General features: G+C 57.9%; 40 protein-coding genes and 1 pseudogene. 11 read left to right on the top strand and 30 right to left on the bottom strand.

The window, feature by feature from the left end; genetic code table 11:
- Positions 1–92: 92 nt before the first annotated feature.
- The 5 genes from GVL50_RS21925 to GVL50_RS21945 all read right to left on the bottom strand — a co-directional run bounded on the left by GVL50_RS21925 (position 93) and on the right by GVL50_RS21945 (position 4770).
- A complete protein-coding gene (locus GVL50_RS21925) occupies positions 93–629 on the bottom strand; it encodes a C40 family peptidase (protein WP_053118536.1) in 537 nt (178 codons plus the stop codon).
- Between the two features lie 222 nt (positions 630–851).
- Positions 852–1469 carry a C40 family peptidase gene (locus GVL50_RS21930; RefSeq protein WP_053118534.1) on the bottom strand — a complete coding sequence of 206 codons (618 nt, stop codon included), beginning with the start codon at positions 1467–1469 and terminating at the stop codon, positions 852–854.
- 226 nt (positions 1470–1695) lie between these two features.
- Entirely contained in the window at positions 1696–2400 is a 705-nt protein-coding gene (hda, locus tag GVL50_RS21935; protein ID WP_034156234.1) for a DnaA regulatory inactivator Hda, read from the bottom strand.
- A 206-nt stretch (positions 2401–2606) separates the two neighbouring features.
- On the bottom strand, positions 2607–3680 hold the full coding sequence (locus GVL50_RS21940) for an AI-2E family transporter (protein ID WP_053118532.1): 1074 nt from the start codon (positions 3678–3680) through the stop codon (positions 2607–2609).
- A gap of 31 nt (positions 3681–3711) precedes the next feature.
- Positions 3712–4770, bottom strand: a complete 1059-nt coding sequence (locus GVL50_RS21945) for a DUF2066 domain-containing protein (RefSeq protein WP_159815053.1) — start codon at positions 4768–4770, stop codon at positions 3712–3714.
- 374 nt (positions 4771–5144) lie between these two features.
- Here GVL50_RS21945 and purM point away from each other — a divergent pair, with 374 nt between their 5' ends.
- From purM to GVL50_RS21960, 3 genes are read left to right on the top strand one after another with little or no spacing between them, the layout of a single operon-like run.
- On the top strand, positions 5145–6203 hold the full coding sequence (gene purM / locus GVL50_RS21950) for a phosphoribosylformylglycinamidine cyclo-ligase (protein ID WP_159815054.1): 1059 nt from the start codon (positions 5145–5147) through the stop codon (positions 6201–6203).
- Positions 6203–6853: a phosphoribosylglycinamide formyltransferase gene (purN, locus tag GVL50_RS21955; protein ID WP_159815055.1), complete on the top strand. Its 651-nt coding sequence runs from the start codon at positions 6203–6205 to the stop codon at positions 6851–6853. The genes purM and purN overlap by 1 nt, the downstream gene beginning before the upstream one ends.
- A gap of 8 nt (positions 6854–6861) precedes the next feature.
- The gene (locus tag GVL50_RS21960; protein ID WP_053118524.1) at positions 6862–7575 is read left to right on the top strand and encodes a DUF3108 domain-containing protein; all 714 of its coding nucleotides are present in this window, start codon (positions 6862–6864) and stop codon (positions 7573–7575) included.
- A 167-nt stretch (positions 7576–7742) separates the two neighbouring features.
- On the opposite strand, the gene GVL50_RS21965 is transcribed toward GVL50_RS21960, so the two are convergent.
- Both GVL50_RS21965 and GVL50_RS21970 read right to left on the bottom strand, forming a co-directional pair.
- Entirely contained in the window at positions 7743–9368 is a 1626-nt protein-coding gene (locus tag GVL50_RS21965) for a methyl-accepting chemotaxis protein (protein ID WP_159815056.1), read from the bottom strand.
- Positions 9369–9506: 138 nt separating this feature from the next.
- Positions 9507–10529 carry an amidohydrolase family protein gene (locus GVL50_RS21970; protein ID WP_159815057.1) on the bottom strand — a complete coding sequence of 341 codons (1023 nt, stop codon included), beginning with the start codon at positions 10527–10529 and terminating at the stop codon, positions 9507–9509.
- Positions 10530–10682: 153 nt separating this feature from the next.
- Between GVL50_RS21970 and GVL50_RS21975 the strand changes: the two genes are divergently transcribed.
- The gene (locus GVL50_RS21975) at positions 10683–11099 is read left to right on the top strand and encodes an OsmC family protein (RefSeq protein WP_159815058.1); all 417 of its coding nucleotides are present in this window, start codon (positions 10683–10685) and stop codon (positions 11097–11099) included.
- Between the two features lie 61 nt (positions 11100–11160).
- On the top strand, positions 11161–12027 hold the full coding sequence (locus tag GVL50_RS21980; RefSeq protein WP_159815059.1) for a pirin family protein: 867 nt from the start codon (positions 11161–11163) through the stop codon (positions 12025–12027).
- 195 nt (positions 12028–12222) lie between these two features.
- On the opposite strand, the gene GVL50_RS21985 is transcribed toward GVL50_RS21980, so the two are convergent.
- From GVL50_RS21985 to GVL50_RS22000, 4 genes are all read right to left on the bottom strand, one after another.
- Positions 12223–12951 (bottom strand): dienelactone hydrolase family protein, encoded by a 729-nt coding sequence (locus GVL50_RS21985; RefSeq protein WP_159815060.1) that lies wholly within the window; start codon positions 12949–12951, stop codon positions 12223–12225.
- 68 nt (positions 12952–13019) lie between these two features.
- Positions 13020–14924: a molecular chaperone HtpG gene (gene htpG, locus GVL50_RS21990; protein ID WP_053118568.1), complete on the bottom strand. Its 1905-nt coding sequence runs from the start codon at positions 14922–14924 to the stop codon at positions 13020–13022.
- Between the two features lie 82 nt (positions 14925–15006).
- Positions 15007–15459 (bottom strand): PaaI family thioesterase, encoded by a 453-nt coding sequence (locus GVL50_RS21995; protein WP_053118509.1) that lies wholly within the window; start codon positions 15457–15459, stop codon positions 15007–15009.
- On the bottom strand, positions 15456–15932 hold the full coding sequence (locus GVL50_RS22000) for a PaaI family thioesterase (RefSeq protein ID WP_053118507.1): 477 nt from the start codon (positions 15930–15932) through the stop codon (positions 15456–15458). Before GVL50_RS22000 ends, GVL50_RS21995 begins: the two co-directional genes overlap by 4 nt.
- A 158-nt stretch (positions 15933–16090) precedes the next feature.
- On the opposite strand from GVL50_RS22000, the gene GVL50_RS22005 reads away from it, so the two are divergent.
- A complete protein-coding gene (locus tag GVL50_RS22005; protein WP_053118505.1) occupies positions 16091–16327 on the top strand; it encodes a hypothetical protein in 237 nt (78 codons plus the stop codon).
- A 76-nt stretch (positions 16328–16403) separates the two neighbouring features.
- On the opposite strand, the gene GVL50_RS22010 is transcribed toward GVL50_RS22005, so the two are convergent.
- The 12 genes from GVL50_RS22010 to sdhC form a co-directional block, all read right to left on the bottom strand.
- Positions 16404–16805 (bottom strand): MAPEG family protein, encoded by a 402-nt coding sequence (locus tag GVL50_RS22010; RefSeq protein ID WP_159815061.1) that lies wholly within the window; start codon positions 16803–16805, stop codon positions 16404–16406.
- Positions 16805–17542, bottom strand: a complete 738-nt coding sequence (locus GVL50_RS22015; protein WP_159815062.1) for a DUF599 domain-containing protein — start codon at positions 17540–17542, stop codon at positions 16805–16807. The genes GVL50_RS22010 and GVL50_RS22015 overlap by 1 nt, the downstream gene beginning before the upstream one ends.
- Positions 17543–17795: 253 nt before the next feature.
- Positions 17796–19109 (bottom strand): branched-chain amino acid transport system II carrier protein, encoded by a 1314-nt coding sequence (brnQ, locus tag GVL50_RS22020; RefSeq protein ID WP_159815063.1) that lies wholly within the window; start codon positions 19107–19109, stop codon positions 17796–17798.
- Positions 19110–19560: 451 nt separating this feature from the next.
- Positions 19561–20442, bottom strand: coding sequence for a succinate--CoA ligase subunit alpha (sucD, locus tag GVL50_RS22025; RefSeq protein ID WP_008082972.1), 882 nt, complete (start codon positions 20440–20442; stop codon positions 19561–19563).
- Entirely contained in the window at positions 20442–21608 is a 1167-nt protein-coding gene (gene sucC / locus GVL50_RS22030) for an ADP-forming succinate--CoA ligase subunit beta (RefSeq protein ID WP_007919879.1), read from the bottom strand. The genes sucD and sucC overlap by 1 nt, the downstream gene beginning before the upstream one ends.
- A 199-nt stretch (positions 21609–21807) precedes the next feature.
- Positions 21808–23244 carry a dihydrolipoyl dehydrogenase gene (gene lpdA, locus GVL50_RS22035; RefSeq protein WP_053118492.1) on the bottom strand — a complete coding sequence of 479 codons (1437 nt, stop codon included), beginning with the start codon at positions 23242–23244 and terminating at the stop codon, positions 21808–21810.
- Between the two features lie 97 nt (positions 23245–23341).
- Positions 23342–24565, bottom strand: coding sequence for a 2-oxoglutarate dehydrogenase complex dihydrolipoyllysine-residue succinyltransferase (odhB, locus tag GVL50_RS22040; RefSeq protein WP_064117361.1), 1224 nt, complete (start codon positions 24563–24565; stop codon positions 23342–23344).
- A 42-nt stretch (positions 24566–24607) separates the two neighbouring features.
- Positions 24608–27439, bottom strand: a complete 2832-nt coding sequence (locus tag GVL50_RS22045; protein ID WP_053118487.1) for a 2-oxoglutarate dehydrogenase E1 component — start codon at positions 27437–27439, stop codon at positions 24608–24610.
- A gap of 251 nt (positions 27440–27690) precedes the next feature.
- Positions 27691–28395, bottom strand: coding sequence for a succinate dehydrogenase iron-sulfur subunit (locus tag GVL50_RS22050; RefSeq protein WP_053118486.1), 705 nt, complete (start codon positions 28393–28395; stop codon positions 27691–27693).
- 11 nt (positions 28396–28406) lie between these two features.
- Complete coding sequence (gene sdhA, locus GVL50_RS22055) at positions 28407–30179, bottom strand: succinate dehydrogenase flavoprotein subunit (protein WP_008077944.1); 1773 nt, start codon at positions 30177–30179, stop codon at positions 28407–28409.
- A gap of 3 nt (positions 30180–30182) precedes the next feature.
- Positions 30183–30551, bottom strand: coding sequence for a succinate dehydrogenase, hydrophobic membrane anchor protein (gene sdhD, locus GVL50_RS22060; protein WP_003222999.1), 369 nt, complete (start codon positions 30549–30551; stop codon positions 30183–30185).
- Positions 30545–30919 carry a succinate dehydrogenase, cytochrome b556 subunit gene (gene sdhC / locus GVL50_RS22065; RefSeq protein ID WP_016773673.1) on the bottom strand — a complete coding sequence of 125 codons (375 nt, stop codon included), beginning with the start codon at positions 30917–30919 and terminating at the stop codon, positions 30545–30547. Before sdhC ends, sdhD begins: the two co-directional genes overlap by 7 nt.
- A 363-nt stretch (positions 30920–31282) precedes the next feature.
- Here sdhC and gltA point away from each other — a divergent pair, with 363 nt between their 5' ends.
- Positions 31283–32572, top strand: a complete 1290-nt coding sequence (gltA, locus tag GVL50_RS22070) for a citrate synthase (RefSeq protein ID WP_007919904.1) — start codon at positions 31283–31285, stop codon at positions 32570–32572.
- A gap of 1046 nt (positions 32573–33618) precedes the next feature.
- Here the strand turns inward: gltA and GVL50_RS22075 are convergent.
- The 3 genes from GVL50_RS22075 to GVL50_RS22085 form a co-directional block, all read right to left on the bottom strand.
- Complete coding sequence (locus GVL50_RS22075; RefSeq protein ID WP_053118483.1) at positions 33619–35277, bottom strand: cation acetate symporter; 1659 nt, start codon at positions 35275–35277, stop codon at positions 33619–33621.
- The gene (locus tag GVL50_RS22080) at positions 35274–35585 is read right to left on the bottom strand and encodes a DUF485 domain-containing protein (protein ID WP_016987516.1); all 312 of its coding nucleotides are present in this window, start codon (positions 35583–35585) and stop codon (positions 35274–35276) included. The genes GVL50_RS22075 and GVL50_RS22080 overlap by 4 nt, the downstream gene beginning before the upstream one ends.
- Positions 35586–35826: 241 nt before the next feature.
- Positions 35827–36678, bottom strand: a complete 852-nt coding sequence (locus GVL50_RS22085) for a glycine betaine ABC transporter substrate-binding protein (protein ID WP_053118481.1) — start codon at positions 36676–36678, stop codon at positions 35827–35829.
- Positions 36679–36964: 286 nt separating this feature from the next.
- On the opposite strand from GVL50_RS22085, the gene GVL50_RS22090 reads away from it, so the two are divergent.
- Entirely contained in the window at positions 36965–38560 is a 1596-nt protein-coding gene (locus tag GVL50_RS22090; protein WP_159815064.1) for a beta (1-6) glucans synthase, read from the top strand.
- 82 nt (positions 38561–38642) lie between these two features.
- On the opposite strand, the gene GVL50_RS22095 is transcribed toward GVL50_RS22090, so the two are convergent.
- Positions 38643–38999, bottom strand: coding sequence for a hypothetical protein (locus tag GVL50_RS22095; protein ID WP_159815065.1), 357 nt, complete (start codon positions 38997–38999; stop codon positions 38643–38645).
- Between the two features lie 224 nt (positions 39000–39223).
- Here GVL50_RS22095 and GVL50_RS22100 point away from each other — a divergent pair, with 224 nt between their 5' ends.
- Both GVL50_RS22100 and GVL50_RS22105 read left to right on the top strand, forming a co-directional pair.
- The gene (locus tag GVL50_RS22100; protein ID WP_053118475.1) at positions 39224–40522 is read left to right on the top strand and encodes a serine/threonine protein kinase; all 1299 of its coding nucleotides are present in this window, start codon (positions 39224–39226) and stop codon (positions 40520–40522) included.
- On the top strand, positions 40515–41303 hold the full coding sequence (locus tag GVL50_RS22105) for a VacJ family lipoprotein (RefSeq protein WP_053118473.1): 789 nt from the start codon (positions 40515–40517) through the stop codon (positions 41301–41303). Before GVL50_RS22100 ends, GVL50_RS22105 begins: the two co-directional genes overlap by 8 nt.
- Positions 41304–41439: 136 nt before the next feature.
- Here the strand turns inward: GVL50_RS22105 and GVL50_RS22110 are convergent, their stop codons facing one another.
- Positions 41440–42354 carry a DUF808 domain-containing protein gene (locus GVL50_RS22110; protein ID WP_159815066.1) on the bottom strand — a complete coding sequence of 305 codons (915 nt, stop codon included), beginning with the start codon at positions 42352–42354 and terminating at the stop codon, positions 41440–41442.
- Between the two features lie 135 nt (positions 42355–42489).
- Between GVL50_RS22110 and GVL50_RS22115 the strand changes: the two genes are divergently transcribed.
- A complete protein-coding gene (locus GVL50_RS22115) occupies positions 42490–43098 on the top strand; it encodes a TetR/AcrR family transcriptional regulator (protein WP_053118469.1) in 609 nt (202 codons plus the stop codon).
- Between the two features lie 246 nt (positions 43099–43344).
- Here GVL50_RS22115 and GVL50_RS22120 read toward each other — a convergent pair whose 3' ends face one another.
- Positions 43345–43803 (bottom strand): transposase, encoded by a 459-nt coding sequence (locus GVL50_RS22120; RefSeq protein ID WP_159815067.1) that lies wholly within the window; start codon positions 43801–43803, stop codon positions 43345–43347.
- A 196-nt stretch (positions 43804–43999) separates the two neighbouring features.
- Positions 44000–44117, bottom strand: a pseudogene (locus GVL50_RS29135) (IS110 family transposase); the annotation flags it as partial.

A 44117-nucleotide genomic window follows, 5' to 3' on the forward strand; every position in this document is an offset into this window, starting at 1 on the left:
CGCGAAAGCGGTGTATCAGTCAATGATGATTTGAATGACACACCGCCTTCGCGAGCAAGCCCGCTCCCACATTGGGTTTTGTGTTGGCCTTATTATGGGTTACGCGCCAGATGCTCCGGCTGCAACACACGCTTCGCACTCAGATAAGCCTTCTGCCAATACGCCTTCGACAGGCTGTCCAGCTTCACCGTCCCACCCGTGGCCGGCGCATGCACGAAGCGTCCTTCGCCAACGTAAATCCCCGCATGACTAACCTGCGAACCACCATTGGTGGCGAAGAAGATCAGGTCGCCGGTCTGCAAGCCTTCCTTACCGACATTCGGTGCCTGCATCACGATCAGGTCGCGCGTGGTGCGTGGCAGGTTGATACCCGCCGCATCGCGATAAACAAAACCAATCAGGCCACTGCAATCAAATCCCGAATCCGGCGTATTGCCGCCCCAGCGATACGGCGTGCCGACCAGGCCGAGCGCGCGGAACAGCACGTCTTCAGCAGCAGGCGAAAAAGATTCTGAGGGGGCGAACACGATCGGGGCGCGAACCACCGGCGCAGGCGGCGGTGTGCGACTGGCGCAAGCGCTGAGCAGCGCTGCGAAGGCGATCAAAACGAGGCGGGCCGACGTGGTCATAAGCAGAACATCCTGATCTGGCTGCGGCTAATTCTGCCGAATGGGCAGAAAACAAAACCGCCTGCGTACGCACGCAGGCGGTTTGCCATCAATATAGATTCAGGATTCTAGCGGCTACGCGGCAAACTTCAAGTAAGACTTTAACTTCACCTTGTAAAGTATAGGTCTACTCCCTTGCCGGGAACCGTTTTGTCGCCGCGAACGCGGCGACAACGGGGGGAATTACTTGCGAGCGGTGACCACGGTCGGGGCCATGGCGAGTGCACGCTTGGCTTCGATGAAGGTCTTGCTCCAGTAGCTGTCACCGAGGTTGTCGATGCGAACACCGCCGCTACGACGACTGCTGGAGTGAATGAACTGGTTGTCGCCCAGGTAGATCCCGGCGTGACTGACACGACCGCGACGACCATTGGTGGCGAAGAACAGCAGATCGCCCGGCTCCAGATCGCTACGCGAGACCAGTGGTGCGTCTACGTTGATCATTTCGCGGGTGGAGCGCGGCAGGTTCATGCCAGCTTCTTCGCGGAACAGGTAACCGATGAAACCGCTGCAGTCGAAACCGGCTTCAGAGGTACCGCCGAAACGGTAACGGGTACCGATCAGGGACATGCCGCGCTCGAGAATGCTGTCGGCCAGAACCGGCAATTCATACGGCTTGCTGCCGCTGAAGTCTGCGAGTTCTTTTTCGGTAGCCAGCTCTTCCTGATAAATAACGGAAGACTGAGCAGTGGAAGAATTTTTAACCTGTTGAGGCTGCTCTTGAACTGGAGAATGAGCAGCGCAACCGTACAACAGGGTGACGAGTGCGAGAGGCACGAGGGGTGCGAAGCGCTTTAGCATGGGCACGACCGTGGCTGATAGTTGTAAAGAAGCCGAGACTATGCCCGCTATCAACCTCATTTGCAAATTCAATCGATCTTTTTGTGACTTCTCGGTTTCTCGTTTACATCTAAGCGCTTAAGCCCATTTCACTCGTTACGCGGCCTGCACCCGGTGCAGGAAAGCGCTTTTTCTGACGCCTGAAATATGCCGAAAAGTGCTCAAAGCCGCAGAGACAAAGGGCTGGCTACCAACCGAGAGTTTCTTTAAGGAAGGGAATTGTCAGCTTGCGCTGAGCTTGCAGCGAGGCCTGATCGAGCTGTTCAAGCAGGTCAAACAACGCGCTCATGCTGCGGGTACCGCGAGTCAAAATGAAATGCCCGACTTCATCGGTCAGGTGCAGACCGCGACGCGATGCGCGCAATTGCAGGGCACGTAATTTGTCTTCATCGGAGAGAGGACGCATCTGGAAAATCAGCGCCAGGGTCAGGCGCGATTTGAGGTCTGCCAGTTTGACCGGCAATTCACGTGGCGAGGTTGCCGCCGCAATCAACAACCGTCGACCGCTGTCACGCAAGCGGTTGAACAGGTGAAACATCGCCTCTTCCCAGTCAGCCTTGCCGGCAATCACCTGCAAATCATCCAGGCAAACCAGTTCGTACTGTTCAAGGTTGTCGAGGATTTCCACACCGCGATCCATCAACTCGGCCAACGGCAGGTACACCGCCGGTTCGCCCATCTGTTCGAAGCGCAGACACGCAGCCTGCAACAGATGCGTACGCCCTACCCCGTGCTTGCCCCAAAGATAAATCAGGCTTTCGGTCCAGCCGGCGTCGGCTTCGCATAGGCGCTCGACATAGCCGAGTGCAGCGGCATTGGCGCCTGGGTAGTAGTTGATAAAGGTGGCGTCGTCACGCAGACGCACACCTAGGGGCAGCTGAATCGGTTTCATGCTGACTGAACAGTTCTCAAGGAACCGTTAGTGGCCTCTGTGTAAAGTTTGCGAAGTTTATACCCGTGAGGCGGAGCGCACAATGCGGCAGACCCCAAGCAAAATCAAAGGTTTGCGTTAACACCCTGGTTTTATGACAGTTTCTCTGACGCGACCACCTGCATGACACGGGCCAACCCGGCGCACCGCCGGGCTGTCCGTCGTGATTACAACTCCGGCTCATCCACTCCGCTGTACATATCAGAGTCTTTATACAAATCGTGCATATGGCGCACCAAGACCATGATCACCGCTGCCACCGGCAGCGCCAGCAGCACACCGGTAAAACCAAACAGCTCGCCACCGGCCAGAATCGCGAAGATCACCGCCACCGGGTGCAGGCCGATGCGGTCGCCGACCAGCAATGGCGTCAGCACCATACCTTCCAGTGCCTGACCGACCATGAACACTGCGACGATGCCGACCATCGGGTACAGATCGCCACCGAACTGGAACAACCCGGCAATCAGCGCCGCACCGATACCAATCACGAAGCCCATATAAGGCACGATCGCCGCCAGACCCGCGATCAGGCCGATCAACAGCCCCAGCTCCAGACCGACGATCATCAGGCCCGCCGCATAAATCACGCCCAGCGCCAGCATCACCAGCAACTGGCCACGCACAAACGCGCCCAGCACCTCATGACATTCGCCAGCCAACGCTACCACGCGCTCTTCACGATCACGCGGCAGCAGGCTGCGGATCTTGGCCATCATCACGTCCCAGTCGCGCAGCAAGTAGAAACTCACCACCGGGATCAGCACCAGATTCGCCAACAGACCGATCAACGCCAGACTCGACGCCGTGGCCTGACTCAGCACCACACTGACGATGTCGGTGGTCTGGCCCATGTGTTCGCTGATGGCCGCTTTGACCTTGTCGAACTTCCAGAAGCCGTCCGACAGCCCAAGCTTCGCCTGCGCCCACGGCAGCGCCGTGTGTTGCAGCCAGTCGAGCATTTGCGGCGCCAGTTCGTACAAACGCAGCAACTGCTTGGCGAGCATCGGTACCAGCACCAGCAACAGCGTGGTGACGATCAGGGTGAATAAAGCAAACACCGCGATCACGCCCCACGTACGCGACAGCCCGAGCTTCTCCAGGCGATCCACCAGCGGATCGAACAGATACGCGAGCAGCAGCGCCACCAGAAACGGCGTGAGGATCGGGTGCAGCAACCATACAAACGCGCAAAGCAGGACAACCCCACCGAGCCAGAACCAACGCCGCGTATCGGCCATGAACCACTCCTGCTTCTATATAAGGAAAGACTTACCAGCGAAACCGTAACGACGGTGCTGCCGGTGTCGGGGCCGGAGCCGCGACCGGTGCTGCACCTGCCACCGCAGGCTGCGGCGGCGCGACCGGTGCAGGCGCCTCGGCCGGCAATTCCTGCAACTTCGCCAGCGACAACTGCGCGCGCATCTGGTCGGCACTGCCATTGACCCGATAGACGATGCGATCGCCATCGACACTCTGCAGACGCACGCCGAACGGTTCGAGTAACCGCAACAGCGCCGCATAATGCTCAAGATTCATGCCCTGCACTTCCAGAGTCTGCTGCCCCGACGCACCAGGCTTGGCAACAAAACGTGGCGCCAGACGCTCAGCCACCGCCAGCATCACCGCATCGGCGACGGCAGCCTGATCGGCGCCCTGCACCGTGCCGGCCTCTTTCTGCTCACCCAGCCACAAATGCCATTTCGCCTGCCACTGCCCGCCTTCTTCGCGCGCATGCACGGCCAGCAAGGCATCGGCGTTGTAGCGTTCGGAAACCCCGCGCAACGGCCCCGGATCCGTACCCTCCAGCGCCGGCGCAGTCGCGACCAGTTGTTCACTCAGATCCGCCAACGGCAAACGCAGCGGCAAACCACGATGCTGAGCCGCCACACGCAATGGCCCGGCAGTCGATTGACCATCACCCACCAGATACGTGCCGTCCGCTGATTCGTTCAGCCACCAGCTCAGGATCGACGGCCGACTGGCGCCCCACATCGACAGCCCGGCGCGGCGTAAAGCCTGCTCGGTAGCGTTCGGATCGAAGTTGACCTTGAGCACCTCCGGCGGCCCGGCGTCAAAGCCGAACTGAGTGATGATCTGCTGCGGATTCTTGCGAATATCCGCCAGTCCGGGATTTTGCGCAGCTTTCGGGTCACCGGTCAGGCGCAACACCAACGTGTCCAGCGCTGCCTGAGCGGCGCGATCACGCTCCTCCGGCGCCTGGCTGGTGACCGGCTGACTGACTTGATAGAGACCTTTGAGGTTTTCGGCATGACTCGCCAGGCTGACCACAGACAAACAACCCACAACCAACAATTTACGAAAAAGCATGGAAAATTCCCGTCGACAGGAGCGGCTGGAACAGGCCGCGTGAACCGGTTAAGCAAGGCTGTGACCCTTGACCCTCGCAAAACATTCACACGGCGGCGGTAAGTTTTTACGTAGTGATAACGATAGACGGTTAATTGCCACACCTTATACAGGCAGTGATACGCCTTAATTGCAAAAAATTTCCCGAGATAATGGCCCTGCCCGTCGGTGCGAGGATGGCCGCTGCCCCTCAAGCCTGATAAAATCGCGCGCCTTCGCAGACCGGCAACAGCCGGGCCCCTCGAAACTCGCGTGAGGCACTCGCCCCCTCGATTTCGATGTTCCCGCTGAACTCGGTCGTTACCCCTGAATCCCCTCCCCTAAAGGCCTGGATCATGAGCAAGCAACCCTCCCTGAGCTACAAGGACGCCGGTGTAGACATCGACGCCGGTGAAGCATTGGTCGAACGCATCAAGAGCGTCGCCAAGCGCACTGCGCGCCCGGAAGTCATGGGCGGCCTGGGCGGTTTCGGCGCCCTCTGCGAAATCCCGGCCGGCTACAAGCAGCCAGTGCTGGTTTCCGGCACCGACGGCGTCGGCACCAAGCTGCGTCTGGCGCTGAACCTGAACAAGCACGACAGCATCGGCATCGACCTGGTCGCCATGTGCGTCAACGACCTGGTGGTGTGCGGCGCTGAGCCACTGTTCTTCCTCGACTACTACGCCACCGGCAAACTCAATGTCGAGACCGCGACTCAAGTGGTTACCGGCATCGGCGCTGGCTGCGAACTGTCGGGTTGCTCGCTGGTTGGCGGCGAAACCGCTGAAATGCCAGGCATGTACGAAGGCGAAGACTACGACCTGGCCGGCTTCTGCGTCGGCGTTGTGGAAAAAGCTGAAATCATCGACGGTTCGAAAGTCGCCACCGGTGACGCACTGATCGCGCTGCCATCGTCCGGCCCGCACTCGAACGGCTACTCGCTGATCCGCAAGATCATCGAAGTCTCCGGTGCCGACATCGAAAACATCCAGCTCGACGGCAAACCGCTGACCGACCTGCTGATGGCCCCGACCCGCATCTACGTGAAGCCGCTGCTCAAGCTGATCAAAGACACCGGCGCCGTCAAAGCCATGGCCCACATCACCGGTGGCGGCCTGCTCGACAACATCCCGCGCGTTCTGCCAAAAGGCGCTCAGGCTGTTGTTGACGTCGCCAGCTGGACTCGCCCGGCCGTGTTCGACTGGCTGCAAGCGCAAGGCAACGTTGACGAAACCGAGATGCACCGCGTACTGAACTGCGGCGTTGGCATGGTCATCTGTGTGGCTCAGGAGCACGTTGAAGTCGCCCTGAACACCCTGCGTGACGCTGGCGAGCAGCCTTGGGTGATCGGTCAGATCGCTGCTGCTGCCGAAGGCGCAGCTCAGGTTGATCTGCAGAACCTTAAGGCTCATTAATGTCCGCACCCTGTGATGTCGTGGTGCTGTTGTCCGGCACCGGCAGTAACTTGCAGGCTTTGATCGACAGCACGCGAGCCGGCGACAGCCCGGTTCGCATCGCTGCGGTGATTTCCAACCGCGCCGACGCGTACGGCCTGCAACGCGCCAGTGACGCGGGTATCGCTACCCGCTCGCTGGATCACAAGGCATTCGAAGGTCGCGAGGCCTTCGATGCTGCACTGATCAAACTGATCGACGAATTCCAACCTAAACTCGTGGTACTGGCCGGTTTCATGCGCATTCTCAGCGCTGATTTCGTTCGCCATTACCAAGGGCGCCTGCTCAACATCCATCCGTCGCTGCTACCCAAATACAAAGGGTTACACACTCATCAGCGCGCGCTGGAAGCCGGCGACACGGAGCACGGCTGCTCCGTGCACTTCGTCACCGAGGAACTCGATGGCGGACCACTGGTCGTACAGGCATTAATACCGGTAGAGTTGCACGATTCGCCGCAGAGTCTGGCGCAGCGGGTACACGTTCAGGAACACCTGATCTACCCGATGGCCATACGCTGGTTTGCTGAAGGCCGGCTGGCCCTCGGTACGGACGGTGCTTTACTGGATGGCCAGTTACTCGCGGCCAGCGGCCACTTGATTCGACACTAGGAGATTTTATGCGTCGCGCCCTGCTTCTCGCTTGCGCCTTGTTTGCCCTGCCCTTCGCACAGGCAGCAGACCTTCAACCGTTCTCCGCCAGCTACACCGCCGACTGGAAACAGCTGCCGATGAGCGGCACCGCCTCGCGCAGCCTGACCAAGGAAGCCAACGGCGTCTGGAAACTCAGCTTCAAGGCATCGATGATGATCGCCAGCCTGAGCGAAGAAAGCACCCTGACCCTGGACAAGGACACCTTGCTGCCACAGTCCTACCACTTCGAACGTGGCGGTCTGGGCAAAGCGAAAAAGGCTGACCTGGACTTCGACTGGGCCAACAAACTGGTGACCGGCACTGATCGCGGCGACGCCGTGAAGATTCCGCTGAACCGTGGCATGGTCGACAAATCCACCTACCAACTGGCGCTGCAGCACGACGTGGCTGCCGGCAAGAAAAGCATGAGCTATCAGGTGGTTGATGATGGCGAGGTCGATACCTACGACTTCCGCGTGCTGGGTTCGGAGAAAGTCGAAACCAAGGCTGGCCAGATCGATGCGATCAAGGTCGAGCGCGTTCGCGATCCGACACAAAGCAAGCGCATCACCGTCCTGTGGTTCGCCAAGGATTGGGATTACCTGCTGGTTCGCCTGCAACAGGTTGAAACCGACGGCAAGGAGTACAACATCATGCTCCTCGACGGCACGGTCAACGGCAAAGCCGTTAAAGGCAGCTGATTCGACGCACGATGAAAGAGCCCCGCGAGATGCGGGGCTTTTTTTTGCTGGCAACTTGCGCCTCTGTAGGAGCTGCGGCACGCTGCGATCTTTTGATCCTGATCTTAAAAAATCAACATCAAAAGATCGCAGCCTCGTTTCACTCGACAACTCCTACAGGGGTAATTTCAGACAGAAAACTTCGCCACCATGCTGTTCAAATCCACTGCCAACCGCGACAACTCCTGACTCGCCGCGCTTGTCTGATTCGCCCCTGCCGACGTCTGCATCGCCAGATCACGAATGTTCATCAGATTACGATCCACCTCCCGCGCCACCGCCGCCTGCTCCTCCGACGCACTGGCGATGACCAAATTGCGTTCATTGATCAGCGTAAACGCCGAGGCAATCTCCTCCAGCGCCACTCCGGCAGCTTTCGCCAGCTCCAGTGTCGAACGCGCCCGGACATTACTCTGCTGCATCGAATTAACCGCCGAATCGGTGCCCTGCTGAATCCCGCCGATCATCTGCTCGATCTCGTGCGTCGATTGCTGCGTGCGATGCGCCAGTGCGCGCACTTCATCCGCCACTACCGCAAACCCTCGCCCGGCATCACCGGCCCGCGCTGCTTCAATCGCCGCGTTCAGCGCGAGCAAATTGGTCTGCTCGGCAATCGAGCGAATCACGTCCAGCACCTTGCTGATGCCATGCACCTTGTCCGCCAGATTCTCGACCTGCGTGGCATTGTTGGTCACGTCTTCAGCGAGAAACTCAATCGACGACACGGTCTGCTGCACCTGTTCACGCCCATGCTGAGCAATGCGATCCGATTCACGCGAAGCTTCGGACGTCGCCACCGCATTGCTGGCAACCTCCTCAACCGCTGCCGTCATCTGATTCACCGCCGTCGCCGCCTGTTCGATTTCCAGACTCTGCTGATGCAACCCGCGCGTAGCGTCTTCCGTGACGCAGCTCAGCTCTTCCGAGGCCGAGGCGAGTTGGCTGGAGGATTCGGAAATTCGCCGGATCGTGTCGCGCAAGTTGTGCTGCATGCTTTGCAACGCTTGCAGCAGCCGCGCCGGTTCATCCTTGCCGCTGATAGTGATGTCGCCGGTCAGGTCGCCAGCAGCGACCACTTCCGCCACTCCAAGCGATTGCGCCAGCGGCAGCACGATGCTGCGCGTCAGCATCACCGCGAGACCGATGGTGATCAGCGCGGTAATGCCGATCATCACCCCGACCCACACCCGCGAATTGGTGAACACCAGCCGAGCGGCCTCGGTGGCGAGATTGGCGTTGTGCTTATTCAGCTCGACCAGCTCACGCAGAATGACTGCGATTTTATCGGCCAATGGACTCATCTGGCCGTTGAGAATGCTCGCCGCCTCTTCCACGCGGTTCTGCGCGGACAGCTGCATGACTTGCGCCTGATATTCCAGGTATTTGTGTTCGGCGACCTTGAAGCGGTCAAACAACGAGCGCTCCTCCGGCAGAACAATCAGCACGTCATAAGTTTGCTGGGCTTCGCTGAGCACGTCGCGCAGCTCATTGAGCTTGGCGACGTTCTGCTCAAGCGCCTGCGGATCGCGATTGAGCAGCAGGCGCATGGTCAGTGCACGCAGGCGCAGCATGTCCTGACTCATTTCGCCGACCGCCATCACACTGGGCAGCCAGTTGTTATCGACCTCGTCGGATTGCGCACGCATGTTCGCCATTTGCAGCAGGGCGAACGCCCCAAGGGCAAACACCATCAGCGCCAACAGGCCAAAACCCAGACCGGCGCGCGGGGCAATATTGAGACTACGGATACTCATTGCTCTGGTTCCTTCCAAAAGCGCTGCATCAACCCTGCAGCTGGTTGCTTTAGAAGGTATCGGCCCTTTGCGAATTTGCGTAAGACGAAATGGTGATATCAAAACGCCTTAATACTTCGAACGCTTGGCAATAACGTTTCAGCGATCAATACCTGACTTGGGCGAAGTTTTCGGCAGGATCGCGAGGAAGTTATCCCGCGCGACTTTATGCGCGACCTCTGTAGGCAATGCGTCGAGGAACGGATTGAAGCTGTGCATTTCCTTGCCCAGCTTGTTGAAACGCCCTACGACGTCCGAGCCCAGCATGAAGCGCTCAGGGTAGCGCTCGACCAGCGCCAGCCACTCTTTGCGCGGCGTGCCCTGTTCATCCAGCAGATACGGGGTGAGCATGCTCCACGAAAGGTCGATATACAGATTCGGATAGGCCTCCAGCATGCGCGTCAGCGTTGGCAGCAAGAAATCCATCTGTGTCTGATGCCGATGAATCTCGGCGCTGGTGCCGGCGTGCGCCCAGATAAACCGGGTGTGCGGGTGGTTGCGCAGCGGTTCTTCGACTTCCGACAGATAAAGCGGATTTTTCTCACGCTTGGAGGTGATGTTCGAGTGCAACATTACCGGCAAATCGTTCTCGGCGGCCAGGTGATAGATCTTGGTCATCGCCTCATTGTTGGCGCGCGGGGTGTCGCCGGAGGTCAGCGCCGTCAGGTCATCATGACGGGTAAACACTTCGCCAATGCCCTGCCACAGCCCCGGGTACAGATCGAGCATGCGCTGAATGTGCGCGGCGGAGTTCTTGTCGTTCGGATTGAAGCCGGAGAGGAATGGATGAAAGTACGGCCGCAGCTCAGCAGGCAGTTTTTGCACGGCATCGGCGACGATCACATCAGTGGCGCTGTACCAATAGGCATCGGCGTCATCACCGGCGTAATAGCGTGGACGTTTCGGTTCATCTTCGTGCCATTTCTTCGCCACCGGAATGCCGGAAATCATCACGTGCTCGACGGAATTTTCTTTCATCGCTGTCAGCAATTTCGGCATGCCAGCGGTTTCCTGGAAAAAATCCACGTAATGCAGGTGCGCATCGCTGTAGGTGTAATCCCGCGCATGGGCGGCACCGGCAATCAGCAACAGGCTGGCAAGACTCAAACGAAACAAGGACACAAGTAATCTCCGGCAGGTAGGCACAGACTAGACCCCAGCGCAGCCACCGGGGTTCAGCCAGCCGGAAAGTGAAACGTTCAGCGGCGACAATGCTCTATAACTGCAAGATCCTTTTTGATCGAAGTACTATTTCCCACCGATAGCGAGGTTCACATGACCATCACCGTCAATACCGTCTCTGCCGAAGGTTTCCGTCACTCCGTAAAAATCGATGATCTGGAATTGTTCACCGACGTCCCGGCAGCTGCCGGCGGTGAAGGCACGGCGCCAGAGCCGCACGATTATTTCGACGCCGCGCTGGGCGCCTGCAAAGCCCTGACCCTGAAAATGTACGCGAAAAAGAAAGACATCCCGCTGACCGGTGTGGGCGTCGACGTCAAACGCGCCAACAGCGAAGAGCAGAAAGGTAAATACGTCCTGCACGTCACCCTCACCCTCAAAGGCGTGCTCACCGATGCTCAACGTGAAGAACTGCTGCGCGTCGCCGACCGCTGCCCGATTCACAAGCTGATGACCACCAGCGACGTCACCATCGAAACCCACGCGCCACAAGGCTTCGACAGCCAGTAACCCTCCTGATGCCAGCGGCGGGTTATGCTTCTGGCATCACCCGCTCAGCCTGGAATGCACCATGGACACGCAACCTCTGATCATCCGCCCGCGCGCCGAAGACGTCGAAGGCCAGCCGATTCTGCGCCCGTTGCCGTCAGCCAAATGCCGCAGCGTCGGGCCATTCGTGTTTTTTGACCACATGCTCGAGACGGTTTATCCGACGGGCAAAGGCATGAACATCCGACAGCACCCGCACATCGGTCTGTCGACCCTCACCTACTTGTTCCAGGGGCAGATCCAGCACAAGGACAGCCTCGGCTCCGACCAGGTGGTCAGCGCCGGCGATGTCAGCTGGATGACCGCCGGCAGCGCGATCGCCCACGTTGAGCGCACGCCGGAGCCGTTTTGGGAACAGAGCTTCACGATGCACGGCTTGCAGATCTGGCTGGCCTCGCCCAAGGATCACGAACAAGGCCCGGGGCATTACAGCCATCACCCGGCGGCGACGTTGCCGGTCAGCGATAACCTTGGTGTGCAGATTCGCATGATTGCCGGGTCAGGCTTTTGCCTGGAATCACCGGTGCCGGTGCTTTCTCCTACGTTATATGCCGAAGTACAGATGCAAACGGCGACCACCCTGCTGATCCCGACTGAGCATGAAGAACGGGCGGTGTATGTGTTGAGTGGGGATGCGCAATTGAACGGCGAAGCGATTGAGCCGCATGCGTTGGTGATGTTGCCGGCGGGGGAAGAGATGAGTTTGTTTGCCGAGAGTGATGTGCACGCCGTGGTGTTTGGCGGCGCGCCACTGGACGGGCCTCGGCGAATCAACTGGAATTTTGTCGCGAGCGATCCGGCGGCGATCGATGAAGCACGGCGTAAATGGGCGGCCGGGGATTGGCCGACGGTGCCGGGGGAAGTTGAGCGGATTGAATTGCCGCGTTAAAAAGCTACCCTCACCCCAGCCCTCTCCCGGAGGGAGAGGGAGCCGATCGAGGTGTCTGGCGTCATACATTGACCTGAAAAATCTTGGCGATTATGGATTCAGCACAGCCCTTTCAGATCGGCGTAACCCTCAAGCATCCCCCAATCAGTCCCCTCTCCCTCCGGGAGAGGGTTAGGGTGAGGGGCTTTTCGCTTTTCAGCCCTTGAACACTTCATCCAGCAAATCATGCATCGACTTGAACGCGCGCTTGGCCGTCTTCTCGTCGTACATCATCTTGCCCGGCACATTCGCATGCGGGTCAGTAAACGAGTGCACCGCACCGCCGTAGCTGAGCAACTGCCAATCGACATTCGCCGCGTTCATCTCATCTTCAAACGCCGGCAATTGCTCTTTCGGCACCAATGGATCAGATGCACCGTGCAGCACCAATACCGAGCCCTTGATATTCTGCGCATCCGCCGGGTTCGGCGAATCGAGCGTGCCATGGAACGACACCGCCGCCTTCACCGGCGCACCGGTGCGCGCCAGATCCAGTGCACAGCAACCGCCAAAGCAGAAACCGAACACCGCCAGTTTCGAGGTATCAACCGCCGCCTCGCCCTGCTTCTGCAACTGCTCGAACGCCGCCTGCATCCGCGTACGCAGCAGTGCGCGATCATCCTTCAGCGGCATCATCGCCGCACCCGCCTGATCAGCGTTCTGTGGACGCACGGCCTGACCATAGACGTCAGCAATCAACACCACGTAGCCCTTGGCCGCCACCGACTTGGCGATTTCTTCCGCGCCCGCGCTGACGCCCATCCAGTTCGGCGCCATCAACAAACCCGGACGCGCGCCTTTGTGCTCGGCGTCGAACGCCAGACGACCTTCATAAGGCTGGCCGTCAATCTGATAGACCACGGAACGTACTGTGACTTGGCTCACTTCTGACTCCTGATTTGCTAAACACCAGAATGAAAAAACCCGCCGAAGCGGGTTTTTCTACGACTTGGTTAAACCGACAGCTCAACCAGCAGCTTGTTCAGACGGCGCACGTAAGCAGCCGGATCCTTCAAGCTGTCACCAGCCGCCAATGCTGCCTGATCGAAAAGGATGTGCGACAGGTCGCCAAAACGCTCTTCGCTCTGCTCGCCGTCGAGTTTCTCGATCAGCGGGTGGCTCGGGTTGAATTCGAAGATCGGCTTCGAATCCGGCACCTTCTGCCCGCTGGCTTCGAGGATCTGACGCATTTGCAGACCCAGATCCTGCTCGCCGATGGCCAGAATGGCCGGCGAATCGGTCAGACGATGGGAAACCCGGACTTCCGCCACGGAATCGCCCAGCGCGGTTTTCAGACGCTCAACCAGACCTTCTTTGGACTTGGCGACTTCTTCTGCAGCTTTCTTGTCCTCTTCCGAGTCCAGGTTGCCCAGATCGAGGTCACCGCGTGCCACGTCGACAAAAGTCTTGCCGTCGAACTCGCTGAGGTAGCTCATCAGCCACTCGTCGATGCGGTCGGTCAGCAGCAACACTTCGATGCCTTTCTTGCGGAAGACTTCCAGGTGCGGGCTGTTCTTGACCTGCGCGTAGGTTTCGCCGGTGAGGTAGTAGATCTTATCCTGACCTTCCTTGGCGCGGGCCAGGTAGTCGGCCAGACCGACGATCTGCTCGCCGTCGTCGCCGTTGGTCGATGCGAAACGCAGCAGACCGGCAATTTTCTCCTTGTTGGCGAAGTCTTCTGCCGGGCCTTCTTTCATGACCTGACCGAAGTTCTTCCAGAAGCCTTTGTATTGCTCAGGCTCGTTTTTCGCCAGTTTTTCCAGCATGTCCAGCACGCGCTTGGTCAGCGCGGTTTTCATCGAATCGATGATCGGGTCTTTCTGCAGGATCTCACGCGACACGTTCAGCGACAGGTCGTTGGAATCGACCACGCCTTTGATGAAGCGCAGGTACAGCGGCAGGAACGACTCGGCCTGATCCATGACAAACACGCGTTGCACGTACAGCTTCAGGCCTTTCGGCGCTTCACGCTGGTACAGGTCGAACGGTGCGCGGGCCGGCACGTAAAGCAGCGAGCTGTATTCGAGCTTGCCTTCGACTTTGTTGTGGCTCCAGGCCAGCGGGTTTTCAAAGTCGTGAGCGATGTGTTTGTAGAACTCCTGGTATTCCTCGTCCTTCACTTCAGTGCGAGGGCGAGTCCACAGGGCGCTGGCGCGGTTGACGGTTTCCCACTCGGCCGCTGGTGTTTCTTCACCTTCAGCAGGTGCCACTTCTTTCGGCAGCTCGATTGGCAGCGCGATGTGATCGGAGTACTTCTTGATGATGTTGCGCAGACGCCAGCCATCGGCGAATTCGTCTTCAGCCGCTTTCAGGTGCAGAACGATACGGGTGCCGCGCTCTGGCTTGTCGATGTTCGCAACTTCGAACTCGCCCTCGCCTTTCGACGACCAGTGCACGCCTTCGCTGGCTGGAGTGCCGGCGCGACGGGAGTACACGTCAACCTGGTCGGCAACGATGAACGCGGAGTAGAAACCGACACCGAACTGACCGATCAGGTGCGAATCTTTCTTCTGATCGCCGGAAAGGTTTTTCATGAAATCGGCAGTGCCGGATTTGGCGATGGTACCCAGGTGGGTGATCACATCGTCACGGTTCATGCCGATACCGTTGTCTTCGAGGGTGACGGTCTTGGCGTCTTTGTCGAAGCTCACACGGATTTTCAGATCAGCGCCACCTTCGAGCAACTCTGGCTTGGCCAGGGCTTCGAAGCGCAGCTTGTCGACAGCGTCAGAGGCGTTCGAGATCAATTCGCGAAGGAAAATTTCCTTGTTGGAATACAGCGAATGGATCATGAGGTGCAGCAGTTGCTTCACCTCGGTCTGGAAGCCCAGGGTTTCCTTTTGAGTTTCCACACTCATGGTCATCAAACTCCAATCAGATGGCAGTGGCCGCGACCCGAAATGGTCGGCGGCGGGTTGTCTTGTGAGTTTGGGGCGCTGTTCAGGATTTCAAGGGCTCATCAATTTTGAAGTGCGCGCGAGCGGTGGCAATCGGCTCGCCTTCGGTGCTTTGCCACGCCGTGATTGCGACATTGGCGACGCGACGCCCCTGCCGGCACACCTGACATTTGGCCCAGGTATCGCGAAATTGCCCGGCGCGCAGGTAATCGAGGGAGAAATCGATAATCTTCGGCACGCCCGGCGCTTCGGTGAAGATCAACAGGTGCAGCGCCGCAGCCAGTTCCATGAACCCGGCAATCACGCCGCCGTGGATCGCGGGCAGTAAAGGGTTACCAATGTTGTCCTTGTTCGCTGGCAGCTTGAACAGCAGTTCATCACCGACCCGCGAACATTCGACGCCGATCAAACCCGCGTAGGGAATCAGCTTCAACAGTGGCGCGTAATCACCTTGAGCGTGAGCGAGTTGCAGTTGCTGTTTCAGATCATCGCTCATTGCCCTGCTCCCTTGATCACGCCGCCGAAGCCTTTGGTGCCTTTCAAACCCTTGCCCATGCGCATAAAAGTGCCGACGACGTGGGCGATGGGTTGTGCAGGATCGTCCTGGTAGGCGAAACCGCGAGCAAAGATCACATCGGTGGTTACCCGGTAGCACTGGGCGAAGCCATAGACGTCTTTGTTCGGTTCGGCGGCGTGCATATAGTCGATGCGCAAATCGAGGGTCGGGCAGACTTCGAATTCCGGCAACACGCACAATGTCGACATCCCGCAAGCGGTGTCCATCAACGAGGTGATTGCCCCGCCGTGAATCACGCCGGTCTGCGGATTTCCGACAATTCGTGAGCTGTAAGGCAGGATCACCGTAAGCCCTTCGCTGGAGGCTTCATGTACCCGCAAACCCAGTACCTGACAGTGTCTTAACGCTGAAAGAAATCGCGTCGCGCGCTCAAAAACGGGGTTTTCAGCCATATGATAATTACTCTCGTTAAAGCAATTGGCCAGTAGTAGCCAACAGGCCAAAAGTTCCGTGGCAAAACAAACTTATATATCTGAAACAAATGAGGAACTTAACCTGTAGCGCAAAGCTCTTAAGGCCAGTAGTTATTTTCCATAAGGAGAAACACCCCATGCGTAAGACTTTTGCTATTGCCTTGATGTTGACCGCTTCCCTCGGTCTCGCTGCCTGCGATAAAAAATCCGAGGACAAAGCTCAAGATGCCAACCAACATGCTGAACAAGCTCAGCAAGACATGAACAAAGCTCAGGATAAAGTGAACGACGCTGCGAAAGAAAACGCCGAAGCTGCCAAAGCTCAGGCTGAATCGAACGCTGCCGCGCAAGACGAAGCTGCTAAAAAGCAATAATCTGCTTTTTACCGCTGAAAAAGGAAACCCGCCTAGTGCGGGTTTTCTTTTGTCCGGGATTTAACGGCAATGTCGCTTAAAGCAAGACAGTTCTAAAAGTCGGACTAATCATCAGCAGCAGTGAACACACTAAGCCGATGAGCCAGACCAGACTACGCAGCGCTGGCAGATCAGCCAGGTAGAACCACAAATAGACGATGCGGGCGATGACGAAGATGATCGCCAATGTATCGATCAGCCATCCTACCGTTTGCGTGGTGTGCGCCATTAACACACCCACGGCAAATAACATGAACGCTTCGATACTGTTCTGATGCGCCGCCAGCGCCCTCGCGCCGTAACCAGTCAGTTGCGCCTGTTGTTGGCGCGGCAAGTGGTTGTTGTAACCGCCCTGCTCTTTCATCGCCTTGGCCACTGGCATACGCGCCACATAAATCAGCAAAGCGCTGATAAACACACACCAGAACGGAATACTCATCAAGCGGCCTCTTTGTTCGCCTCGGGAATGGGCGCCTCTGTAGGGGTATAGACCATTACGTCGAGAACGTCGGAATGAAACTCGCGACGGTACAAGACCAGCACCACGCCAGTGCTCAACAACATGAACAGCCACGGGCTGACGAACCACGCGAGCATGGTCATGCCGAAGTAGTAAGAACGCAGACCGAAGTTGAACTGGTTGGCCGCCATCGAAATCACCCGCGCCGCCCGTGCCGCGAACGCTTTACGCTCCTGTTCGGAGACATGACGCTCGCCGATCATCGGCGCCGAACCGACCAGCACCGCCGCGAAGTTGTACTGGCGCATGCACCAACTGAAGGTAAAGAAGGCGTAGACGAACACCATCGCCAGGCACAGCAATTTGATTTCCGACATGCCCTGCGACGCTTGCTGCACCATCGGGATGTCCGCCAGCAACGACACCGCCCGCTCGGAGGCGCCGAGCACGGTGAGAATACCGGCTAGGATGATCAGCGTGCTCGAGGCGAAAAACGAGGCGTTGCGCTCCAGATTGCCGATCACACTGGCGTCGGCGATGCGGTTGTCGCGCAAGAGCATGCGGCGCATCCAGTCTTCGCGGTACAGGTGCAGCACGCTGGCCAGGCACGCGGTGTCGCGGCCCTTCCACGTGGCATAACGGGTGTAACCGCCCCAGCAGATGACAAACCAGCACGCGGCGAGCAAGTGGATCAGATTGGCCTGGATGAACGACATGCAATTCCCTTGAATACGTGAACTTGTAGGAGCAAAGCTTGCTCGCGAAAGCGGTGTTTCTGTCGACATCAATGTTGAATGTCAGATCGCTTTCGCGAGCAAGCTCTGCTCCTACATAAAAGCGATGCAGTGCTTCGACGTTAGTCTAGGGAAAAAGACACTGCCTGACGCCCATAAAAAATGCCCCGTATCGATTGATACGGGGCATTTCTGTTTAAGCGTTGAAGACCCGCTTATGGCGGGTCAGCCAACCTCAGGCAACCGCTTCGCTGCGCTTGCCCAGCAGGCGATCGCAAACCACTGCAACCACCAAAGTCATCACACACGGCACCAGCCACGCCAGACCTTGCTCGCTCAGCGGCAGGTGCGCCAGCTGCGTCGGCATCCAGTCAGCCAGACCCGCGCCTTTCAGTGCGTCGATGCTGCCGAACAAGAACGACACCAGCATCACCGGGCCGAGAATCCGACCGTGTTCATGCCAGAAGTCTTTGCAGAAGCTCAGCGCCACCAACACGATGCACGGCGGGTAGATCGCGGTGAGCACCGGAATGGAGAACGCGATCAGCTTGGTCAGACCGAGGTTGGACACCAGCAGCGAGAACGCCGCGAGGATGATCACCAGGGTCTTGTACGACAGTGGCAGCACACGACTGAAGTACTCGGCACAGGCGCAGGTCAGACCTACTGCCGTCACCAGGCACGCCAGCGAGATCAGTACCGCGAGGAAACCGCTGCCCAGCGAACCGAAGGTGTGTTGCACGTAAGCGTGCAAGACCGCCGCGCCGTTGGTTGCACCGACGGCCACTTCATGGCTGCCGGAACCCAGACGGAACAGGCTGATGTAGACCAGCGCCAGACCGACACCGGCAATCAAACCGGCGATGATCGCGTAACGGGTGATCAACTTCGGCGACTCGACGCCACGGGAGCGGATCGCGTTGACGATGACGATGCCGAACACCAGCGCGCCGAGGGTATCCATGGTCAGGTAACCATTGATGAAGCCCTGGGAGAACGGTGCCGCCACGTATTCCGGCGTACCGTGACCGACGTCACCCGCCGGCAAGGCGAATGCAGCGATACCGAGCACGGCCAGCGCGATGATCTTCAGCGGCGCGAGGAAACGGCCAACAGTGTCCAGCAAACGGCCCGGGTAGAGCGAGATGAAGAACACCAGCAGGAAGTACACCGAGCTGTAGAGGAACAGCGCCAGCGGGCTTTCGCCGGTCAACGGCGCCAAACCGACTTCGAAGGACACGGTGGCGGTACGCGGAGTGGCAAACAGCGGGCCGACGGCCAGATAGCACGCAGCCGCAAGAATGCCGCCCGCGACTTTACCGATCGGGCTGCTCAGCGCGTCCATCGACCCACCGACCTTGGCCAGTGCAACGACGGTGATCACCGGCAAACCCACTGCGGTGATCAGAAAACCCAGCGCAGCCATCCAGACGTGAGGTCCGGCCTGCAGGCCAACGATAGGCGGGAAGATAATGTTGCCGGCCCCAACGAACAGGGCAAATGTCATAAAGCCAAGTGCCAGGATGTCCTGACCTTTCAAAACTTTCATTAAGGTAATACCACACTACTGAATCGGAATTTAGAGGGGGATTGCCCTGTGTAATTAGGGAAATGCTGTCGATCCGTATGGGACTGACCCTTAAAGCGCGTTGCATGCCTTGTGGGCGGCAGACGCAAAAATGGCTGCTAGCCTAACGAATTTGGCCTGCAAACGCACTGTTAGAGGGCGAACTATCCGATACGCGACGTTTCTGTGTCGCGTTTACGTATCTATTTTTCGTTGGTACGGCAAAGATCAAAAGATCGCAGCCTTCGGCAGCTCCTACAGGGGATGACGGTTGCCGGCCATGAAGGCATTTCGATCGCCCCCCCCCAATGAAAACGCATTTCAATGTAGGAGCTGCCGCAGGCTGCGATCTTTTGATCTTCCAAATTGCAGAAACGACAAAGGCCACCCGAAGGTGGCCTTTGTTTGGTGAAGCGTCAGTTAAGCGCGAGGCTTACTTGACAGCCCAACCGGTCAGCTCGGCCAGGGCCTTGCCGATGTCTGCCAGCGAACGCACGGTTTTAACGCCTGCGTCTTGCAGTGCAGCGAATTTCTCGTCTGCAGTGCCTTTGCCGCCAGAGATGATTGCGCCAGCATGGCCCATGCGCTTGCCCGGAGGAGCAGTCACACCAGCGATGTAGGAAACAACCGGCTTGGTCACGTGTGCCTTGATGTAGGCAGCCGCTTCTTCTTCAGCCGAACCGCCGATCTCACCGATCATGACGATCGCTTCGGTCTTCGGGTCTTCCTGGAACAGCTTCAGGATGTCGATGAAGTTCGAACCCGGGATCGGGTCACCACCGATGCCGACGCAAGTCGACTGACCGAAACCGGCGTCAGTAGTCTGCTTGACAGCTTCGTAGGTCAGGGTGCCGGAACGCGAAACGATACCGACCTTGCCTGGCAAGTGAATGTGGCCTGGCATGATGCCGATCTTGCACTCGCCCGGAGTGATAACGCCTGGGCAGTTAGGGCCGATCAGGACTACGCCCAGCTCGTCGCACTTAACTTTAGCGTCCAGCATGTCCAGGGTAGGAATGCCTTCGGTGATGCAAACGATCAGCTTGATGCCGCCGAATGCCGCTTCCAGGATCGAATCTTTGCAGAAAGGAGCCGGAACGTAGATCACGGAAGCGGTAGCGCCAGTGGCTTCTACTGCGTCTTTAACGGTGTTGAACACTGGCAGACCCAGGTGCTCGGTGCCGCCTTTGCCAGGAGTAACGCCACCAACCATCTTGGTGCCGTATTCGATGGCTTGCTGGGTGTGGAAACTACCTTGCGAACCGGTAATACCCTGGCAGATAACTTTGGTGTCTTTATTGATCAGGACGCTCATTATTTGCCCTCCGCAGCTTTGACAACTTGTTGAGCAGCGTCGGTCAGGCTGGTAGCAGCGATGATGTTCAAACCGCTTTCTGCCAGTACTTTAGCGCCCAGCTCAGCGTTGTTACCTTCAAGGCGAACAACAACCGGGATTTTCACGCCGACTTCTTTCACAGCGCCGATGATGCCTTCGGCAATCATGTCGCAGCGAACGATGCCGCCGAAGATGTTGACCAGTACTGCAGCGACGTTGGTGTCGGACAGGATGATCTTGAACGCTTCAGTTACGCGTTCTTTGGTAGCGCCACCACCTACGTCGAGGAAGTTGGCTGGCTTGCCGCCATGCAGGTTGACGATGTCCATGGTACCCATGGCCAGGCCAGCACCGTTGACCATGCAGCCGATGTTGCCTTCCAGTGCTACGTAGTTCAGTTCGAACTTGGCAGCGTGCGCTTCGCGCGGATCGTCTTGCGACGGATCGTGGAAAGTCTTCAGCTTAGGCTGACGGTACATTGCGTTGGCGTCGATGTTGATCTTGGCGTCCAGGCAGTGCAGATCGCCGTCAGCCTTGATCACCAGCGGGTTCACTTCCAGCAGAGCCAGGTCGTGATCCTTGAACAGCTTGGCCAGACCTACGAAGATCTTGGCGAACTGAGCAACCTGCTTGCCTTCCAGACCTAGCTGGAATGCCAGCTCGCGACCCTGGAATGGCTGAGCGCCAACCAGTGGATCGATAGTGGCTTTCAGAATTTTTTCTGGAGTGTCGTGAGCGATTTTCTCGATGTCCACGCCACCTTCGGTGGAAGCCATGAACACGATACGACGGCTCGAACGGTCAACGACAGCGCCCAGGTACAGCTCTTTAGCGATATCAGTGCACGATTCAACCAGGATCTTGGTGACTGGCTGGCCATTGGCGTCAGTCTGGTAAGTCACCAGACGCTTGCCCAGCCACTGCTGTGCGAAGGCTTTGGCGTCTTCTTTGCTGCGAACCAGCTTAACGCCGCCCGCTTTACCGCGACCACCAGCGTGGACCTGGGCTTTGACAACCCACTCACTGCCGCCGATTTTGTCGCAAGCTTCTGCTGCTGCTTCCGGGGTGTCTACTGCGTAACCAGTGGAAACTGGCAGGCCGTATTCAGCGAACAGCTGCTTACCCTGATACTCGTGAAGATTCATGCTTTTTACCGTCTTCGTTAGGTACTGCGCATTCGGCGCTGCGCTCATATGAGTGCCGCGCCACCTGTGACTGCTGCTTGCGTAGCCTTTCCGGATACCCGGTGCAACTACGCAAGACTGCGTCCAGCGGACATTCCGCGGTGAGACTTGCTCGCAAGGCTCACGACGGGCCGTTACCGCCGTGGTTTCTTATTGTCTGTTAACGCTTTTTGCGGTTGGCAATGTGGATGGCGCCGCCATTCACCGCCAAAGCAGCTTCGTGCAAGGCTTCAGACAGGGTCGGATGGGAGAAAACCATCATGCCCAGATCTTCAGCGCTGGTGCCGAATTCCATACCGATCGCGCCCTGCTGAACCAGTTCTGCAGCGCTCGGGCCAATCACGTGCACGCCCAATACGCGGTCAGTCTTGGCATCAGCGATGACCTTGACGAAACCACCGGTATCGTTGGCGGCCATGGCACGGCCGGAAGCGGCGAACGGGAAGGTGCCGACGTTAACTTCAACGCCTTCAGCTTTCAAGGCCTGCTCGGTTTTACCCACCCACGCGATTTCCGGGTGAGTATAAATAACCGAAGGGATCAGGTCATAGTTCATCTGGGCTTTGTGGCCCTTGATGCGCTCGACAACCATGATGCCTTCTTCCGATGCCTTGTGCGCCAGCATCATGCCGCGCACCACGTCACCAATGGCGAAAACGCCCGGTACGGTGGTCGCGCAGTGATCGTCAACGTGCACGAAACCGCGCTCGTCGAGGGTCACGCCGCTGTCGGAAGCCAGCAGATCAGTGGTCACCGGACGGCGACCAACGGCTACGATCAGCTTGTCGAAAGTAATGGTCTGTTCGCCGTTGGCATCGGTGTAGTTCACAACGACTTCGTCGCCATTCACTTTCGAGCCGGTCACGCGAGCGCCCAGTTTGATGTCCAGACCTTGTTTGGTCAGGGTTTTCAGCGCTTCCTTGGAAACAGCGGTGTCCGCTGCCATCAGGAAGGTGTCCAGTGCTTCGAGGACAACCACTTCCGAACCCAGACGCGACCATACCGAACCCAGTTCCAGACCGATCACGCCAGCGCCGATCACGCCCAGACGCTTAGGTACGGTTTGGAATTCCAGAGCGCCAGTCGAATCGACGATGACGTTCTGATCAACCGGAGCCGGTGGAATGTCGATTGGACGCGAGCCTGGAGCCAGGATCACGTTTTCAGCTTCGATGACTTCAACCGAGCCGTCTGGCTTGGTGACTTCGACTTTCTTGCCAGCCAGCAGTTTGCCGTGGCCCTGGATCGAAGTAACGCCGTTCGCCTTGAACAGAGTGGCAACGCCGCCGGTCAGGTTCTTGACGATGCCAGCCTTGCGGCCAACCATCGCAGCGACGTCCATTTTGACTTCGCCGGTCGAGATACCGTGAACGTTGAAGCTTTCTTTCGCTTCCTTGTACTTCCAGGAGCTGTCGAGCAGCGCCTTGGAAGGAATGCAGCCTACGTTCAGGCAGGTGCCGCCCAGGGCTTGCTTGCCTTCAGCGTCGGTGTACTTCTCGATGCAGGCAGTGGTCAGACCCAGCTGCGCCGCCTTGATGGCTGCCACGTAGCCACCAGGGCCAGCACCGATCACTACTACGTCAAATTTCTGCGACATTCAAAAAATCCTCTTTAGCGAAAAGCTTCAAGCCGCGCGCTCCAAGCCAAGCTGCCCTTTCCTGCAGCTTGAAACTTGAAGCCCGCGACTGCTTCTATCAGATATCCAGCAACAGACGCGCCGGATCTTCCAGCAGGTTCTTGATGGTCACCAGGAAGGTCACAGCTTCTTTGCCATCGATCAGACGGTGATCGTAGGACAGTGCCAGGTACATCATCGGACGGATAACGACCTGACCGTTGATGGCCATAGGACGCTGGATGATGTTGTGCATGCCCAGAATCGCTGCCTGCGGCGGGTTGACGATCGGGGTCGACATCATCGAACCGAAGGTACCACCGTTGGTGATGGTGAAGGTACCACCGGTCATCTCGTCCATCGACAGTTTGCCGTCACGGGCTTTTTTGCCGAATGTTGCGATGCCGCCTTCGATTTCAGCAAGGCTCATCAGTTCGGCGTTACGCAGAACCGGAACAACCAGACCGCGGTCGCTGGAAACGGCAACGCCGATGTCAGCGTAGCCGTGGTAAACGATGTCAGCGCCGTCGATCGATGCGTTAACAGCCGGGAAGCGTTTCAGTGCTTCGGTAGCCGCTTTCACGAAGAACGACATGAAGCCCAGGCGTACGCCGTTGTGGGACTTCTCGAACAGATCCTTGTACTTCGAACGCAGGGCCATGACTTCAGTCATGTCGACTTCGTTGAAAGTGGTCAGCATCGCCATGTTCGACTGAGCTTCAACCAGACGCTTGGCCACGGTGGCACGCACGCGGGTCATCGGTACACGCTTCTCGATGCGGTCCCCAGCGGCGAACACAGGAGCGGCGGCCGAAGGAGCAGCAGCCTTGGCAGGCGCGGCAGCCGGAGCGGCTTTCTTGGCAGCTACAGCAGCGACTACGTCTTCCTTGGTCACACGACCGCCCTTGCCGGTGCCGGCAACGGAAGCGATGTTGATGCCGTTTTCTTCAGCCAGCTTGCGCGCAGCCGGTGCAGCAACAGGATCGTCTTCGCCCTCGGCAGCAGCCGGTGCAGCGGCAGCAGCGGCCGGAGCAGCAGCGGCGGCTGGAGCAGCGGCAGCAGCGCCGCCCGCTTCGATGGAGCCCAGCACTTCGTCGGACAGAACGGTGTCGCCTTCGTTCTTGACGATTGCGCCCAGCACGCCGTCGGCGGTAGCCAGAACTTCCAGTACGACTTTGTCAGTTTCGATGTCGACGATCAGGTCGTCACGCTTGACGGCGTCGCCCGGTTGTTTGTGCCAGGTGGCAACGGTGCCATCGGCAACCGATTCCGGGAAAGTGGGGGCTTTGATCTCGATAGCCATTATCTGTAGTTCCTTAAATTCGGTTTCAGGTGCGCGAAGGCATTAAATGGTAAACGCGGCTTGCAGGAGTTTTTCCTGCTGCTCGGCGTGCATCGATGCGTAACCACAAGCTGGGGCAGCAGAAGCCTCACGGCCCGCGTACTCAAGTACGAGAGACTTGTCGAGGTTACCGATGCTGCGACGCAAGTGGTGCTGGCTGCAGTACCAGGCGCCCTGGTTCATCGGCTCTTCCTGACACCAAACGGCATTTTTGACGTTGGTGTACGGAGCCAGGACTTCTTTCAAGTCGTCCTCAGGGAATGGATACAGCTGCTCGATACGCACGATGGCGATATCTTCACGGCCTTCGGCACGGCGTTTTTCCAGCAGGTCGTAGTAGACCTTGCCGCTACACAGAACAACACGCTCGACCTTTTTCGGGTCCAGAGTATCGATTTCCGGGATCACGGTCTGGAACGAACCTTCGGCCAGATCTTCCAGAGTCGAGATGGCCAGCTTGTGGCGCAGCAGCGACTTCGGCGTCAGCACGATCAACGGTTTGCGCAGCGGACGAATCACCTGACGACGCAGCAAGTGGTAGATCTGTGCTGGCGTGGTCGGTACAGCTACCTGAATGTTGTGCTCGGCGCACAGTTGCAGGTAACGCTCAAGACGTGCCGAGCTGTGCTCAGGGCCCTGACCTTCGTAACCGTGTGGCAGCAACATGGTCAGACCGCAGAGACGGCCCCACTTGTGCTCGCCGCTGGTGATGAACTGGTCGATAACAACCTGTGCACCGTTGGCGAAGTCACCGAACTGGGCTTCCCAGATCACCAGCGCGTCCGGCGTGGTGGTCGAGTAACCGTATTCGAATGCCAGTACCGCTTCTTCCGACAGGAACGAGTCGTACAGGTCAAAGCGTGGCTGACCGTCGTACAAGTGCGCCAGCGGAATGTAGGTGCCCGCGTCTTTCTGGTTGTGCAGCACAGCGTGACGGTGCGAGAACGTACCGCGGCCGATGTCCTGACCAGTCATGCGAATCGGGTGACCTTCGAACGCCAGGGTCGCGTACGCCATGGTTTCGGCGTAACCCCAGTTGATCGGCAGGCCGCCGGCTTGCATCTTCTGACGGTCTTCGTAGATCTTCGCGACCTGACGCTGCACCACGAAGCCGTCCGGAATTTCCAGCAGCTTGGCGGACAGTTCTTGCAGGGTCTTCAGATCGAAACGCGTGTCGTGACGCGCAGTCCAGGCGTGGCCCAGATACGGACGCCAGTCCACGAACAACTCTTTGTTCGGCTCTTTGACCAGCGATTTCACGACGTGCAGACCGTTGTCCAGCGCGTTGCGGTATTCGTCGACTTTCGCCTGAACACGCTCTGCGTCGAGCACACCGCCCTGGGTCAGACGATCAGCGTACAGCTCACGGGTGGTGCGCTGTTTGGTGATCTGCTGATACATCAGAGGCTGGGTGCCGCTTGGCTCGTCGGCTTCGTTGTGGCCGCGACGGCGGTAGCAGACCAGGTCGATCACCACGTCACGCTTGAACTGCATGCGGTAATCGATGGCCAGCTGGGTCACGAACAACACGGCTTCCGGATCATCACCATTCACATGGAGGATCGGCGCCTGGATCATCTTGGCAACGTCGGTGGCGTACTCGGTGGAACGCGAGTCCAGCGGGTTGCTGATGGTGAAACCAACCTGGTTGTTGATCACGATGTGCACGGTACCGCCGGTTTTGAAACCGCGGGTCTGCGACATCTGGAAGGTTTCCATGACCACGCCCTGACCTGCGAAAGCAGCGTCACCGTGGATGGAGATCGGCAGAACCTTCTCACCGGTCGGGTCGTTACGACGATCCTGACGGGCGCGAACCGAACCTTCTACCACCGGGGAAACGATTTCCAGGTGGGACGGGTTGAACGCCATGGCCAGGTGAACTTCACCGCCGGCGGTCATCACGTTGGACGAGAAGCCCTGGTGATATTTAACGTCACCGGAACCCAGCTCGACCTTCTTCTTACCTTCGAACTCGTCGAACAGCTCGCGCGGATTCTTGCCGAAGGTGTTGACCAGTACGTTCAGACGACCACGGTGGGCCATGCCGATGACGACTTCCTTGGTGCCGTAGGAACCGGAACGCTGGATCAGTTCGTCGAGCATCGGAATCAGGCTTTCGCCGCCTTCCAGACCGAAACGCTTGGTGCCCGGGTATTTGGTGCCCAGGTATTTTTCCAGGCCTTCACCGGCAGTCACGCGCTCAAGCAGGTGGCTCTTGATGTCGGCGGAGTACGTCGGACGACCACGCACGCTTTCCAGACGCTGCTGGAACCACTGGCGCTGCTCGGAATCGGTGATGTGCGTAAATTCAGCGCCGATGGTGCGGCAATATGTCTGCTGCAACGCTTCGTGAATTTCGCGTAGGCTCGCTTCCTCTTTGCCGATGAACAGGTCGCCGGCACGGAAGGTCGTATCAAGATCGGCATTGGTCAAGCCGTAATGATTGATCGACAGGTCTGCAGGTGCAGGACGCTGCCACAGCCCCAGCGGGTCAAGCTGGGCTGCCTGGTGGCCACGCATACGGTAGGCCTGGATCAATCGCAGCACTTCAACTTGCTTCTTCTCGTGCTCACTGCTCACGCTCCCGGCGGAAACCGGTTGGGCGCGGCGCTGGTTCTTTGCCAGCAGCACGAAATGATCGCGAATTGTGGAGTGCGAAACATCAGTGGCAGAGTTGCCGTCGGCGGGCAACTTCTGAAAGTAGGTGCGCCACTCTTCTGGCACAGCGTTAGGGTCGTGCAGGTAGAGCTCATAAAGCTCTTCCACATAGGCAGCGTTTCCACCTGAAAGGTAGGCGCTGTTCCACATGCGCTGCATCACGCTTTCTTGCATGCTTGGTCACCCTCGGTTAGGGGAACACCATCGGCGACGACACCGAGCAAACTTGCAGAAGTCCGAATGCAGCGACTAAAACAAGCCACCTAGGATCACGCTGATAGTCCGGGTACCAGCCCGGATGCCCCTGCTTGTCTCATTTCTTCAAAATAAGAGCCGCAGCTTGTGGCTACTGCTCTGGTTATAGCCATGACGCGGGTTGAAGCCCGCGCCACAGCCTCTACGGTACAGCGGTTACATCAGCTGAATCACACGCCGCTCGAGAGCAACATGTTACGGATGTGACCGATGGCCTTAGTCGGGTTCAGGCCTTTCGGACATACGTTGACGCAGTTCATGATGCCCCGGCAGCGGAATACGCTGAACGGGTCATCGAGCGAAGCCAGACGCTCGGTGGTCTTGGTGTCACGGCTGTCTGCCAGGAAGCGATAAGCTTGCAGCAGTGCAGCTGGACCCAGGAACTTGTCCGGGTTCCACCAGAAGGACGGGCAAGAGGTCGAGCAGCAAGCGCACAGGATGCACTCGTACAGACCGTCGAGCTTTTCGCGCTCTTCTGGCGACTGCAGACGCTCGATGGCCGGAGCCGGCGTGTCGTTCTGCAGGTAAGGCTTCACCTTCTCGTATTGCTTGTAGAAGATGCTCATATCGACGACCAGGTCACGGATAACCGGCAAACCTGGCAGCGGACGAACGATCAACTTGTTACCTTTTACAACAGCAGACAGCGGCGTGATGCATGCCAGGCCGTTTTTGCCGTTGATGTTCATGCCGTCGGAACCGCAAACGCCTTCACGGCAAGAGCGACGATAGGAGAAACCTTCGTCCTGCTCTTTGATCAGGGCCAGTACGTCCAGCACCATCAGGTCTTTACCACCGGTATCGACCTGGAATTCCTGCATGAACGGCGCGGCGTCCTGATCAGGGTTGTAACGATATACGCTGACTTGCAACATGGCGGCCACCCTTAATAAGTCCGAATCTTAGGTTCAAAAGTCGGAACAGTCTTCGGCGAGAAGTTCACGGCACGCTTGGTGACGCGCTTGTCACCCGGGAAGTACAGGGTGTGGCACAGCCAGTTTTCGTCGTCACGGTCTTCGAAGTCTTCACGGGCGTGAGCACCGCGCGACTCTTTACGAACCTCGGCAGCGATGGCAGTAGCTTCAGCCACTTCCAGCAGGTTTTGCAGTTCCAGCGCTTCGATACGGGCAGTGTTGAACGCCTGCGACTTATCGTTGATTTTCACGTTGGCGATGCGGGTACGCAGGTCAGCCAGCTGAGCGATACCTTTCTGCATGTATTCGCCAGTACGGAATACACCGAAATAGTTCTGCATGCAGTTCTGCAGCTCGCGACGCAGGGTTGCCACATCTTCGCCATCAGTACGGCTGTTCAGCGCGTTCAGACGCGACAGGGCAGCTTCGATGTCGGCTTCGGTAGCGTCGTCGTATTCGATGCCGTCGGTCAGCGCCTTTTCCAGGTGCAGGCCGGCAGCGCGGCCGAATACCACCAGGTCGAGCAGCGAGTTGCCGCCCAGACGGTTGGCACCGTGAACCGATACGCAAGCCACTTCGCCTACAGCGAACAGGCCCGGGATGATCTTGTCGACGCCTTCAGCGTCCTGGGTGATCGCCTGACCATGAATGTTGGTGGCAACGCCGCCCATCATATAGTGGCAAGTCGGAACAACCGGAACCGGAGCAACAACCGGGTCAACGTGTGCGAAAGTCTTCGACAGTTCGCAGATGCCTGGCAGACGGCTGTGCAGTACTTCCTCGCCCAGGTGGTCGAGTTTGAGCAGTACGTGGTCGCCATTCGGGCCGCAACCGTTGCCGGCGATGATTTCTTTAACCATCGAGCGAGCAACAACGTCACGACCGGCAAGGTCTTTGGCGTTCGGAGCATAACGCTCCATGAAACGCTCGCCGTGCTTGTTGATGAGGTAACCACCTTCACCACGGCAACCTTCTGTAACCAGTACACCGGCGCCGGCGATGCCGGTCGGGTGGAACTGCCACATTTCGATGTCTTGTACCGGCACGCCAGCACGCAGAGCCATGCCGACGCCGTCACCGGTGTTGATCAAGGCGTTGGTGGTGGATGCGTAGATACGACCTGCACCGCCGGTAGCCAATACGGTGGCTTTGGCGCGGATGTAGGTGGTTTCGCCGGTTTCGATGCAGATCGCGATCACACCGACGAAGTCGCCTTCCTGGTTTTTCACCAGATCGACAGCGTAGTACTCGTTCAGGAACGTGGTACCGGCTTTCAGGTTGCCCTGATAAAGGGTGTGCAGCAGCGCGTGACCGGTACGGTCGGAAGCGGCGCACGTACGGGCAGCCTGCCCGCCTTTGCCGTAATCCTTGGACTGGCCGCCGAACGGACGCTGGTAGATGCGGCCCTGTTCGGTACGCGAGAACGGCATGCCCATGTGGTCCAGCTCATAAACAGCAGCCGGGCCTTCCTGACACATGTATTCGATAGCGTCCTGGTCACCGATATAGTCGGAACCCTTGACGGTATCGTACATGTGCCAGCGCCAGTCATCGTTCGGGTCAGCAGACGCGATTGCGCAAGTGATGCCGCCTTGAGCGGAAACAGTGTGCGAACGGGTCGGGAAAACCTTAGTGATCACGGCAGTCTTGTGACCGCCCTGTGCCAGTTGCAGCGCAGCGCGCATGCCGGCACCGCCACCACCAATAATGATGGCGTCGAAAGAAATCGTTGGAATGTTAGCCATGACTCAGATACCCCAGAGAATCTGCACACCCCAGACGAAGTAAGCGAACATCGCAACGCCGCATACTGCCTGGAAAAGGAAACGTATAGCCGTCGCGGACTTGCCGAACGCCATTGGCGTCAGGTAGTCAGTCGCGATGGTCCACATGCCGACCCAGGCGTGAGCGCCAAGGGCAACAAGGGCCAAAAGGCTGAAAATACGCATCCCGTTGTGGGCGAACAGTTCATGCCACTGGGCATACTCGAGGCCAGGGTGGGCCACGACGTATCCGATCAGGAAGATGAAGTAAGCCGCGAGAACGACCGCAGACACACGTTGCGCCATCCAGTCATAGAGGCCCGAACGCGAGAGGTTCGTGACGTTAGTTACCATATCCAAACTCCTGCCAGAACGATTACCACCACGGAAACGGCGATAACGATTTTCGAGCCCAGCTTGCCGCCTTCCAGCGTCTCACCGATGCCCATGTCCATGATCAAGTGGCGCACACCGGCTACCAAGTGATACAGCAGAGCGGACAGGATGCCCCAAATCACTAGCTTGGCTAGCGGACTGGTCAGACACGCTTTCACCTGACCGAAGCCTTCCTCGGAGCTCAGCGACTTGTCCAATGCGTAAAGCATGATGGCAAGGCACACGAAGAGGATGACACCGGAGATTCGGTGAAGAATGGACGTGTAAGCAGTGACTGGGAGTTTGATGGTCCTTAGGTCTAGGTTTACAGGTCGTTGGCTTTTCACGGCTTTTTTTTCACACTGAAGAGCCCCTAACAATCAGGGCAAAGTTGTTGGGGAGTGCACTGGTCAGGTAACCACCACCCAGGGATGCGACCCCCAATGAAAGCAAGCCCAAAAGCCCTTGGCGGTCGGTGGCCGAGTATAGACAGTTAGGCTACTAATGACAACGCAATCACCTACCCCCAATAGCTGATTGCACAAGTTGCATAAAAGGCGTAAATGGCAGGCAATTTCGAGGAAAAAGTGCGCTTAAAGCCTTCTGGAGCAAGACTTTAGGCAAATTGACATTCGAATTTATCTCACTATAGTGGTGCGGGCCCTGCGTGGGGGGTCTGTCTGATGGTTCAAGCATAAATAGGAGGCCACATGGCTGACAAAAAAGCGCAGTTGATCATCGAGGGCGCAGCCCCCGTCGAGCTGCCCATTTTAACCGGCACCGTTGGTCCCGATGTAATCGATGTTCGGGGCCTGACGGCCACGGGCCGCTTCACTTTCGACCCGGGTTTCATGTCGACCGCTTCGTGCGAATCGAAGATCACCTATATCGACGGCGACAACGGCATTCTGTTGCACCGTGGCTACCCGATCGAACAGCTGGCTGAAAAGTCGGACTACCTGGAAACCTGCTACCTCCTGCTCAACGGCGAATTGCCGACCGCAGAACAGAAGGCCCAGTTCGTCAGCACCGTGAAAAACCACACCATGGTTCACGAGCAGCTGAAAACCTTCTTCAACGGCTTCCGTCGCGACGCCCACCCAATGGCCGTCATGTGCGGTGTAGTCGGCGCCCTCTCGGCCTTCTACCACGACTCCCTCGACATCAATAACCCGCAGCATCGCGAAATCTCCGCGATCCGTCTGGTTGCCAAGATGCCGACCCTGGCAGCGATGGTTTACAAGTACTCCATGGGTCAACCCATGATGTACCCGCGCAACGACCTGACGTACGCGGAAAACTTCCTGCACATGATGTTCAACACCCCGTGCGAGATCAAACCGATCAGCCCGGTGCTCGCCAAGGCCATGGACCGGATTTTCATCCTCCATGCCGACCACGAGCAGAACGCATCGACTTCCACCGTACGTCTGGCAGGTTCTTCGGGTGCCAACCCGTTCGCCTGTATCGCCGCCGGTATCGCCGCACTGTGGGGCCCTGCTCACGGTGGTGCGAACGAAGCCGTTCTGACCATGCTGGATGAGATTGGCGATGTGTCGAACATTGACAAGTTCATCGCCAAGGCCAAGGACAAGAACGATCCGTTCAAGCTGATGGGCTTCGGTCACCGCGTTTACAAGAACCGCGACCCTCGCGCGACTGTAATGAAACAGACCTGCGACGAAGTGTTGAAGGAACTGGGCATTAATAATGATCCGCAACTCGAACTGGCCATGCGCCTGGAAGAGATTGCGTTGACTGACCCGTACTTCATCGAGCGCTCGCTGTACCCGAACGTCGATTTCTACTCGGGGATTATCCTCAAGGCGATCGGCATTCCGACCAGCATGTTTACGGTGATTTTCGCGCTGGCACGTACTGTTGGCTGGATTTCGCACTGGAAAGAGATGCTTTCGAGCCCGTACAAGATTGGCCGTCCGCGCCAGTTGTACACTGGCTACGAGTCGCGTGATATTTCCAAGCTGGAAGATCGCAAATAAGACCTGTCTTGCGATAACGTCTTAAGTTGTACCGGGAACGGCCTCTATTTATATAGGGGCCGTTTTTGTTTGTTTGGTCTCAGCGGCCTGTGGGCCGACTGGATTTGAGGGTTGGGTGTATATCCGTTTTTGCGGGTGCTGCCGCTGGCGGTTTCGCTCTTACAGCGAGTCCCTTTTTCAAACGCCAAAAAGGAACCAAAAGGCTTTGCCCCTGGCGTACGGCACTTCGCTGAGGCTCAGTGTTCCCTCGCTACGGTGTCCATCCGGGGACATCGCCTACGGTTTGCTTCGCTGCACCTCCTCTCGATGTATGCGGCTGCGCCGCACGGCGCTGCGCGCCTACCCCCTGATGAACACCTCCGCTCGGCCTGCCGATGGGGCAAAAGATCAAAAAACAGAGCCAGATCAAAATCAACTGCCCCTCACCCTAACCCTCTCCCGGAGGGAGAGGGGACTGACCGAGGTGTTTGGGAGATAGACGCCGACTTGAAATACCGCGTCGAACTCAGACTTTGAAAGGCTCACAAATCGGCTCCCTCTCCCTCGGGAGAGGGCTGGGGTGAGGGGCAAGAGCACCACAAAAACTAAAACCGTGCGCGCTGTGCTCTTCACCACTCAATAGGCCGAGTGTCAGCTCGCCTGCTCTTGATCTTGATCTTGATCTTGATCTCGGAGCCCGTCGGAAGGCTGAGTGAAGGGATTGATCCGGGGGTGGGAGCGTAGCGACCGTTTGGCGCAGCCAAACACAGCGAGAGGAGGTGCAGCGAAGCAAACCGTAGGCGCTGCGCCCGGATCGATCCCGCAGCGAAGGAACCCCGAGCCCCAGCGAGCGGGCCGCACGTAGGAGCAAGCGTTTTTTGCTTACTTTTTTTGGCGTTTGAAAAAAAGTGAGTCGCCGTCAGGGCGAAACCCTAAGCCGCCGTTACCGCAGCAACGGATATTCACCCAATCAAAAAAAACACACCAAAGTCCGATAACCGCCCACAAAAAATGCCCCGATCTCTCAACCGGGGCATTCAGCACAACATTACAAAACCATCAAACCATCAGTGAGAAACCGCCCCACTCGCCCCCAACCCAGTCTGCGAACGCACAAACTGCGGGAAGAACAGCGCACGTTCTTTGTCCGCCGCCGCCGACTTATCCGTAATCGAGAAGAACCAAATACCCACAAAGGCAATGATCATCGAGAACAGCGCCGGATACTCGTAAGGGAAGATCGCCTTCTCATGATGCAGAATCTGCACCCAGATGGTTGGGCCAAGGATCATCAGGCCAACAGCACTGATCAACCCCAACCAGCCGCCAATCATCGCACCGCGTGTGGTCAGCTTCTTCCAGTACATCGAAAGCAACAGCACCGGGAAGTTACAGCTCGCCGCGATCGAGAACGCCAGGCCCACCATGAACGCAATGTTCTGGCTTTCGAACAAAATACCCAGGCCAATCGCCAACACCGCCAAAGCAATGGTGGTGATCTTCGACACACGAATCTCGTCCTTCTCGTTCGCCTTGCCTTTCTTGATCACGCTAGCGTACAGGTCGTGAGACACCGCCGAAGCACCGGCCAGGGTCAGACCCGCCACAACCGCCAGAATGGTCGCAAACGCTACCGCCGAGATAAAGCCGAGGAAGATGCTGCCGCCGACCGCGTTGGCCAAGTGCACCGCCGCCATGTTGTTGCCGCCCAACAGCGCGCCAGCAGCATCTTTGAAGGCCGGGTTGGTGCTGACCAGCAGGATCGCGCCGAAGCCGATGATGAAGGTCAGGATGTAGAAGTAGCCGATGAAGCCAGTCGCATACAACACGCTCTTACGTGCTTCTTTTGCGTCACTCACGGTGAAGAAGCGCATCAGAATGTGTGGCAGGCCAGCGGTACCGAACATCAGCGCCAGCCCCAGGGAGAAGGCCGAAATCGGATCCTTGACCAGACCGCCCGGGCTCATGATCGCTTCGCCTTTGGCGTGAACCTTGATCGCCTCGGAGAACAGCGTGTTGAAGTCGAAGCCAACGTGCTTCATGACCATCAGCGCCATGAACGAGGCACCGGACAGCAGCAACACAGCCTTGATGATCTGTACCCATGTGGTCGCCAGCATGCCGCCGAACAGCACGTACATGCACATCAGCACGCCGACCAGAATCACCGCAACGTGGTAATCGAGGCCGAACAACAGCTGGATCAGCTTGCCCGCACCGACCATTTGCGCGATCAGGTAGAACGCCACCACCACCAGCGAACCGCAGGCAGACAGGGTACGAATCTGGGTTTGCCCGAGGCGGTAGGACGCCACGTCGGCAAAGGTGTATTTACCCAGGTTACGCAGACGCTCAGCGATCAGGAACAGAATGATCGGCCAGCCCACCAGGAAGCCGATCGAGTAGATCAGGCCGTCGTAGCCGGAGGTGAACACCAGCGCGGAAATCCCCAGGAAGGACGCCGCCGACATGTAGTCACCGGCAATCGCCAGACCGTTCTGGAAACCGGTGATCTTGCCGCCCGCCGCATAATAGTCGGCGGCCGAATTGTTTTTCTTCGAGGCCCAGTAGGTGATGTACAGCGTGGCACCGACGAACGCCACGAACATCAGGATCGCAGGAATATTCAGCGGCTGTTTGGCCACTTCACCCGTCAGCGCATCCGCCGCCCAGGCACCCGGTGCAAATGCTGCAACACTTAATAAAGCCAGTAGACGCCGGATCATTGCTGAGCCTCCTTGAGAATCGCATTGTTCAGGTCGTCAAACTCGCCATTGGCGCGGCGCACGTAGATACCGGTCAGGATGAAGGCAGACAGAATCAGGCCGACACCGATCGGGATACCCCAGGTAATGGATGATTCAGGACTGATCTTCGCGCCCAGAATATGCGGCCCGTAAGCAATCAGAAGGATGAATGCGGAGTAAAGCCCTAGCATGATTGCCGAGAGAATCCAGGCGAATCGTTCCCTTTTCTGTACCAGCTCCTTGAATCGGGGACTGTTTTGAATCGAGAGGTAAATGCTGTCGTTCATTGTTTTTATCCTCGCAGCACAAATTATTGTTGGAACATAGCTAATGTATGCGGCTGCGGGAGCGGGAACAGACGACCTTAGTAGTAGAACGCCATGACGTAATCGCCATTCTTCGGTACACCCAAAACAACTGTAGGAGTGAGCCTGCTCGCGATGGCGTTATATCAGTCGATATTTTCATCAACTGACAGGACGCTATCGCGAGCAGGCTCACTCCTACAGGGGTACAGAGGTGTTGCGGTTATTTAGTCCAGTCAGCCACGCGATCCGGGTGTTTGGCCACCCAATCTTTCGCTGCGGCTTCCGGCTTGGCGCCGTCCTGAATCGCCAGCATCACTTCGCCGATTTCGTCTTTCGAAGCCCACTGGAAGTTCTTCAGGAACTTGGCCACTTCCGGTGCCTTGGCTTCCAGCCCTTTGCTGCCGATGCTGTTCACGGTTTCAGCCGCGCCGTACACGCCTTTCGGGTCGTCGAGGAAGCGCAGTTTCCACTTGGCGAACATCCAGTGCGGCACCCAACCGGTGACGGCGATGGATTCGTTTTTCTTCTCGGCACGGGTCAGCTCGGCAATCATGCCGGCGCCGGAACTGGCTTTAAGGCTGTATTTGTCGAGGCCGTAATCCTTGATCGCTTGATCGGTCTTGAGCATCACGCCCGAACCGGCGTCGATGCCGACGATGCGGTTTTTGAAGGTGTCGTCGGTTTTCAGATCTTCGATCGATTTGGCTTTGACGTACTCCGGCACGATCAGGCCGATTTTTGCATCCTTGAAGTTCGGGCCGTAATCGACGACCAGATCCTTGTTTTTCGTCCAGTATTCGCCGTGCGTTACTGGCAGCCAGGCCGAAAGCATGGCGTCGAGTTTGCCGGTGGCAACACCCTGCCACATGATCCCGGTGGCGACGGCTTGCAGCTTCACGTCGTAGCCGAGTTTCTGTTTGATCACTTCGGCGGCTACGTGGGTGGTCGCCACGCTGTCGGACCAGCCGTCAACGTAACCGATGTTCAGGGTCTGCTTTTCTGCACTGGCGAAAGTGGAGCTCATCGCAAGCACCAGAGCAGCACTTGCGCCTAAAAGTCGTCGCATCTTCATCGTTACTTCCCCGAAATGCTGCGCCCGACGGATGACGGGCGGCGTCAACGTATTGTTATGGTGCACAGCGCCCCCATCACGCCCGACCGCAAACTCGCTGGAACATCAGTGGAGTGCTGATACTTTGATCATCAACCTCACGCCCCTCGCGACCTGCTCTGTCAGCGACCTCAAGACAATAAGAAACGACATCAGAAGGCCATTAACTGCCTTCGAATAATTGGCGCCAGACAATCCGCCCGAACTTTGCATGTCAAAATCGTGCGGGCCACCAACCCCTCTATAAATGCAGGTAACATGCGTCGCTTTGCAGCCACTCGGCCCGACCATGTCCGCGACGTCCCGCTTCCCCTTCCCTGCTTATTTATTCGCCTGCCTGCTTGGGCTGTTTGCGCTCGGCGGCTTCTGGTATGGCCTCGGCCAACCGGTGATTCTGCCGGACGCCGCAACGCCAACGCACAAGCTGCAATGCGCGTCCTATACGCCGTTCGATAAGGATCAGTCGCCGTTCGACGTGCCGTTCAAATTGCGCCCGGAGCGCATGGATGCTGACCTCGCGCTGCTGGCGACACGTTTTGAATGCATTCGCACTTACTCGATGACGGGCCTCGAAGCGTTGCCAGATCTGGCGCGCAAACACGGTCTGAAATTGATGATCGGCGCGTGGGTCAACAGCAACCCGGTCGACACTGAAAAAGAAGTCGACCTGCTGATCAAATCGGCCAACGCCAACCCGGACGTGGTCAGCGCGGTGATCGTCGGCAACGAAGCGCTGCTGCGCAAAGAAGTCACCGGCGCGCAACTGGCCCGACTGATCAACAAGGTCAAAAGCCAGGTCAAGCAACCGGTCACGTACGCCGATGTCTGGGAGTTCTGGCTCAAGCACCCGGAAGTCGCGCCGGCGGTGGATTTCCTGACCATTCATTTGCTGCCGTATTGGGAAGATGATCCGTCGAATATCGATGTCGCGTTGCAGCATGTGGCGGATGTGCGCCGCGTGTTCGGCAACAAGTTCGCGCCGAAGGACGTGATGATTGGCGAAACCGGTTGGCCGAGCGAAGGCCGTCAGCGCGAGACTGCCCTGCCGAGCCGGGTCAACGAGGCCAAATTCATCCGTGGTTTTGTCGCGATGGCCGAAAAAGAAGGCTGGCATTACAACCTGATCGAAGCGTTTGACCAGCCGTGGAAACGTGGCAGTGAAGGCGCTGTCGGCGGGTATTGGGGTCTGTTTGATGCGGATCGTCAGGACAAAGGCGTGCTCGCCGGGCCGGTGACCAATGTGCCGTACTGGAAAGAATGGCTGGCGGTCGGTGGTTTGATTTTCCTCGGCACTTTGCTGCTGGGCGGACGCGTTCGCAGTACGCGCGCTGCACTGGTGTTGCCACTGCTGGGCGCCCTCGCCGCGTGTTCGATTGGCGCATGGGGCGATCTGGCGCGCGTGACCACGCGGTTTACCAGTGAATGGCTGTGGGTTGGTTTGCTGACGGCGCTGAATTTGTTGGTGCTGGCGCATGCGGCGCTGACGCTGAGTGCGCGAACGGGATGGCGTGAACGCGCATTCAATCTGCTGGAGCGTCGTGCGGGCTGGCTGGTCGCGGCGGCAGGATTTGCCGCAGCGGTGATGATGCTGGAGATGGTCTTCGACGCGCGTTATCGCAGCTTTGCGAGCATGGCGTTTGTGCTGCCGGCGCTGGTTTACCTGTGCCGCCCGGTGAGCGTGCCACGTCGGGAGATTGCGTTGCTGGCGTTTATTGTCGGTGCGGGGATTGCGCCGCAGTTGTATGTGGAAGGTTTGCAGAATCAGCAGGCGTGGGGGTGGGCGTTGGTGAGTGGGTTGATGGTGGCTGCTCTTTGGCGCTGCCTGCGGGTTCGCAAGGGCTGAAGATCAAAAGATCGCAGCCTTCGGCAGCTCCTACAGGGTGTACGTCACCCCAATGTAGGAGCTGCCGCAGGCTGCGATCTTTTTACGCTCTGACCAGGCGCAACCCGGCAATCACCGCCGCAAACACCGCCAACGTCGTGTTGTACAACGCCAGTGCCGGCAAACCGGCCACCAGCGCCAACACCGCCAGCCACCACCCTGCCCGCCCGGGCACGACAAAACCGATCAGCGCCGCACCCAGTGCCGTCCAGCCCAGCACCTTGAAATGAATCATCAGGCCAAGGTTCGAGCGCACCTGGCATTCCCAACGGCTGGCCTCATCCACACAGATGCCCACCCATTTGCCGTCTTCCATAAAGCCATAACGCGCGCCATAGCTGGCGGCCAGCCACAGCGGCAACAAAACAAGCAGCAAAATCCAGGGCAAGCGGCGGGACATGAAGCACTCCAATCTTCGGAAATCGGCGGCCAGCTTAATCTGCCTTCAATACTTCGCAAGCGATAACAACTGTTAACTGTTCATCAAGGGCGTGCAAAGTGTATCGTCCAGCTACTATTACTCCGAATTCTGCCTGTTTGGTGCCGCTGCATGGCACTTTGGCGCAAACCCGGTGGTCATAGCCTGCGAACTTCATTCGGCACCTTCCTCTAAGGGATCTAGTCATGCTCCGTTCCTTGCGCTTCGCCGCGCTGTTCAGCGGCCTTATTTTGAGTGCGTCCGCGCTGGCGGTGGATATCGACCCCGCCAGCTATGGCTACCCCCTCACCAACCCGTTTGAGGCGACTATCGCCACCACCCCGCCGGATTTGCGTCCGGAGCTGCCGCTGGATGACGACATCGATCAGTCCGATCGCAGCCTCACATTGCGCCCGGAGCGCGAATTCATTCTGCCGGACAACTTCTGGGCGGTGAAAAAGCTCACCTACCGCATCGCCACCCAGGACAAACCGGCCCCGCTGATCTTCTTGATCGCCGGCACCGGCGCGCGCTATGACAGCACGCTCAACGAATACCTGAAAAAGCTCTACTACAAGGCCGGCTACCACGTCGTGCAGTTGTCGTCGCCGACCAGTTTCGACTTCATCAGCGCCGCTTCACGTTTTGCCACCCCCGGCATTACCAAGGACGATGCTGAAGACATGTATCGGGTCATGCAGGCCGTGCGGGCGCAGAACCCGAAACTGCCGGTGACCGAGTATTACCTCACCGGTTACAGCCTCGGTGCGCTGGACGCAGCCTTCGTCGCGCACCTGGACGAAACCCGCCGCAGCTTCAACTTCAAGAAAGTCCTGCTGCTCAACCCGCCGGTCAACCTCTACACCTCGATCAGCAACCTCGACAAGCTGGTACAGACCGAAGTGAAAGGCATCAACAACAGCACCACGTTCTATGAACTGGTGCTGAACAAGTTGACCCGCTACTTCCAGCAGAAAGGCTACATCGATCTCAACGATGCGCTGCTCTATGACTTCCAGCAGTCCAAGCAGCATCTGACCAACGAGCAGATGGCGATGTTGATCGGCACCTCGTTCCGCTTCTCGGCAGCCGACATCGCGTTCACCTCGGACTTGATCAATCGTCGTGGTCTGATCACCCCGCCGAAAACCGAGATCACCGAAGGCACTAGCCTCACGCCGTACCTCAAGCGTGCGCTGCAGTGCGACTTCGAATGCTACCTGACCGATCAAGTGATTCCGATGTGGCGCGCGCGTACTGACGGCGGCAGCCTGCTGCAACTGGTCGATCAGGCCAGCCTGTATGCGCTTAAGGATTACCTGCATGACAGCCCGAAAATCGCCGTGATGCACAACGCCGACGACGTGATCCTCGGCCCGGGCGACCTCGGTTTCCTGCGCAAGACCTTTGGCGACCGCCTGACCGTTTATCCATTGGGCGGCCATTGCGGCAACATTAACTACCGCGTCAACAGCGACGCCATGCTGGAGTTCTTCCGTGGCTAAATATCTCCTGCTGGCGACAGCGTTACTCTGTGCAGGCGTGGCTCAGGCCGACAACAGCAAAGCCAATGCACCGGTGGTGGTCGACAGTGACGGCTTCAAGGAGCCGCTGTCGAAACTGAAATTCAACCCGGGCCTGGATCAGCGCGAATTCGAGCGTTCGACGCTTAACGCGCTGAACGTCTACGACCCGCTGGAATCGTGGAACCGCCGCGTTTACCACTTCAACTACCGCTTCGACGAATGGGTGTTCCTGCCGGTGGTCGACGGTTATCGCTACGTGACGCCGAGCTTCGTGCGCACCGGCGTGAGCAACTTCTTCAACAACCTCGGTGACGTGCCGAACCTGATCAACAGCTTGCTGCAGTTCAAGGGCCAGCGTTCGATGGAAACCACCGCGCGCCTGCTGTTCAACACCACCATCGGCATCGGCGGCCTGTGGGATCCGGCGACGGCCATGGGCCTGCCGCGCCAGAGCGAAGACTTTGGTCAAACCCTCGGTTTCTACGGCGTACCGGGCGGTGCCTACTTCGTGCTGCCAATCCTCGGCCCGTCGAACATCCGCGACACCGCAGGCCTCGCCGTGGACTACACCGCCGAATCGGCGATCAACTTCCTCAACGTTTCGGAAGTCAGCTCCGACCACCCGGAAGTCTGGGCCCTGCGCGCCGTCGACAAGCGCTACCAGACCAGCTTCCGTTACGGCCAGATGAACTCGCCGTTCGAGTACGAGAAAGTGCGTTACGTGTACACCGAAGCACGCAAGCTGCAGATCGCCGAATAGTTTTCGGCGGGTACAAAAAAGGGCCATTCGATGCGAGTCGAATGGCCCTTTTTTTAGATCAAAGGATCGCAGCCTGCGGCAGCTCCTACATGGGCATCGCGTACACCCTGTAGGAGCTGCCGAAGGCTGCGATCTTTCAGCCTTTAACAGATTTCCAGATTTTGCCGACGACGGAAACCATCGCCAGCACCACTGCCCCGGCAATAATCCCCGCCACACCATTAAGCAACATCGGCACCGCAAACCCGGCCCCACCGGCCGCCGCGCCCACACCTTCAATCCAGTGATGCACCACCGGCACGCCGTGAGTAAGGATGCCGCCGCCAACCAAGAACATCGCTGCCGTACCGACCACCGACAAGGTTTTCATCATGTACGGCGCCGCGCTCAGAATGCCGCTGCCGATCTTCTTGGCTGCCTGCCCAGGCTTCTGCGTCAGCCACAAACCGAGGTCGTCGAGTTTGACGATGCCCGCCACCAACCCGTAAACGCCAACAGTCATGACGATGGCGATGCCCGACATCACGACCACTTGCTGAGTCAGCGACGCATCCGCCACGGTGCCGAGGGTGATCGCGATGATTTCTGCCGAGAGGATGAAGTCCGTGCGGATCGCACCTTTGATCTTGTCCTTCTCGTAGGCCACCAGATCAGTTGCCGGATCAGCCACTGCTTCCTTCAGTTGCGCATGCTCGGTGTCGTCTTCAGCCTTGCTGTGCAGAAATTTATGCGCAAGTTTTTCGAAACCCTCGAAGCACAGGTAAGCACCGCCGACCATCAACAGCGGCGTCACCAGCCACGGCACGCACGCACTGATCGCCAGCGCCGACGGCACCAGGATCAGTTTGTTGACGAACGAACCCTTCGCCACCGCCCAGACCACGGGAATTTCCCGCTCGGCACGCACACCGGAGACTTGCTGGGCATTCAGCGCCAGATCATCGCCGAGCACGCCCGCGGTCTTCTTGGCGGCCATCTTGGTCATCAAGGCAACGTCGTCCAGAACGGTGGCGATGTCATCGATCAGCACCAGCAAACTGCTTCCTGCCATGAATCCTGTTTCCTTTTATGTATGAATGTTGCGAAGCATAACGCGACCATAGACCACGCGGTGCATTCTTGAGCGCTGCGCGAGGCCGGTGCTACCATGCGCAACCGCCAGAACAGGCAAGGAACCACCGGGTTTATGAGCACAATCCGCGAGCGCAACAAAGAACTGATCCTGCGTGCCGCCAGTGAGGAGTTTGCCGACAAGGGCTTCGCTGCGACCAAAACCAGCGACATCGCCGCCAAGGCGGGATTGCCCAAGCCCAACGTCTACTACTACTTCAAGTCCAAGGAAAACCTTTACCGCGAGGTACTGGAAAGCATCATCGTGCCGATTTTGCAGGCCTCGACCCCGTTCAATCCGGACGGCGTACCGAGCGAAGTGCTGAGCGGCTACATCCGCTCGAAGATCCGCATCTCCCGCGATCTGCCCTTCGCCTCGAAAGTGTTCGCCAGCGAAATCATGCACGGCGCCCCACACCTGAGCGCCGACCTGGTCGAGCAACTCAACGGCCAGGCCAAGCACAACATCGACTGCATCCAGAGCTGGATCGACCGCGGCCAGATCGCCCCGATCGACCCTAATCACCTGATGTTCAGCATCTGGGCCGCGACCCAGACTTACGCCGACTTCGACTGGCAGATTTCTGCTGTGACGGGGAAAGAGAAGCTGGATGAAGCGGATTACGAAGCGGCGGCGCAGACGATAATCCGGTTGGTGTTGAAGGGGTGTGAGCCGGATCAGTAAGACCGCGGTGATGCTATCGCTGGCAAGCCAGCTCCCACAGGATATGTGTTGTTTGCAAAACTTAAATCCAACACAGGACTGACTTGCCAGCTCCCACAGGGATTTGTGTTGTTTGCAAACTTTGCATCCAACACAGGACAGGCTTGCCAACTCTCACAATCACTCATGCAGAAATGCAAAATCTTTGTCCAGCACAAAAACCTGTGGGAGCTGGCTTGCCAGCGATGAAGGCAACTCGGTTTCAACTCAAACCCAAATGGCATCCCACAACGGATAATCACCCAGCTTTTCCACCAAGCCTGCCCGCAATGGGTTGGCCACTACATACCGCGCCATCTTCACCAAATCCTCCTCCCGCCGCAGTGCACGATCATGAAAGCCTTGCTGCCAAAGCGGCCCGCTTCGACCGCTGCACTCGTTCACGTCCCGAGCAATCAAAGATTTGGTTTCCCTCATCAGCCTTCTGAGCGAACAGTTTTCGAGCTCAATCAACCAATGAAAATGATCCGGCATGACTACCCATGCCAACGACTTTGCCAGTCCAACATTTTGCGCGCGACGAAATTGATGAACGACCAATCTGCCCAGAGAGAAATCGGCGAAGATGGGTTTTCGATCAAGTGTGTTCGTGGTCAGTAGATAGATGCGGTTGGGCTCGGCATAGCGACCGGCTCGCAGACGATGTGAAGCAGGAAGATCAGGCAATCCATTGCCCCTTCATGATGGGTTCATCAGAAGGCTAGACCTCCGTGGTCTATACGGCGGGCTGGTCTTTTTTCTTGATGTGTCAGTCAGGCCGCCATCGCTGGCAAGCCAGCTCCCACAGGTTTTTGTATTGGTTACAAAATCTGAACAAGACAAAAAACCTTGTGGGAGATTCTATGGTTGCGAACAACGTTTTTTAGGCAGTTTTGCTGACGTATGCTTTCTCGCTCTTCAGCAGCGCGTATGCAATACGCGCGAGTTTACGTGACAAAATCACCAGCGCTTCAGTGGTGGCCTTGCCCTTGTTTCGATGA

Source organism: Pseudomonas sp. 18058 (genome assembly GCF_902706155.1).
Classification (GTDB): domain Bacteria; phylum Pseudomonadota; class Gammaproteobacteria; order Pseudomonadales; family Pseudomonadaceae; genus Aquipseudomonas; species Aquipseudomonas rustica.

Coding starts and splice junctions, on each gene's coding strand:
- sucD (WP_008082972.1), bottom strand. CDS start 20,442: ATGAGCGTCCTGATCAATAAAGACACCAAAGTTATCTGCCAGGGTATT.
- GVL50_RS21975 (WP_159815058.1), top strand. CDS start 10,683: ATGACCATCACCGTCAATACCGTCTCTGCCGAAGGTTTCCGTCACTCC.
- GVL50_RS22005 (WP_053118505.1), top strand. CDS start 16,091: ATGCGTAAGACTTTTGCTATTGCCTTGATGTTGACCGCTTCCCTCGGT.
- hda (WP_034156234.1), bottom strand. CDS start 2,400: ATGAAACCGATTCAGCTGCCCCTAGGTGTGCGTCTGCGTGACGACGCC.
- GVL50_RS22110 (WP_159815066.1), bottom strand. CDS start 42,354: ATGGCAGGAAGCAGTTTGCTGGTGCTGATCGATGACATCGCCACCGTT.
- GVL50_RS21980 (WP_159815059.1), top strand. CDS start 11,161: ATGGACACGCAACCTCTGATCATCCGCCCGCGCGCCGAAGACGTCGAA.
- GVL50_RS22100 (WP_053118475.1), top strand. CDS start 39,224: ATGCTCCGTTCCTTGCGCTTCGCCGCGCTGTTCAGCGGCCTTATTTTG.
- odhB (WP_064117361.1), bottom strand. CDS start 24,565: ATGGCTATCGAGATCAAAGCCCCCACTTTCCCGGAATCGGTTGCCGAT.
- GVL50_RS22095 (WP_159815065.1), bottom strand. CDS start 38,999: ATGTCCCGCCGCTTGCCCTGGATTTTGCTGCTTGTTTTGTTGCCGCTG.
- GVL50_RS22015 (WP_159815062.1), bottom strand. CDS start 17,542: ATGTCGTTCATCCAGGCCAATCTGATCCACTTGCTCGCCGCGTGCTGG.
- GVL50_RS22090 (WP_159815064.1), top strand. CDS start 36,965: ATGCAGGTAACATGCGTCGCTTTGCAGCCACTCGGCCCGACCATGTCC.
- GVL50_RS22045 (WP_053118487.1), bottom strand. CDS start 27,439: ATGCAAGAAAGCGTGATGCAGCGCATGTGGAACAGCGCCTACCTTTCA.
- gltA (WP_007919904.1), top strand. CDS start 31,283: ATGGCTGACAAAAAAGCGCAGTTGATCATCGAGGGCGCAGCCCCCGTC.
- GVL50_RS21940 (WP_053118532.1), bottom strand. CDS start 3,680: ATGGCCGATACGCGGCGTTGGTTCTGGCTCGGTGGGGTTGTCCTGCTT.
- GVL50_RS21930 (WP_053118534.1), bottom strand. CDS start 1,469: ATGCTAAAGCGCTTCGCACCCCTCGTGCCTCTCGCACTCGTCACCCTG.
- GVL50_RS21960 (WP_053118524.1), top strand. CDS start 6,862: ATGCGTCGCGCCCTGCTTCTCGCTTGCGCCTTGTTTGCCCTGCCCTTC.
- GVL50_RS22115 (WP_053118469.1), top strand. CDS start 42,490: ATGAGCACAATCCGCGAGCGCAACAAAGAACTGATCCTGCGTGCCGCC.
- GVL50_RS22050 (WP_053118486.1), bottom strand. CDS start 28,395: ATGTTGCAAGTCAGCGTATATCGTTACAACCCTGATCAGGACGCCGCG.
- lpdA (WP_053118492.1), bottom strand. CDS start 23,244: ATGTCGCAGAAATTTGACGTAGTAGTGATCGGTGCTGGCCCTGGTGGC.
- sucC (WP_007919879.1), bottom strand. CDS start 21,608: ATGAATCTTCACGAGTATCAGGGTAAGCAGCTGTTCGCTGAATACGGC.
- GVL50_RS22085 (WP_053118481.1), bottom strand. CDS start 36,678: ATGAAGATGCGACGACTTTTAGGCGCAAGTGCTGCTCTGGTGCTTGCG.
- purN (WP_159815055.1), top strand. CDS start 6,203: ATGTCCGCACCCTGTGATGTCGTGGTGCTGTTGTCCGGCACCGGCAGT.
- htpG (WP_053118568.1), bottom strand. CDS start 14,924: ATGAGTGTGGAAACTCAAAAGGAAACCCTGGGCTTCCAGACCGAGGTG.
- GVL50_RS22000 (WP_053118507.1), bottom strand. CDS start 15,932: ATGGCTGAAAACCCCGTTTTTGAGCGCGCGACGCGATTTCTTTCAGCG.
- GVL50_RS22075 (WP_053118483.1), bottom strand. CDS start 35,277: ATGATCCGGCGTCTACTGGCTTTATTAAGTGTTGCAGCATTTGCACCG.
- sdhD (WP_003222999.1), bottom strand. CDS start 30,551: ATGGTAACTAACGTCACGAACCTCTCGCGTTCGGGCCTCTATGACTGG.
- GVL50_RS21925 (WP_053118536.1), bottom strand. CDS start 629: ATGACCACGTCGGCCCGCCTCGTTTTGATCGCCTTCGCAGCGCTGCTC.
- sdhA (WP_008077944.1), bottom strand. CDS start 30,179: ATGGCTAACATTCCAACGATTTCTTTCGACGCCATCATTATTGGTGGT.
- GVL50_RS22010 (WP_159815061.1), bottom strand. CDS start 16,805: ATGAGTATTCCGTTCTGGTGTGTGTTTATCAGCGCTTTGCTGATTTAT.
- brnQ (WP_159815063.1), bottom strand. CDS start 19,109: ATGAAAGTTTTGAAAGGTCAGGACATCCTGGCACTTGGCTTTATGACA.
- GVL50_RS21995 (WP_053118509.1), bottom strand. CDS start 15,459: ATGAGCGATGATCTGAAACAGCAACTGCAACTCGCTCACGCTCAAGGT.
- GVL50_RS21945 (WP_159815053.1), bottom strand. CDS start 4,770: ATGCTTTTTCGTAAATTGTTGGTTGTGGGTTGTTTGTCTGTGGTCAGC.
- GVL50_RS21965 (WP_159815056.1), bottom strand. CDS start 9,368: ATGAGTATCCGTAGTCTCAATATTGCCCCGCGCGCCGGTCTGGGTTTT.
- purM (WP_159815054.1), top strand. CDS start 5,145: ATGAGCAAGCAACCCTCCCTGAGCTACAAGGACGCCGGTGTAGACATC.
- GVL50_RS22080 (WP_016987516.1), bottom strand. CDS start 35,585: ATGAACGACAGCATTTACCTCTCGATTCAAAACAGTCCCCGATTCAAG.